The organism is Nonomuraea sp. NPDC050643 (assembly GCF_040654715.1).
GTDB lineage: Bacteria > Actinomycetota > Actinomycetes > Streptosporangiales > Streptosporangiaceae > Nonomuraea.
On the sequence record NZ_JBFAIM010000016.1, the window covers coordinates 1 to 53,633 of the forward strand.

The following is a 53,633-nucleotide window of genomic DNA, read 5'->3' on the forward strand; positions in this document are numbered from 1 at the left end:
GATCCGCCGCTACATCGCCTGGCGAAACCGCAACACCGATAACCCTCGCCTACGCCGCATCGTGAAGAGGGCAAACGTGGCCTGACGCGGCACTAGGTAGTCGGGTAGGCACTTCGGGATTTGCATGGACCGAGGCGCGCGCGAGAGATGGCTCCAAGCCGCGGCTCGTGACCGTTGCGGTGGAGGAACAGCCTTCTACCTGCAACAGGCCCTTGTACCGCGACCACGAGAATCATGATCATTACACGCATGCATGGCCGCCGCTAGGACCGGAACAGCCGGAGGACTGAACACGGTGATCGGGCTTCCACCTGCGCCCTACACCGAATCTCCTCCTGCTGGGCGTGCGGTCTTTTCGGTGAGCAGGGTACAGAGCAGGGCCGTGAGCATGAAGCCGACCACCACGGGGACCCCTATCAGCATGCCGAACGCAAGGGTCTCGCTGGACACCCAGGAGCTATAGTCCGGCTGGATGACGACGACCGCCAGCATGACGAAGGGGGCCACCAGACCAACAGCCGGCCAGTAGGACAGGCGGGCCAACCACGCAGCCACCATGCTGAGCGGGAAGGGTACCAGCGCAAACGCCATTGCCAGCTTGAGCTCGGAATCCGAGTCGGTGGTCGGCCACGCGAGGAGGAGCAGCAGCAGTAAGACCGCCACTGCGGACCCGGCCAAGGCCGACCTCAATAAGAGACGCACAGCGTGATTGTCACAAATCAGAGGCGGACAGGTCGATATACGGAAGCTGGCCTGCTGAACCTCGGCGACCAGTAAAGGCCAGCCTTCAGACGGTGGTCTTCCCAATCATGCATCCTGGAACGTGTGACCATGCCGCAACTCCCCGACCCGTCGCCACACTTCTACGACTGCGGCTGCCCGGACATCTACTTCTGCCCAGCGTCCGACGAGTCAAGGTCGTTCGTCCAGCGGGGCGCTCCACCTTGACCCCGTGGCCCAGGTCTGCTCGGCTTGCCCCGGGTCTATGGCGGGCGGGATGATCAGGCTTCCACCTCAGCCACCTGCGGACCAGACACTCGGTGCACCGATCATCCCGGAGCCAGAGGCCCCCGCCGGAGGCACTGTTCGGTTGCGTGATGAATCGGAAGGGTTGGCGGCATGGATGTGCGGCGATCTTTTTGGTTTCAGCTTGGGTCTGCGTGCACCTTCATCTTCTGCGGGTGGGGCGGGGCTGGTGCGGTGTTCGGGCTTTCTGGGTTTCGCGGGCCCATGCCGGATGCTTGGCTGACAGGGCTGTGGGTGTTTCTCTCGCTGAGCATTCTGCTCAAGCTTGTTGCCGGAGTCGCATATCTGGTGCGGAAACGAACTTGCCAGGATGTGAAGGATGACCCAGTCGTTGGGTGACCGGTCATAGGGATACCCGAACTGGCTAGAGAGGCGTGTGCGGCGGCTCGACTGACCCGTTGTGGCGCCAGGCGGATCGGCCGTGAGTAGCGGCGGCTCGCCGGCGGTCGGCGCGTTGGCTGGCTGCGGCGTGGCAGCCGTGCGGCGATGCCCCACGCGACGCAAGCGCCGTGACCGGCCCCCAGGCCGCAGCTCGGCGCGGAGACATCGACGCGGGGCATACGGCGTGGTGGTGGGTGCGTTCGATCTGAGCTATTTGGGCGCGCATCTTGTCGGCGATGGGCGGGCCACCGAGCTTCCGATCCAGGAGACGGAGGTTGTTGGTGTCGGTGTGCAGGATCATGACCGTGGTCGGGTCGATCGCGGCAGAAGCGCCCAGACGCCTGATCAGTTCAGTGGTTTGCTCTTCGTGTTCGTCGTCGTGATCGCCGGTGGGGGATGCGATATCCAGCGGCGCCAGGCTGAGCAGCATGCGGGCGTGATCGGGTAGACGCAGGCATCCTCTTCCGTAAGCGCAAGGGCAGGAGCAAGCTCACCACGACACACCGATCGAGCGCACCGAGGACTGGAAGCTGTGGAAAGCCATCCTCAGGCAAGCGGGGGTTCGAGACGTCCGGGTCCACGACGCCCGCCACGCCGCCGCGACCCTCCTGATCGAGCAGGGTGTGAACATCCGGGTCGTACAGGAGGTGCTCGGCCGCACTCGGGTCACCACCACCGAGCGCTACACCCACGTATCCACACACTCATGCGGGACGCCAGCGAGCGCCTGGCCTCCGCGCTCTGGGGAAATCCGTAGCCGTTGCAACCAGCCCTGCAACTCTGACGCCCCGGACGCAGGAAGGCCCTCACCCCAAGACTGGGGTGAGGGCCTTCTCACGTGCGGAGGATCGGGGATTTGAACCCCGGATGGTGTTGCCACCAAACCGCATTAGCAGCTCGGATCTCGGCCGTCCCGATCAGTGCAACCTGGACCGACACGGCCCGGCGGTCCAGGCAGAACGGGCTGGGACAGCGGTGAACTGCAACCCAAACTGCAACCCGCTACGAATACAGGCAGACCGCTCACGCTGGGGACATAGCTTTGGGGACGTCCCTTCGACTCCCGTACGTGGCCGGCGAACATCGCCTACCGTGATGCCCATGCTCGTAGAGCCTCCTCCACCCGTGGGTCCCTACGATCGTGAGGAACCCGTTCTGGCAAGAGGTTCGCGCCACCATGGAGAGGGCGCAGATCGCGGCAGGCGCGCCGGACATGAGCACCCTGAGCCGCGAGGAATACGCACGGGCGTGCGTCGAGCTGGACCTGTGGCCCATGACCGACGAGGAGTGCTTCAGCTCGGAAATACGCGAGCGCTTGCACGCTCCCCCGACCAGAACTTCATCGAAACGATCTCCAGGAGCCTCGCTAAGGCACGCGGCTGGGGCATCATGGGCCAACTCCGCGAGGAGCGGAAACAACTTCGCTGGGAGCTAGGACGCCGCTTCCCCACGGAATATCGCGCCAACAGTACGAGGAGTTCTGCGCCGAAGTCGGCATTGAATCGGCCCCCGACGAAGCCATACGTGCCATGGCGGTCGACTACCTCGCCCGCGAAGAGATCGAAGACCTTCCCGATCTCAGCTTGTTTGTAGCAAACTTCCGCGACATGGGGATCTGGAGAGAAAAGCGCCAGTGACCGTCCCAAGCACAATGCGCATCCTAGGAATCCAGGACGACATACAGCACAGCACTGCGCACTGACATCCTGCTTGCAAGGACGCATACCGATCTTGACCCACCAGCGGAAACGCAGCTCAGCGCACTGATTGCCTCTCCCCGTGGCTTCCCGCTGTTCTCCTCGTTCCCGCCCCATCGGGCACGCAACGGGCGCGCTAGCCATTGTGGCCGGTGGGCCAGGGCTGAGGAACGAAGCCCTGGCCCGTCGATCGCCCCCAGCCACCCGCGACGGCCAGCCACGCAGGGCGATCGTAAGTGCGGTACCGATTGCCGACGATTGCGCGGGGCAAACAGCCAAAAGACCAATAACGGCGTCTGACCTTGCGCGAGCACTCCGACTTACACATCGGATCTTCGCGTTGCCGCCGCCCCATCCGCCAGGGAAGCAGGACAAGGCGCGACACCTGCGCTGTCCCCGTTGCGGGGAACCACGATGTTGCCAGGACAACCAAGCCTTAGTCAAATATCGTAATCGTTCGCATATAATTTCCGCTCAAGGCAATAGCATTCTCCTAATTACGCAATAGACTAAGAGCATGGAATCGAGTGCTCAAGAGCCCAACGATACGGCTTCTCAGAGCTGGCAATCCTCGAAAGCCCGAAAGCGCGCTACCCAAACCACGAGGGCGGAGCCAGACCTTCTACGCGCCGGCAAGGCTTTTCATCAAGAATTCCAGGAAACGTATGGTGTGGACCTCATAGTTCCTGGAGATTGCGAGAAGGAGGTTCATGTGGTCAAGGCTAAGTCTGCTGGCCGAGAAAGAAGGGACGTCGATGGGCTCCCGCCACTCACTGGACGCCGAGGCCGAGTTGACTTCGTTGTCCGCATGAAGCCCTCCGAGGATGAGCCCCACGGATCGCTAGTCTTGATAGAGCTAAAGAATACTGACTGGGACAAGGTGATAAATGTGTGCCGGCTGGCCAAACGGCATGCTGCGCAGATGTTTAGCTACATGGGACACTGCTGGGAGCTTGTAGAGAGAGGAACAATTGACTCGTTCCAAGCTGCTATCGTCTATCCAAGAAAACCAGAATCTTCCGCTGTTATTGAAATGTTGAATACACTGCTTGGCGACGACGGCATCGCCGTGTACTGGTACGACGAAATCAAGCATGGCTGACGAACGAATTTTGGACGCCTCTATACCTCCGCTCGCTGACAAATGATGGCTCTTCGAAGTTGATCGGGGTTTGACGCCTCGCCTGGTGCAGGAGGCTTGAGAGGGCTCGTGGCTCTCGGTGATTCTTCTTGTTGTCGAAGCAAGATGATCACTTCAGAGAAGCCACGAGCATGGTCAACGATACGACGCTGCTGCTCGGCCTGGACGGTCTGGCTGTCACGAAGGTCGTCGCCGCAGATGACGGGGTTCAAGACGGGCCGGTGGTGCACCTGGCCACCGCCGATGAACGCGCCCGATGTTGCCCCGAGTGCGGGGTTGTCGCGGTCCGGATGAAGGAGTGGGTGATCACCCGGCCGCGGGATCTGCCGGTGGCGGGCCGACGGTGTGCGTTGCGCTGGCGTAAGCGCCGCTGGTACTGCGACCAGGCATCCTGCCCGCGTCAGACGTTCACCGAGCAGGTGCCGCAGATCCCCGCACGGTCCCGGCTGACGCGGCGATTACGCCGGGCCAGCGGTGCCGCCGTCGCTGATGGCGGGCGGACGGTGCTGCAGTCGGCGCGTGATCATGGGGTGTCGTGGCCGGTGGTGTCGGCGGCGTTCACCGAGCACGCCCGCCGGGTGCTGCCCGCTCAGCCCGCACCGGTTGCCGTGCTGGGCATCGATGAGGTTCGCCGGGGCCGGCCGCGCTGGGTGCTGGAGGAGGCCACCGGTACTTGGGCTACGGCGGTGGACCGCTGGCATGTCGGCTTCGTGGACCTGTCCGGCGGCCAGGGGCTGCTCGGCCAGGTCGAGGGCCGTACCATCGCCGCCGTGACCGGCTGGCTCGGCCAGCGGGAGGCGTCCTGGCGGGCGCGAGTGAGCTTCGTCGCGATCGACATGTGCACCATTTTCAAGGCCGCCATCCGTACGGCGCTGCCGCACGCTGTGCTGGTGGTCGACCACTTCCACATCGTGCAGCTGGCCAACCAGGCCATCACCGAGGTCCGCCGCCGCCTCACCATGCAGGTCCGCGGCCGGCGCGGACGTAAGGGCAACCGCGAATGGGAGCTGCGCAACCGGCTGACCCGCTCCGCCGCCCGGATGCACGCCCGCCAGCTCGACCCGATGGTCGATGACCTGCAGGCTCTGCCCGCCCGGCTCGGCGCGCCGATCCTGGCTGCCTGGAATGCCAAGGAAGACCTGCTGGACCTGCTCGCCCTGGCCCGCACCCACCCCGACCGCCATGTGATCGCCGACCGGCTGTTCCGCTTCTACGACCGCTGCGCCAGCTCTGGCCTGCCCGAACTCGAGCGCCTGGCCACCAGCATCGAGACCTGGTGGGTCGAGATCCTGGCCTTTCTCCGCACCGGAATCACCAACGCCGGGTCCGAAGGCACCAACCGCGTCATCAAGACCACCGCACGCGACGCCTACGGCTTCCGCAACCCCGAAAACCAGCGGCTACGCACCCGATGCACCACCACTCGACGCAGCCGCGGACACCTCAACCCCGCTTAATTTCGAAGAGCCCAAATGATCTGTAAACCTAGACAACATTGGGATAATATTGCCCCTATTTTGCCTGTCGTATGGGGGCTTTGGGCATCATCGCAGTGTGTCCGAAGTGTCCGATGAAGATAGAAGTGCTATCAGCGTTCAGGTAACGCTATCGATTACGGTTGAGCAGCACGCCCAGTTGCGAGAGCTCGCGCGGCGGCTGCCGCTTGTGGCGTCGCATCGCAGCCCGAGCGACGGCGATGATAGCGATGACAGCCTTCTTCAGCAGTTGCTCGAAGGGCTGACGGGCGCTGCGGCCGACGAGTATATCGAGCACATTACGAGGGTGGCTGAGCCTACGAGTCTGACTCGAGTTCGCGAGCTCAGACTAGCACACCTCGTTGAACGACTTTTTGGTGGGAAGCTGCCATCCGAGTATGTAATCGCCGATGTACTTGGGCTAACCTCCGGCGAAGCCAGAGTCCTGCTCTCACGCGTTGTCGCGCATAATAGACAACGATTGACTAAGGCAATGCTCTCTGCATCGCGCAAGGCGCTAGAAAACTCCAAGAGGCCCGACGATAAAAAGCGCTGGATAAGGTGCGATATAGCCACTTTTTTCTATTTGCGCGACCTTGTTTCTCAAATCGCAGAGCGCGGCGGTCCTAGCCTGCCGCCCCTTTCGAAACGCACCGATGCGGTAGGGGGATATGTTGCTCCAACAGATACATTTCTAGCATTGTGTAGGGAACTTGGCGTGGAGGATCCATGGCAAAAGAATAGCGACCGAAGAAAGAAATAGATCTAGAATGTCCGAGACCATTGCGATCGTGCTTCCAACCGCCGCCCTCACCGCTGCCCTCTACGGGCTATGGCTTAATTCGACGAGGAGCACTATTCTTGCTGCAATTGAAGTGCACTATAAAAACGGGGGAGATTACCAAAAAGTAATTAAGGCTGGCCGACTAGTCGGCTATCCTAACCTTTTGATTCCTGTGGCAGTAGTCATAATATTGACACCACTGGCTTCCCAGGTAGTGTGCGGACTGTCGCCCGCAAAACAATATTCGCCCGTCAATGCATTGTTTCTACTAGTTTTCTTTCTCTGGATAGCAGCAGGCGTGGTTGCTGTTACGGATATCATTCGCCTGGAAAATAACGCGCGAACCGTCCATGCATTGGAGGTCCTAGACAAATAGGCAACTCACTTTGAGCTGTTTCGCGCTCAACGGGTGAGTAACACCCCAGGATATATCGATAAAACGCAGAGAATACGAGCCATGCCAACACTGAATGCTTTTCATCCTCACGCTGCCTGCGCAACACGGTGGTTCTGAAGGACAGCGATGGCCTTGCACAGGTGGCCGGCCTTGCTGGGGCTGCAGCGTAGCTTGCGGAGGATTTTCCAGCTCTTCAGCTGGGCGTTCGCGCGTTCGCCGGGCCCGCGGAGCTTGGCGTGGGCGCGGTTGGCCTGCTTCTGGGACTCGGGTTTGTTCTTGCCCTTGTACGGGGTGCGGACCGGGCCCTCGGCTCCCTGATAGGCCTTGACGGCCAGGGTGATGATCCCTGCGTGCTCCAGCGCGCGCAGGATGCCCCAGATTCGGGCGGCACTCAGATCGTGGGCTTTGCCCGGCAGCGCTCCCGACGTCCACAGGATCGTCCCATCCGGTGAGGCGATGACCTGCACGTTCATCCCATGCACACGGTGCTTGCCCGAGAAGTACGGCCGGTCGGCCGCGACCCGGTCGGTATGGATCAGCGTGCCGTCCAGCACCAGGTAGTGCAGCCCGTCCCGCTGCGCCTTGCGCAGCGCCTGGCCGAGCTTGGGCGAGCGCGCCGACAACAGCGAGACCGTCTCCTCCACATACCGCCACGCGGTCGCCGTCGACACCCCGAAACCGGCACCGAGCTCGGTGAACGTCTCGCTCTTGCGCAGATAGATCAGCACCAGCAGCGCCTGTTGACCGGGGTTGAGCAGCCGCCAGGCCGATCCGATCGCCTTACGGTGCCGGCGGATCACCCCAGCGACGTAGTTCAGCGTTGAACGCGACAAATCGACGGCAGCACGATAGAAAAGCATCCGAGGCCCCTGGTTGTGACGGATCTGGTTGTGGTGATCAATCCATCTACCAGGGGTTTCTTACGTCGTCAGGCGAACGCCAGACTCGCGATCATGCTGTGACCAGCACCCCGCCGCCAGGGGGATGAAAAAGCTTCACTGGTTAGCGTTCCTGAGTAGTGGCTTTCTACGGTGGGTCTATGTTCCTGGGTGGCAGTCGGCGTATAGCGGCCCGAGCACGGCCGTGCGCGAGAACGGCCCCAAGGCCGCACGCGCAGCGTGCGGCCGAGCGCAGGGCCGCGCCGGCGGCGCGGAGCGCCGCCGCTTGATGTCTATAGGCGCTATTCGGCAGCCGATCCGGCCGATGCCTACCGGTGATCCACTGAGAGTCTTTCATCCCCGCTTCGCTGAGCTGGACGAGGATTGCTTGGACGAACTGACCTGCAAGAAGAGGGTAGCAGCGGAGGTTGCGAAGGATGCGCCGGGTTTTCAGCTGAGCGTTGAGTGGCGTGCCCACCGGGGCTGCGGAGCGTGGCTGAGCGGCGTTGGCGGTTTCAGCGAGGCGAGCTTATTGCGGGCCCCTGGTCCGCGCTGGCGCCGACGTACCCTTTGCCCGCGAGAGTGATCAGGCCGGCGGCCTGCAGGCGTCACAGATGAGCGAGAAAGAAGATGCGTTCGAGCTAACCTTCGCTTCACTTCCGCTCTGCGGCTATCTAAGCTGAAATGATGCTGTCACAAGCAAAGTTCGCACGTTGGGGAGCAACTACGCTTTCAATTTTTTATGCAGTTGCGCTCTACGCTACCGATGTTCACCCACAGGCAAGCATCGGGAAGGCCATTAGCTATGCCCCGACAGTGATCGGACTCGCCGTAGTAGCCTTCGATAAATGGTTATGGCGCTTCCCGGGAGTGCACCGACTTGTAGGTCGTCCACGTCTAGACGGAACATGGAGGACAACTCTCCGCCCGATGCCATCGAGTCATATCCCGCCGCATCTGAAGCTCGTATCGATAAACGCTTATATAATGATTGAACAATCCTACTGGTCCATAAGCATTACCCTCATAACAAAAGAGAGTACATCTTATTCACGAGCGGCGGTTTTCTCTAAACTTACTGAAGGTGATCGCCAACATCTAACTTACATCTACGACAATCAGCCACGGCAAGAATATCTTGTGCGTAGTCCGCAACACTCAGGTGCCGTCGAGTGCGCCATCAGCGGTCGTTCACCGAAAACTATTTCAGGCAGATATTGGACTGACCGACTGACAACAGGGGACATGAGATTGCAGTTCGTTAGTCGAACAAGCGAACATAGCTCGTTCCAGGCCGCACATCAGGAATATTTACAATTACGTGAGACCACATGATGGATTGCCAAAACCACCTAGAGCGGTTCAGCCGAGTCATTTAGGAGCGGATCGGGAGGGATTTTAGGTTCGAGTAGGTGCGCCTCTTTTCCGCGCTCCTTACAGTAGGTGATGTGCGCGAGATTTAGCACCCTGCATTGCCCCTCACTCAGATACGAGACTATAGCCGTTAACCCCTCCCAAGCTTCCGCGACAATCCCGTCATTTTCTGGCGTGCATACTCTGCTTACGTTCATGTAATGCATAAACGCATCTGTCACAACTCGACGTTCAATGCGTGGGGTAAGCCAGGGAAGTATGTCAACTGATCCATCGGCGCTGTAAACGATGACAATAGCGGATGGACGATCACCATTTACGTAGCGGATAGCGTTGCTATATCGACTGCCTCTTGCTGGATCCTCCAAGCCACAAGCCTCCCCATCCAATATAACGCCCAGAGCGTGGCAACGACCTTCTTTGTCTAGCAGGATCCCACCATCGACTGCAGTGAGTTGGGTCATCAAAGGTGGAAATAGGGGAGTTGGCTCCGTCCTCAGAGCTTGCGCACTAAGCCGTGTAGCCTCAGAAGCTGCGTCGTCGGAGATGATCACCATGGCACCGTCCTGATGCTTTGCAGCAGCTTCGCACAAGGCAAGCAAGTTCTCCATACTGCTACCTGGCAGAAGTCGTTCAATGAAGTCCTCTAGCTGCCCCATATCCAGCGCGGTGCGGGGAAGACAGGCAACCCCTCGGTTCACAGTCAAAAGCTTCCGCCCTGCATGTGAAAGCTCCCATATACTGTGTTCTATGGCTGAAATTATGAATATAGTCTCACTTGACAGATCGTAATCTGCCTTAACGCGACCAAAGCCGTAGATAGTTTCGCCGTCAGTGAGAGGGTCTCCCTCCGCGCCACTCGCCTCCATTAACTTACGGGCTGCACGAGTTTGTGTAATACCTACTGGCCGGCTCAGCTTCAATAGCACTTCAATTGAAGGATGCTCGTCATGTGCGATGATCAATTTCCCGGCCGCCGAACGCCCCTCATACGTAAGAGCAGATATGGCGCTCACCAACGCATCACTTTGATGTCCATACCAGAAATGTGCGCAAAGAAGGATAGAGTAGAAGAAGTTTCTCGTAGCGCGTCGTATTATTTCGGAGGAGTCTGGTAGTTGGGAAGGATCGAGTCCTACATCGGGAAAATACAACGCCGTCCGCGCTCGATCCAAGAATTCCAAAACTGCCGCATCGACCAAGGACGATACGACATCATGCCCATCTCTAGTTGCGACATCAACTTTAGGGACTTGCGCTAAGGCATCATTGTCGATCCCGACTGCTACGTGGACGACATAGTCGAAAACGCTCGCAGATCGACTGACAAAGTAGGATCTGGCTCCGCCGGTGACACTGTCGGCAAGCACCTCGTTGATTGCTTCAATACGCGATTCATCTTTAAGCTCACGAAGCGACTGCTCATGAAGTCGTTGATCCGCATCTGCTCCAGGCTCAGCGGAATGCTGCGCATAAAGAGCGTCGCATCTGGCGAGTACACCAGAGAAGTCACCTGCCGAATAGGAGCTCACTTCGGGTGCAAAGCAAATATTCGCCGCCATTCTTTCCGTCGTACAGAATCCAAGGAGCATTATTTTTGCCGAACCAAAGAAGCCGATACCTTCCAGGACCTCCTTGAGAGTTTTTTTCACTTCAACATAGAATTCCAATTGATAGCGCCACATATATCCGTCTGGCGATGGGGGGTTTGCTTCGTTCATGTGTGACTTATCTCCCGGCCCGTTCGGATGTTCGTGTCGATGGGAGGCAGACAGCTTGATGCGCCAGCCTGATTCTGCCAGATTACTAACGTCTTCACTTAACGTTGTCCCGAACGGCTGGCCTAGCGTACTTCACGACAGGCCGAGAGCCAGCGAGCCTTACACCATGGTCCGTACCTACGCTGATCCCAGCGACACTGAGAGTTGATAGACGCCGCTGCGACTGCCTGGGCGTGCAATGCGCCAATCGCAGACATCCCATGAGGGTCCCGAGAAACCCGCACGCGCAAGCTCCTGGCTGGCTATCGGTTGGAAGTCGTGTACCAGGCATGTTCGAGACGGTAGCTTCGCGGTGTGGCTGATGACGCTGAGCTGACGCGCTGGGTCGTGCACGGGGAACGGCTGATCTACGACAACCGGTGGATTCGGCTGGGGCTGGCCGATGTGGAGATCCCGGGTGGGGAGCGGTTCGAGCATCACGTGGTGCATCTGGATCGGGCTGCGATCGCTGTTGTGCTGGATGAGCAAAATCGCGTGTTGCTGATGTGGCGGCATCGGTTCGTGTTCGACCGGTGGGGGTGGGAGCTTCCCGGCGGACTGATCGAGGCGGGTGAGGATTCGATGGCGACCGCTATCCGGGAGGTGGAGGAGGAGACCGGGTATCGGCCACAGAACGTTGAGCACCTGGTGAGCTACCAGCCGATGGCAGGCATGGTCGACTCTGAGCACATGCTGTTCGTGGCGCGTGGGGCCGAGCTGGTGGGGACGCCTGAGGGTGAGGTGGAGGCCGATCGGATCGAGTGGGTTCCGATGGCGGAGGTTCCCGGCATGATTGCCCGCGGGGATATCTGGACATCGGGGACGTTGATCGGGTTGCTTCAGGCTCAGGTGTGGCTCAATGGCCGAGGGCGCGGTTGACGGCTTTGGCGAGTTCGGTGATACGGCGGCGTTGACGGCGGCTGCCGGTCATGGTGGCGAGTTGCTGGGCGCGGTGGATGTGGGGTTGGGCGTCTTCTGGTTTGCCGGCGGCCAGGAGGGCGTGGCCGAGGTCGCAGCGGACGCCGGATTCGGCGCGGTTGTAGCTGCCGTCCATGCCGGCCAGGGCTGAGCGGAGGTCTTCGGCGGTGTCGGGGTCGCCGAAGCGGACGAGGCAGTTGCCTCTCCAGCGGGCCACGTGGTGGGCGTTGATGAACAGGTAGGGCATCTCCGGCTCTCCGTCGCCTTCCGGGAGGAGGGCGGTGGTTTGGTCGAGAGCGTGGCGGCAGGCGGTCTCGTCGCCGAGGACGGCGGCGGCTTCGGCCTTGGCGGCTGAGAGCCAGGTGCGCATGCGGGCCGGTAGGCGGGTGCGGTGTTGGGCGTGGACGTGGTGGAGGAGTTCGGTGGCTTCGGCGGGACGGCCGAGTTCTATCAGGACGTATGCCTGTTCGCCGGAGACGTAGGCGAGTAGGGCCGGGTCTTCGGCCTCGTAGGCGGCGGCCTTGGCTCGTTCGTAGTGGGTCCACGCGTCGTTGAGGGCCAGGGTGTTGATGGCCTGCCAGCCGGCCAGCGAGGATGTTTCGGCCAAGAGGTGGGCGAGTCTGGTTCGGATGCCGTGGCGTACGGCGTGGTGGTGGGCGCGTTCGATCTGAGTCATCTGGGCGCGCATCTTGTCGGCGATGGCGGGGCCGCCGAGTTTGCGGTCCAGGTAGCGCAGGTTGTCGGTGTCGGTGTGCAGGACCATGATCGTGGTGGCGTCGATGGTGGCGGCAGCGTCGAGGCGGCCGGTCAGTTCGGTGGTCTGTTCCTCGTGTTCGCCGTCGTGGTCGCCGGTAGGGGATGCGGTGTCGCGGGGGGCCAGGCCGAGTTGCATGCGGGCGTGGTCGGGTAGGCCGAAGCCGGCGGCGACGCGTTCGATGACGTTCAGGTCGGCGATGGATCGTTTGCCGTGCAGGATGGCGTTGACGGCGGGTTGTCCGAGCTCGGCTACCGCACCGATGCGTACCTGACTGGCGCCGTATTTGATGGCTATGGCGAAAAGTCCAGCGAAATCGCGTCTTCTCAGTATTTCCCGGGTTTCGTCGGAGTCCCAGGCGGACGCGGGTATCTCAATCCGGCTCGCCGAACCTTTTTGCATTCTGGACCTCCACCTTGTGGGTCCCGGGAATTATGCATTGAGGTATTGGCGAGCCTATATCCCATCGTGGGATACCAGCGTGGGATAGGTCGCAAACGGTATGGCGTCCCATGCTGTCCGGCATGACAACGCCAGTCAGATGCACAGAGTGCGATGGACGCGGCTGGAAGATCGTCACGCGGCGCGGCCACGTGACGGCTTCGGGTTTGGGTCTGGCGGCATCGGCCCAAGAGGATTGCCTGTACTGCCCCGGGCCGGCCGAGACTCCGCAGGAGCGGTTCGAGTGGGAAGTCCGCGTCGCCTCGGAGCAGGGTGAGGCGCTGGGACCATGCGGATCCAGCGCGTTCCAGGCCACGGCAATGGACGAGCTGCGCAAGGCAATGCGAGGCATGCCACGCGACGCCTCCATCCACGGCAGCATCGCGCACAAGGTCTTCGACTTCGGCACGGCCACGGACGGTTGGGCGAGCCGCGATATCTTCCGCGCATTTCTGGATCCGGCAGGGTCCGTACGGTTCGAGCGGGTGGTCAAATGATCTCCGCGATTATGATCACCATCGACCCCTGTCGATCGGCCGAACTCCTTCAAGATGCTTTGCGTCGTGACGGAATCAACGCCGATGTCCATGACGGTTATGGGCTGGCATTGGTATCGGTCTGGGTGGGCCTGGTCGTGTGGTGCGACGGCCATCGTTTTTGGTGGCGTACGGGATGGAATGTCGATCGTCGGCGGGTCGTTTATGCGTGGCATCCGGCGACTGATCCTTTGAAGGCGGCTCACCGCGTCGCCATGCGTTACGCCGAACTCCGTGCTCAGCAACGCGCCAACGGCGTGCGTCCGGCAAGGCGCCACGGACAGCCCTCAGCGGATCCGCAGTGAGCTGGGCGAGTGCCCGCGTCGGGCGTCGGGTAGCGGTCGTCAGTACCTTGCACAGTCATGCCCGCACACGCGCCTACAGAGCGGCGTTGGTGGGGTGTGAAGGCGTGGTGGTGGCTGTGCTGCGTAACGGCACGGTCGCCCTGGTGGCGCTCGACGGTGATTCGTATCTGCTGCCGGAGGGCACACACCGTTGGGCCTTCCACTGGGATGACCTTTACGTGGGCGAACGGGCACGCGAGCCGGATACGCCGGAACCGAAGTACGTGGCGGGCTTCTCCAAACGCGGGCGCAAGGTGGTCCAGCACGCCGTGCTTCCGGGCACGGGAAAGGCCGTGTGCTCATCGCCGGTCAGGCCGCTGCCGTTCTGCCGCTGGTCGATGCCTTTCGCACCCAACGCGCCTCGGGCTTGTCCGCGATGTGTCAGGCTCGTTGGCGATTCCTGATCGGAACGGCATCGCGGTCTCTCTGCGTGTGCCTTGGCGGGGTCCTGACAAGCGCTTCCTCAACCGGTACTGTACTTATGCGCACGAGTGCAAGAGTGAACGGGCGGTTGAGATGAGCATGGACTTCGCCCCACCGAAATACGCCCAGGTGATGCGGGCCATTCAAGAGCGGATCGACTCGGGAGAGTACGCCCCGGGCGACATGCTGCCGTCCGAGACGCAGTTGGTGCGGGAACTGGGCGTTGGCCGTACTACGGTGGTGCGCGCCTTGCAGACGTTGGCCATGCAGGGCTGGATTGAGCGTGAGCACGGGCGGGGCTCTTTCGTGAAGGGGCGTCCGGAGAGTGCGGCGGATCGGGTGCGGCCCAGCCAGACGACCACCGAGCAGGGCGAGAGTCCCGATGCCGTGGTGGAGGTGGGCCGCGTGCCTGCGCCGCAGCATGTGGCGCGCCTGCTGGGTGTCGCCGAACAGACCCCTGTGATCATGCGCAAGCGGGTGGCTCGCCAGGCCGACGTGGTGTCAGCGGTGGAGACGTTCTGGGTGCCGCTGGAACACGCGCTCGGCACCGACCTGGACAGACCCGAACCGCTGCGGCGCGGGATCCGGCAACATCTCCAGGCGGTCAAGCACCTGCGCTTCGATCACATCACTGAGCGGGTGAGCGCGCGTAAGCCGACTAAGGAGGAGGCCGAGCTGCTCGGCTCGTTCAACCCGGTGCTCGGTGTGCTGGCCACCGTGCACGACCCGGCCGGCGCCGTGCTGATGGCGATGAGCCTCGCTCTGCCGGGCAGCCTGCACGAGCTTGAAGATGTCTTCAAGGTGAGCTAACTCTTACCTCACCCCTTCGGCTTAGCCACTTGTGCGGACAAGTTGCGATCGCTTACTCTCAACTTAAGCGGACAAGTGGACGAGCGATCGAAGAGCGCGTCCCGAGTGAGAGGAATCCCATGGCACTCCAAGGCCCCATCCCGATCACCTTCGAGCAGGCGTTCCCGCACGGCTGCTTCCTGGTCGGGCAGGTCGATCAAGTCAAGAACTTCGAGGCGTCCACCGGCGGCAAGACCGTCTACGCCAAGGACAAGACCACTGGCGAGCCGATCTGGCAGGTCCCGGTCATGGACGGCGACACCACCCTCAAGGCTGGCCAGAAGACGGTGGCGGTCAAGATCCTTTCCCCGACGCCGCCCGTCGCGCCGCCCCCGCTGGCGGGTCTGCCGATCGCGCCGGTCGAGTTCACCGGCATGACCGTCACCCCGTACGTCAACCCGGCCGGACGACTGGCCTACTCCTACCGCGCCACCGGCATGCGCCCCGCCCGACCCAAGCAGCAGGCGGCGCCCACCGGTAGGGAGACGGCGGCGTGAGCTCCGGGCCGTACACCTACGTCACGCTGTCGATGCGCCCGGACTCGGCCCCGCACCTGGGCATCTCCTTCCACACGCCCGAACTGCGGGTCAGCTCCGGAATGCTGCTCAGCAACCCCCGCCCGTATCTGGAGCTCAGCTCCCACGAGGCGAACGTGCACATCTCCACCACCGCGGCCGGCCCGGTCACCGACGCCGATTTGGCCACCGCCCGCGAGATCTTCAACGCCGCCGCACGCTACCTGGCCGACTGCGAGGGCCTGTACGCCGAACAGTCGGCCACCACCAAGGACGCCGACAACCCGGCGGCCTGACCTGACAAGGCGGGGCCGCCAGAAGCGGCAACTTCCGGCGGCCCCTTCGGTTCTCCCCTGACTTCCACATCACGAGAGGTTCCAGCTTATGTTCAGGCGGCTTCCCGGTGACCAGGCACGCGACCTGGTCACCACCACGCCCGACACAGCCGTTGTCTTCCGCCCGGCCGTCGTCACCACCCCCGTCATCCTCACCCTGGTCATCCTCGCCGGACGCATCCTGACCGGACTCGTCCGCATGACGTGGCGACACCCCATCGCCATGCTCGTCGCCCTCTCCCCCGGCGCACTGACGCTGCTGTACGGCTGGCGCGTCGCCCTCCTGCTCAGCACGCTAACCCCGGTAGGGCTGATCGCCTGGGCGCTCACCAACCGGGTCTCCTTCGCCCGTCTGGTCGGCTGGCGGTTGCTGGCCTGGTGGCGGCTGGTCTGGGTGTACCGGCGGCACTGGCAACCCGTCATGATCGTCTCCGGGCTCGGACGACACATCCGGGGCCGCGATTACCTGCCCCGGCTCGGCAAGGTCACCTGCACTCCGTGGGCCGACCTGATCAGCGTGCGCATGCTCAAAGGGCAGGCGGTCAAGGACTGGGCCGACCGCATCGACCACCTCACCCAAGGCTTCGGCGCCACCTCCTGTCGAGTCGCGCTGTCGCAGGCGGGGCGGCTCACGCTGACGTTCCCGCGTACCGATCCGCTGGCCGAACCGATCCCGGCCCTTCCGCTGCCCGATGAGCCGAGCGTGGGCGCGGTCGAGGTCGGCAAACAGGAGGACGGGCGGCCATGGCGACTCAAGGTGCACGGCACACACGTCCTCGTCGCCGGCGCCACCGGAGCGGGCAAGGGCTCGATCATCTGGTCCACGATCCGCGGACTCCTCCCCGCCACGCGGGCGGGCGTCGTTGAGCTGTGGGCGCTGGATCCCAAGCTGATGGAGCTGTCCTACGGACGCGCCCTGTTCGGTCCCCGCTACGCCGCCACCCCGGAGGACTGCGCTGACCTGCTCGATAAGGCGGTCCAGGTCATGCAGGAACGGGCGGCGCGTTTCTCCGGACTTCAGCGCTCCCACGTCCCCACCGTCGATGACCCGTTCGTCCTGGTCGTCGTCGACGAAGTGGCATTCCTGACCGCTTACCAGTCCGACAGAGAGCTGAGACGGCGCATCTCCGCCGCACTGGCCACGCTCACCACCCAAGGCCGCGCGGTCGGCGTCGGCGTACTGGCGGCGCTCCAAGACCCCCGCAAGGAGGTCATGAACATCCGCAACCTGTTCCCCGACAAGATCGCCCTCCGCCTCGACGAATCCGAACAGGTGGACATGGTGCTCGGCGACGGCGCACGCGATCGCGGCGCACTGGCCGACCACATCTCCCCTATCCCCGAGCTGGGCGCGGGCGTCGGCTACGTGCGGCTGGAGACCAGCCCCGATCCGATCCGGGTCCGTGCGGCCTACGTCTCCGATACCGACATCCGCGCCATGGCCGGCGCCTTCGCCACTGGTGGTGGCGCGTGATGCGGGTCTGCTTCCACGGCACAGCCGAAGAGATCGCGCTGGTCGCAGGCCGCCCGGTGCTGGTGCTGCTGACCGCACGCGACCTGCCCCGGCTGCGGGTCTTCGAGGTCTTCCACCCACACGTCCTGCGCCACCCCTACCAAGAGCGCTACCGGCTGTGCGCTGACCTGGCCGAGACGGAGGTGGGCGACGGTGCATGAGCTGGCCTACCTCCTCGACGGGCTGCGCTGCTCGGCCTGCCTCGCGGAGAACACGCTCTGGATGGATCTGGCGGCGGGCCTGGTCGAGTGCCGCGCATGCGGCCAAGGTGCCCTCATCGCTCTCGACGGCGGGGAGGAACTGTGACCTACGATCGCTCTCTCCCCCGCGCTGAGCGGCTGCGCATGCCTCGGGCGCGCGATGTCGCTCAAGAGGTGGCCAAGCAGCACGGGGTGTGCATTCGACCCGTCGCGCTCAAGCGGCTCGACACCCACACCGGACAGAGCGAGATCATCGATGTTCCGTGCGGCGCCACCTTGGACGCTGTGTGTCCGCCGTGTGCCAAGCGCAACCGGCAGCTCCGCATGGCCCAATGCCGGGAAGGCTGGCACCTCGACCACGAACCGATCATCACGCCGGACCAGCCGAACGACGAACAGCGCTGGCTGATCGAGTTCCGCGCGGACATGCAAGCCCAACGCGATCAAGCCGACCAGGCCGGCCAGAGCACCACCGACCTGGACGCGGTCATCACCGGACTTGATGAGGAGATCAACGCGGCGGGCATGCGAGGCAACGTGCTTGCTGGTGCTGCGTCCAAGCGCAACCGCTCGACCAGGCGGCGACAGGACGCCCCGGATCTGCCTCAGCGCAAGATGGCGGCCACAACCCTCGGGCGTACCTTCACCGGCTCGGACGGCAAGATCTACCGGCCCTCGCTGTTCGTCACGCTCACCCTGCCGTCGTACGGGAAGATCAAGGACGGGGTGCCGGTCGATCCTGAGACCTACGACTACGCTCGGGCGGCTCGGGACGCGCTGCACTTCGCCAAGCTGGTGGACCGGTTCGTGCAGAACCTGCGCCGTGTGGCGGGCTACGACGTGCAGTACTTCGCCAGCATCGAAGCACAGAGACGGCTCGCCCCGCACCTGCACATGGCCATCCGGGGCACCCTGCCACGCTCGGAGATCAAGCAGATAGCGGCGGCCACCTACCACCAGGTGTGGTGGCCTCTGGCCGACCGGGTGGTGTTCGAGGCCGAGCATCTGCCGGTGTGGGAGCAAGGGACCGGCTATCTCGACCCGAACACGGGGGAGGTTTTGCCCTCCTGGGACGAGGCTCTCGACCGGCTCGACGACGATGAAGACGCCCGGCCCCTCCACGTGATCCGCTTCGGCGAACAGGTGGACGTCAAGGGCGTGCTCGCCGGCACGCCGAACGCCGACCAGTGCATCCGCTACCTGTCCAAGTACTTGACCAAGTCCCTCGGCGAGTCTCTCGGCGGGCAAGCCCAGATGGACCACGCAGCACGCTTCGTCGAAGCTCTTCGATACGAGCCTTGCTCGCCGACGTGTCCGAACTGGCTGCGGTACGGCGTGCAGCCCAAGGGCGCCAAGGCCGGCATGACTCCGGGCCGATGCCGGAGCAAGGCCCACAAGCCCCAACACCTCGGCTACGCGGGCCGTCGTGTCCTGGTCTCCCGCAAGTGGAGCAATAAGACCCTCGCCGAACACAAGCAGGACCGTCGTACCTGGGTCCTGGAAGCCCTCGGCCAGAGTGACCAACCGCCAGACCCCCACCGGTACGTCTGGAAGCCGGTTCCAACCGGAGACGCCAACGTGCCCCCACTGGCCGTCCGGCTTCTGCGCACCGTCGCCGAACGCCAACGCTGGCGCGCCCACATGGCCCAACTCCAAGCCCAAGCAGACGGCCAAGATCTTTCGGCAACTGGAGAGGCGGCCTGACATGGACAAGCTGTTCTACCGTCCGAAGGACGCCGCGACCGTGCTTGGCATAAGCCGAACGGCCGTGTTCCGACTGATCAAGTCGGGTGAACTTCGATCGATCAAGCACAACGGCTACCGGCTCATCCCCGTATCTGCCCTTCTCGACTACGCCCAGGTCCTTGAGGCTCAAGCGTCCAAGGACGTGGCGTGATGGGTGCCAGGAAGCCCAACGGCCGTTCATCCATCTTCCTCGGCAAGGACGGGCTATGGCATGGCTGGGTAACCGTCGGCATCAAGCCGGACGGCTCACCGGATCGCCGCCACCGTAAGGGGAAGACCGAAGCGGAGGTGACACGCAAGGTCCGCGAACTGGAGGGCAATCGGGAAACCGGTCACGTCAGCAAGCCGGGCCGTCCCCCAACGGTCGGGGAGTGGATGACCGAGTTCCTCGATGTCATCTGTGAGCGCTTGGTCCTCTCGGAGAAGATGGCTCCTCGGACGCTGACCGACTACCGCTCCAAGTCGCGAAACTGGATCACACCGCTCCTCGGCAAGCATCGCCTCGACCGCCTCACGCCTGAGCACCTGGACACGGCGTACACGCGAATGCTCGAAGAGGGCTTGTCCACAAGCAGCGTCCTCAAGGTCCACCGCATCCTCTCCCGGGCACTCACAATCGCGGTACGGCGGGGCCGAATCACGCGCAACGTCGCGACGCTGGTCGATGCCCCGTCAGCCACCACGACGGAGATCGAACCGCTCACCAGCGAGGAAGCACGATGCATCCTTCAAGTCGCCAAGACCAGGCGAAACGGCGCTCGTTGGTCGGTCGCCCTGTCGCTCGGCATCCGCCAGGGAGAAGCTCTCGGCCTGCGCTGGTCGTACATCAACTTGGACACCGGCGAGATCAGAGCGTGGTTCCAAATCCAGCGGTCGGAATGGCAGCACGGCTGCGCCGATCTACACGCCTGTGGAGAGAAGTGGCACCGAAAGGCATGCAAGAAGAACTGCAAAGACCACCAGCACACTCGCGACTGCAAGCCGGACTGCAAAAGGCGCGCTCACAGGTGCTACAAGCGTCCGTGCCTGAAAGACTGCACGAGCCACGCGGACAAGTGCCCCAGGCGGACCGGTGGCGGCCTGGTCTTTCGGCAACGTAAGGGCAAGGGCAAGCTCACCCTCCAGTGCCCTCCGGCGCTGCTTGCCCTACTCCGCGCCCACAAGAAGCTCCAGGCCACGGAGCGCTTGAAGGCCGGCGACCGGTGGACGGACCACGATCTCGTCTTCACGACTCAGCACGGCGGCCCGATCGAACGTACAGAGGACTGGAAGCAGTGGAAGTCCATCCTCAAGCAGGCGGGCGTACGAGACGCCCGAGTCCACGACGCGCGCCACACCGCGGCGACCCTGTTGATAGAGCAAGGTGTCAACATCCGCGTCGTCCAAGAGATTCTCGGCCACACTCGGGTCACGACCACAGAGCGCTACACCCACGTGGCCACTCTCCAGATGAAGGACGCCAGCAACCGCATGGACCAGGCTCTCTGGGGCGGGGCCTGACGGCCAACTGCAACCCAAACTGCAACCCTGATGCCCACAGAGATCAAAAAGACCCTCTCCCCATCGAAGGGAGAGGGTCTTTCGCCTGCGGAGGATCGGGGATTTGAACCCCGGATGGTGTTGCCACCAAACCGCATTAGCAGTGCGGCGCCATAGACCTGACTAGGCGAATCCTCCTGGAAGCCACCGCGGCTCAGCACAGCGTACCGGCCTTCTGGCGAGGCGGCAAAGCGATTGCCCGCCCAGCCTTCGTCCAGCCTTCACCAAGAGTTATCAACAGCCTGTGGGTAACTGGCTGTGGATGAAGCCCGCCCAGAGCTAGGGCGGGCTTCAAGGCTGTGGATAACCTGCTGATCGCTCAGGCGGCCGGGTTGGCCTCGCCCTCGATCTCGATCTTGATCTTCTTGCCGACCAGCACGCCACCGGTCTCCAGCGCCTGGTTCCAGGTCAGGCCGAAGTCCTCGCGGTCGAATTCCGTGGTGATCGAGAAGCCCCATACGACCCCGCCCCACGGGTTCGTGCCGGCGCCTCCGTACTCGACCTTGAGCTCGACTTCCTTGGTGACGTCGCGGATCGTGAGGTCGCCGACGACGGTGAACTCGTCGCCCGAGTGGCCCACCACGCGAGTGCTCTTGAAGGTGATCTCGGGGAACTTCTCGGCGGACAGGAAGTCGTCGCTGCGCAGGTGGCCGTCGCGGTCGCCGACGCCCGTGGTGATGCTGGCGGTCTGGATCGTCACCTCGGCGCTGGACTCCAGCGGGTTCTCGGCGACCGTGACCGAGCCGGCGAAGGAATCGAAGTGGCCGCGGACCTTGCTGACCATCATGTGCTTGACGACGAAGCCGATGTTCGTGTGGGCCACGTCGAGGTTGTAGGTGCCGGCGGCCGGGATGGTCAGGGACTCCCAGGTACGGGTGGTCATCGGGGTTCTCCTCAGGAGGTTGCGGTGCGGATGTCTGCGGCAACAAATGTCTACACGAGGAATATTCCGCACGTCAACTATCGTCGGCTAGGGTATGAGCGTGATGAACTTTGACGACCCTCGGCTGACGGCCGTCGGGCTGCTGGCAGAGGTGCATGCCGGACTCATGGGCAGGTTCCAGCCTGTGCTGAGCGCGGCGGGGTTGTCGGAGATCGACTTCGAGACCGTCATCCGGCTGGCCCGCTCACCCCGCCAGAGCCTGCGGATGAGCGATCTGGCCGCTCAGACCGGGCTGTCCACGAGCGGCGTGACGAGGGTGGTCGACCGGCTCGAACGCGAGGGGCTGGTGATCCGCGAGGCGTGCGCCAGCGACCGGCGGGCCTCCTACGCTGTGCTCACCGACGCCGGCCGTGAGCGGCTCGAGTCGGTGCTGCCGCAGCACCTGCGGGACATCGACGACTGCCTCACCGGCCTGCTCGACTCCGACGAGCTGGCGGCGTTCCTCGACAGCCTGCGCAAGATCAGGGACGTCGTACGCCCCTGCGCCACCGCCGGCGCCCACGGCCTCATGGAAGCCCCAACGCGACCCTGAGCTTGGCCATGGCCCGCGACACCGTGCTCTTGACCGTGCCGACGCTGATCCCGAGCGTCTTGGCGATCTCCGGCTCGCTCATGTCCTCGTAGTAGCGCAGGACGATCGCCGCCCTCATCCGCTCAGGAAGCTCCTGCAGCGCCTGCTCGAGGGCCTCGTGGATATCCGAGCAGTGGGCCGCGGGCTCGACCGGCTCGGGAAGCTCGTCCGACGGGTACTCCTCCAGCCTGCGCCGCCGCCACTGCGAGATGTTGATGTTGACCATGGCCCGCCGCACGTACCCGTCCAGCGCCCTGCGGTCCTCGATCCGGTCCCAGGCCAGGTACGTCTTGGTCAGCGCGTTCTGCAGCAGGTCCTCCGCGTCCAGCGGATGCCCGGTGAGCTGGTGGGCCGCGCGCAGCAGTGCGGGACCGCGGGTCATCACGTACTCGCGGAACTCGTCTTCCCACCCAGTGGTGTGCATCGTGGCCAGAATCGCAGCCTGATGCCCATTTGGGCCTGCACCACAATTCAGGTTTCGGCCCGCCGACGATAAAGGTAGGTCAAGGTCGGTGGCGGTTTGTACGCCGCCGGAGGTGAACTACCTCCCTAGGGGATGCGTATTTTGCTCTCTTCTGGGCCCCTACGGCGTAGGCCGCCCCCAAGTCGTGTGAATCTAGTACCCGACGAGGGAGGGGCGGATGGGCTTTCCGAGCGTTGAGCGCCGCAGAGTGCTCGCGGCGGCCGCGCTCGGCCGCGAGTCCGGCGTCCCCGGCCCCGACCCGGGCGACGGTGAGCCCCTGCGCGCGGTCGCCGGCGAGATCCGCGACGTGAGCCCGCACCTGATCATCATCGAGACCCCTCAGGGCGCCGAGGAGCGCCTCGTGATCGCACCGTGGGCCACCGCCTGGCACGGCTCCGAGACCACCCCGGCCGACCTGCCCGTGGGCGCCATGGTGATCATGCGGGCGCTGCGCGACGGGCGCGTGATCGAGCGGATCTGGGCCGACACCACCCGCATCACCGGGACGATCCTGTCGATCGAGGGCCGCCGGGACCTGACGGTCGAGCTCGACTGCGGGCCGCATCGGGGCCACCGCACGATCGTGATCCCCTACCGCGCGACGGGCCGCTTACAGGTACGCCATCCCAAGTTCGAACCCGGCTACCTCTTCGACGCGATCGGCATCAGGCACGACGGGGCCGGCCTGGCCCTGCTGCCGGCCGCCTCGCAACCTCCCTACCTGGCCCGCGCCGTGCCCGCCCCGCCCGCCGCGTACGCCGGGGTCCACGCGCGCATCTCCGGCCCCGCCACCTGGTCCGACACCTTCGACGAGGAAGAGCGCGGCGCGGCCTACCCGATGCTGGAGCGCTCGGACACCGGCTGCCCGCAGGCGGGCGTGTCGTGCACGAACCTGCCCTACCTGGCCGTCGGATCGTTGCTCCAGGTCCGGAATCTCTGCTCCGACCGCTCCGCCAACGTGCCGGTGGTCGCGTGCGGGTGCGTGGCCGGGCGGTTCTGCGACCGGTGCGTCGAGTGCGACACCTCTCCGCGCGGGCGGATCGCGGAGCTGTCGCCGTTCTCGTACGTGGAACTCGGCGGCGACCTGGTCAAAGGGTGTTTCAATGCTCAGATCGGATTGGGGTGACGCTCGTGCTGGAATCGCAGCTCCCGCTCCTGATCGTGCTGCTCCTCCTCGGTACGACGGCCAAAGTGATCACCGTCGGCTCCGGAGGCGAGCCGGGAGCTCTGTCCAGGCTGGGGCCCGCGGTCCTGGTGCCCGACCGCATGCTGGCCCCGGCGCTGCTGGTCTGCGCCGCCGGTGAGCTGGTGCTGGCCACGGGCCTGCTGCTCACCACCCATCCGTTCTTCCGGTGGGGGACGGTCGCCTTCTTCGCGCTGTCCACGTACGTGCTGCTGGAGTTGCGCAGGCGGCGGCCCGACGCGGGCTGCGGCTGCTTCGGCGAGGTGAGCTCGGCGCCGGTCGGGCTGCGCTCGGTCGGCAGGACGGTCGTGCTGACCGGCATGGCCGGCGTGTCGGTGTGGGCTCCGGTGCCGGGGTGGGTCGCGATGACGCAGCCGTCCTGGTACACGGCGGCCGGGATGGCAGTGCTCGCCCTGCTGTCACCGGAGATCGAGGAGATGATCGACCGCGTCCGCTTCCGCGCCCCCTGCGAGCAGCGCCGCGGCCCGGCCGAGTCGGTCACGCTGTCCCGGCTGAGGTCGAGCGGCACCTGGCGGGCCCACCGCGGCGAGCTGGCCTCGACCGAGCCGTACGACAGTTGGCGCGAGCTGTGCTGGCGCTTCTTCGCCTTCCGCAACCACGACGAGGACGACGTCGTCTTCGCCGTCTATCTGAGCGGCCGGCGTCCGGCGGTGCGGATGGCGGTGGTCAGCGCGGAGGACAGCGGGTCTCTGCCGGAATATACGCCAGTATCGGCCTGACGCTAGAGAGCCCTAGATTTCGCTCGACAGGCATGGCGATATAGCTCTATTGGGCTGTCTAGCTTCCCCACTAGACAGCCCAATAGAGGTCTAGGGGCGTCGCTCAAATGGGTTGAGCACGCAGGAACTTGCCGAAGTGCGGCACCGTGAACGCGATCAGGCCGCGCTCGGCGCTGTAGATGAGCCCTTTCTTGATGAGGCTGTCTCGGGCGGGTGAGAGGCTGGACGGCTTTCGCCCGAGAGCGTCGGCCACCTCGGCGGTCGCGACCGGCTCGTCGCCGATCTGCGCCATGGCATGCATGTAGTCGCGCTCGGCCGGGGTGGCCCGCTCGTAGCGGCTGCCGAAGAACCCGACCGCGAGCTCCTCCTCGGCCTCCGGCGCGGAGACCTTCACGTCTTCGATGGTGATCGGGGTGCGCGGTGCGAGGTCCCAGGCGACCTTGCCGTAGGCCTGCACGAAGTAGGGGTAGCCGTCGGCCGCTTCGTAGAGGGCGTCGAGCGCCTCCTGGGTGAACTCCACCTCTTCCTCGCGTGCCGGCAGGATCAGCGCGAGATCGGCCGCCTCCCGGTCGAGCTTGTCGATGCGCGCATAGCGGAAGAGCCGCTCGGAATAGCTCTTGCTGGCCGACAGCACGCTCGGCAGGTGCGGCAGCCCGGCCCCCACCACGATCAGCGGCCCGCCCGACTGCGACAGCTCGTGGCAGGCGGCGCACAGCGCGGAGACGTCGGCGGCCTGCACGTCCTGCATCTCGTCGATGAACAGGGCGATGCCCACGGCCAGGTCGGTGGCCACGCTCGCGGCGTCGACGAACAGCTCGGTGAGGTCGATCTCCAGGTCACCCGAGTCGGCGCGCCCGCGGCTGGCCGGCACCTCGATCCCGGGCGACCAGTGCGAGGTGCCCTTGGCCGCGGCCGGATCGCGCATCGCGAACGCCTTGAGCACGCCGAGGAACTCCTCGATGCGCTCGGGCGCGCGGTGGCGCGGGGCCAGCTCGCGGATCGCCATGTGCAGCGCGGCCGCCACGGGCCGCCGGATCGACTGGTCGGGCCGGGCCTCGATCTTGCCCGTGCCCCACAGCCGCTGCATGGCCATGGACTTGAACGTGTTGAGCAGAACGGTCTTGCCGACGCCCCGCAGGCCGGTGACGACCATGCTGCGCTCGGGACGGCCGCGGGCCACCCGCTCCAGCACGACCTCGAACTGCTGCAGCTCACGGTCGCGCCCGGCCAGCTCCGGCGGACGCTGCCCGGCGCCGGGGGCATAAGGATTGCGCACAGGGTCCACGCTCTCGGACTTTATTGCCGGATATAGCGGCCGTCTTAGATTTGGGAAGAAAGTGCTACGGCGTGTCCGAGCAGGGGCGGGCGCGAGCACCGTCATCGGACACACCCCCTCTCACCAGGCCGAACCCTTGTTCGATTTCAGTACCTACGACTGTAGCGCGGACTCGAACACGCATGCGATGGTTTCGAGTAAAGATCTTTGCAACAGCTGGAGCCCCACCGTGCGTCCAGGGATTGTGGAGTTCGAAGATTTCGTCCGGGCGCGGGGCTCGGCCCTGCTCCGGTACGGCTACGTGCTCACCGGCAACGCCGACGACGCGGCCGATCTGGTGCAGGAGTCGCTGCTCAGACTGAACGACTCCTGGCGTCGGGTGCGCGACAAGGACAACCCGGAGGCGTACGTACGCACGATCATGGCCAGGCAGCACATCAGCTGGTGGCGCCGGCGGCGCAGAGAGCACCTGACGGACGACGTACCGGAGGGCTCCTACACCGATCACCACACGTTCGGCGAGTTGTGGAAGGAACTGGCCACGTTGCCGCGCAGGCAGCGGGTCGTCCTGGTGCTGCGTTACTACGAGGACCTGCCCGACCAGGAGATCGCCGACATCCTCGGCATCACCCGGGGAACCGTGCGCAGCCAGGCGTTCCGCGCGCTCAACACGCTGCGGGTCAAGCCATCGGTGCTCGAAAGGGGACGGGCATGAGGACAGAGGACGAGCTGACGGGCGCGCTGCGCGCGGCGGCCGAGTACGCGCCCGGCGAGCACGGCCTGCTGGAGGGCATCGCGCTGCGCAGGCGCCGCCGGACCAGAAGGCGGGCACGGGCACTGGCGGCGGCGGCCGCGGTGGTCGTGCTGGCGGCGGGGGTGAGGGGCGTCCTCTACCGCGGGGGCGAAGTGGACGCCGTGACCCCAACCGGCCGGCCGACCCCGACGGACCTGCCTCGCGAACCAGGCAAGGCGCTGCCGATGGAGCGGCTCTGGCCGAAGGCGATCTTCACGATGCCCGCCAGGAACTCCGGCGGCCTGCGGTACCTGCCGATCAGGGCCATCAGCCCCACGACGCTGCTGCTGGTCGCCCTGGGGCCGGTCAAGGAGCCCGACAGGCTGGAGGCGTACGACTCCGCCACGGGCAGGGCCCGCGTGATCGCCACGGCGCAGGGGACGGCGGCTTCCGTGTTCTCGAGCGCGGCCACCGACGGCAGCACCGTCGCCTGGTACGCCTTCGGCAAGAAGGGCGCCACTCGCGTCCTCGAGATCTGGACGGTCCCGCTGGCGGGCGGCCAGGCCAGGTTGCTGACCACGCTGACCGGCACGCGCGGTCAGATAGGGCAACTCGCGGTGGACGGCGACCGGGTCGTGTGGTCCGAACGCTCCGGCGGCGTGTGGCACCTGCCCCTGGCCGGCGGCGCCCCGCGACGCCTGCCCGGCGGCGACGGCCTGCACCTGAACTCCTGGCCGTACGCCGGTGACGCGCCCGGCGGCGCCGATACGGGCGACGGCAACCAGAGCAAGGTCGTCGACCTGCTCCGCGGCACGGTGATCGAGGTGAAGGTGCGCAAGGGCACGAAGGGCCTGCGCTGCGGGCCGGCCTGGTGCTTCGGGCGCGGGCCGGACGGCGGGTTCGTCCAGCGCGTCGACGGGACCGGCATCACGGACGTCAAGGGTTTCGGCCATCCGAAGCCGCTGTCCATGGCCCCGGCCTTCGACCGGTTCGTGCCCACGGACGACGGCGTCTACGACATCCGCACCGGCAAGGTGGGCTCGATCGGCAAGAAAAGCGGGTACATCGCCATCGGCTCCGCCAACCCCGGCGGGGTCATCTCCTGGAGAGGCGGTCCTGACACGGTCAAGGTGCTGAACTTGGCAGCCGTCCCGCCCGCCCAATAGCGTTCGGGACCATGCGGACCTTCGCGAACGTACAGGAACTCAAGGCGGCCGTCGGCGAGACGTTCGGCCCCACCGAGTGGCGCACCGTCACTCAGGACCAGGTCAACCTCTTCGCCGACGCCACCGACGACCATCAGTGGATCCACGTGGACGTGGAGCGGGCCAAGGAGGGGCCGTTCGGGGGCACGATCGCGCACGGCTACCTGACCTTGGCGCTGCTGCCGTCGTTCATGATGGAGCTGCTCAGGGTCGACGGCATCGCGATGGGGGTCAACTACGGCCTCAACAAGGTCCGTTTCCCCCGGCCGGTGCCGGTCGGGGCGCGGATCAGGGCCGCGGGCGAGCTCACCGACGTCAAGGGCACCCCGGCGGGCTACCTGTCCAACCTGAAGATGACGATCGAGATCGAGGGCGAGCGACGCCCCGCCTGCATCGCCGAGACGCTCAGCCTGTACGTCCCCGCCCCGTAGGCGTGCAACAGAAACCCGTGTCAGGTGATCCCTGGGTTCGTGGAGGATTTCGACGAGCTCGTCCGAACCCGGGGTGACGCGCTTCTCCGGTACGGCTACGTCCTGGCCGGCAATTCCGAGGACGCGGCCGACCTCGTACAGGAGGCCCTGGCCCGCCTCGGCGACGCCTGGCCCCGCGTGCGCAAGAAGCACGACCCCGAGGGCTACGTGCGCACGACCATGGTCAGGCTGCACATCAGGGCGTGGCGCAGGCGGCGCAGGGAAGACCTGGTCGCCGCCGTCCCCGAGCGCGGCGAGTTCGACCGCTACGGCGACGCCGACCTGTGGTCCGAACTCCAGGAGCTGCCCCGCAAGCAACGTGCCGTTCTCGTGCTGCGCTACTACGAGGACCTGCCCGACCAGGAGATCGCGGACATCCTCGGCGTCTCCCGGGGAACCGTGCGCAGCCAGGCGGCCCGTGCCCTGGACAAGCTGCGGATCAAGCGAGTGACCCCTGCGGCGCGGGAGGCGTGATGAGAAGCGAACGGGACCTGGCCAGGACCATGCGGACGGCCGCCGGGCAGGCCGGGAACCATGATCTCGCCCAGGGCGTGGCCAGGCGGCGGCGCGCCCGGCGTACCAGGCAGCGGGTGCGGGCGCTGCTCGCCGCGGCGGCGGTGGTGGCGCTCGCGGGCGGCACGGCGGTGGTCGTGTCGGGCGAGGCGCGGCGGGCCGGACCCGCGGTGACCGTGACACCGTCGGCGCCGCCGCGAATCGAGCGGGCCGCGGAGCCGTGGCGACATGCCGTCCCCGAAGAAGAACTACTGCCCGCGGCACCTCGAAGTGGGGCACCCGCCACATCGCCTGGTACGGCGAGCCCCCCACCGATCACCAGATGATCGCCGCGAGCGCCGCCAGCCCGATGAGGCCGAGGTAGGCCAGCACGAGCCGGGTGTCCCTGAGCAGGCATTTGCTCCGGGTCAGCCCCGCTCGCCGCGCCTTCCAGTAGCCGGCGAACCCCAGGACCGCGAACCCGAGCACCGCCCACGGGCCGAGCAGCCAGGCGATCAGGGCGACGGTGGCGTACACGCACAGCCTGAGCGGGTCGTACGGCTCCTTCATCGGGTGCTTCCCTGGGCGGACAGCCGCTGCCTGGAGAGCTGCGGCCAGGCCTGCACGGCACAGAACGGCGCGCACTGGTCCTGCTCGGCACGCGTCCCCACGTGCACGCAGCACTGCGTGAGCCGCTCCTCGATCATGGTCGAGATGTCCATGAACGGCTTGACCGTGAGACGCACCACGCGCTCCCCCAGCATCCGGCGCAGCTTCCTGCGCCGGCCCGGCAGGGCCGAGGAGGCGAGCGTGAGGAGGGTGGAGACGCCGAGGTCGCAGTTCTCGCAGATGTTGCGCCACAGGTCGCCGATCTGGGGGTGTGACAGCGACGACTGCTCCGACAGCAGCCCGAGCAACGACTCCTGTACGGCCATGCGCAGCTCGCGCGGGATCTCGCTGTCGGCGATGCGGTTGGAGACCAGGCCCAGGTTCTCTTTCAGGCGGTCGTGGCCGATCAACTGGGTGAGCGAGCGCCACTGCTGCGCGTCGTCGCGGATGAGGTAGCCGACCGAGCAGCAGTGGGGGTGCGAGCAGGGCAGGGCGGTCAGGTCGCGCCAGGTCACCAGGCCGTCGGTCTGCGGGCCGAGGCGCTTGAGCACGCCGGTGTGGGTGAGCCGGTCCATCGGGTCGATGGCGCCCGACCTGCCGGAGCCGAACTGGGGCTGGAGCGAGACACCTCCGACGTACGGGGTGTCGAGGGCCAGGCGGACGACGTCGCCGATCTCGCCGTCGTTCACGCCCAGCGCGGCCGTCATGACGAGGGTGGTGAAGATCTCGCGTTCCGACAGCCGCTGTACGGCCTGCGCCTTGATCCGGGTGAGGTCACCACCCCGGTGGTGCACGGAGGCGGCGGCCGAGGTGCCGTCGTACTGCAGGTAGACCTCGACGCGCTCCCGGTGCTCGGTGAGCAGGTCGAGCAGGGCGTCGTCCCTGGCGATGAGGACGCCGTTGGTGTTGATCAGGATGCGGGTGACCGGGCGGTCGTTCAGCTCGGCCAGGAGGGTCTTGAGCTCGGGGTGCAGGGTGGGCTCGCCACCGCTGAGCATGAGGACGTCGAGCTTGCCGTTCTCGCGGGCGAGGCGCTGGTCGACGTTCGCGAGGATGTCGGGGACGGGGACGATGCCGGTGAGGTCGGGGGAGCTGTCGGCGAAGCAGGTGGGGCAGCGCAGGTTGCAGGCTTCGGCGATGTCTTCGAGGAGGATGCAGGTGTGCTGGGTCTGCATCTCGGGGAGACCCTGGAGGTACGCGGCGGGGATCGGGGCGAAGTTCCCCGAGACATCCGGCATGTGGACTTTGGTGGGGGCGGTCCACTCTTCGAGGTATTCGAGGATTTCTGGGTCCTCGTCGTACAACGTCCGGATCAGGCCGTGTTCGCGGCAGCCGCGTTCCAGCCACACCCTGCCGTCGCGCTCGGCCAGATAGCCGCTCAGCCGCTCGACCTCGTGGAGGTCCTGGCCGTGGCACCTGGGGCAGAACGCGTTGACGTACCTGAGGATGCGATCACCCCGCAGACCCATCCCTGCACTCATGTCATGACCTTCCGCTCGAAAAGGGGATCGTAGTAGCCGCGCCGCCAGCCGTACGCGAGCCTGACGGCCAGCAGGAGCAGGCCGGGGACCAGGAACCACTGGGGCCGGGTCAGGTCGAGCCAGACGGTCTCGTTCGCCCTGGTGAACTCGACGATGAACCGGAAGGCGGCGTACGCGGCGAGGTAGAGCGTGAACAACTCGCCGGGACGCGTGAGCCGCTTACGCGCCCACAGGAGCGCGGCGAAGACGACGAGCTGGAAGATGATCTCGTAGATGAACGACGGGTGCATGGCCTGCCCGGTGAGGCACCCCGGGCATTCGGGGGTCGTGGGCGGGGCGTGCACACCCCACGGCAGGTCGGTGGGCCTGCCCGGGGCCTCCGTCAGGTGGCATCCGATCCGGCCGACGGCCATGCCGAGCGCCACGGCCGGGGCGAACAGGTCGCCGGTGCGCTCCTTGTAGCCGATGATCTTCTTGGCCACCAGCACGCCGACGTACGCGCCGGTGAGGCCGCCGAGGATGCTGCGGGAGCCGTACAGCCAGAGGTCCTTCAGGTCGAGGGTCTCCAGCCAGCCCGCCAGCCGCATCCCGATCGCGCCCCCGACCAGGGCTCCGGCGACCGCGATCAGGGACTGCTCGTTGAGCGCGCCCCGGCTTCTGGCCTCACGTACGAAGACGATGGAGGCCACGAGGACGCCGAGGCCGACGAAGATCTCGTGGTAGGGCATGTCAGCCGTACAGGCCTGGGTTGAGGCCGGTGCAGAGCCCCGCGGACAGGATCGACCACAACGCCCACCCCATCATCAGGCCCAGGCCGAGCCCTCTGGTCCATGCCCTGCGGACGAAGCACAGCCCGATGCCCACGCCCAGGCCGATGAGGGCGAGGACGGCGGCGCCGGCGATGACGTAGGGGGTGCTGTCGCCGCTTTGGCCCATGGCGGCGACGAAGATGAAGAACCCGATCACGGTGTTGAGCACGCTGTAGAGGGCGAGCCCGGCGAAGAGCAGACCAACGAGCACCCCTGCGGAGTTACCGCTGGACGGGGGTGGGGGCGGGGGTGGGGGCGGCGGATACTGCTGCCCGTACGGCGGCTGCGGATAACCCTGCCCCGGCCCCTGCTGCCCCTGCTGTCCCTGCGACATCGGCCCCTGAGGCGGCTGCCACTGACCTGACGGCCCCTGAACCGGCGGCGGCAAGGGCACCGGCGCACCCGTCGGAGGCGGCGGGGTCGGGGACGGGCTCGGGGTCGGGGTCGGGGTCGGGGTCGGGGTCGGGGCGGCCGGCGGCAAGAACTCCGGCTGCCCGCCCGACCCAGGTCCACTTGACCCAGGCCCGCCCGACTCCTCCTCGCGCCCCGATTCATCAGACGACGACGGTGGTGGTGGTGTGGTCATGGCCTCGGTCTACCCCCCAGTCGCGATCAGACTAGGCCAAAGCAATTGATACTCACTCAATCCCGTCACCATCACCCACATCTTCCACCCACATCTTCGCCAACCCACCCCCAGGCGCCCTGCCCTACCTACGCCCAGGTGTACATCTGCCGCCTAGGTGTACATCTGCGGATTGAGCCCCGTACAGAAGCCCGCCGACACGATCGACGCGAGCCCCCACCCGATCATCAGCCCCAGCCCCAACCCCACCGACCAAGACTTGCGCAGCCCAACGAGCACGATCCCGGCCCCGATGCCCAGGAGCGCCAGAAACACGGCCCCGATCCCGATCCCGACCGTCGACTCCATGCTCAGAGCGACAAGCCCGACGATCACGTTGACACCCAGATAGCCGAACACCCCGGCGGCGGCCAGCGCGACGGTCGTCCCCGTCGATCGAGGCGGCTCGGGGGACGGCGGCGGCGAGGGATTGCTCACGGCGCTCACACTACGGTGCTATGTCCCCTCCGAGTAGTGGTCCGCGTAGTGAATCGCCGCCTGCACCCGGCTCCTCAGCCCCAGCTTGTTCAGCACCCGGCTGACATGTGTCTTCGTCGTGGCCTCGGCCATGTCGAGCTCCCTGGCGATCTCGGCGTTGGACAGCCCGCGCCCGATACAGGCCAGCACCTCCCGCTCCCGAGGCGTCAGGCCGGCCGGATCCCCCGCCGATTCCGCCGGTGCCTCCCTGCGCAGCGGCGCCTGCTCGGCGAAGGCCGCGATCAACCTCCGGGTGACCCCCGGCGAGATGAGCCCATCCCCCCGAGCCACCACCCGAACGGCTTCCACCAGCGCCTCGGCATCGGTGTTCTTCAGCAAGAACCCGGCCGCCCCCGCCCGCAGCGCCCCGAACACATATTCATCGATGTCGAACGTCGTCAGAATCAGCACATCACAGACCCCCGCCAGCTCCCTGGTGGCCGAAATGCCGTCGAGCCGGGGCATCCGTACGTCCATCAACACCACATCGGGCCGCAACCGCCGCGCCATGACCACGGCCTGCTCCCCATCACCGGCCTCGCCCACCACCTCGATGTCGTCGACCCCATCAAGAATCAACACGATCCCGGCCCGAACCGCCGCGTGATCGTCCGCCACCAGCACCTTCACGGTCATCGACCCGCCTCACTCCTTCGCCTTCGCCGCAAAACGTCACCTCCCACGCCCACCCCCGACACGACCCGACCCCACCCCCAAAGAGGAACCCTCCGTAGGCAGCGCAGCCGAAACCCGCCACCCCTTCACCCCGGCCTCTCCCCCTGCACCAGCTTCACAAGGCCCGGCTGCAAAAGACCCGCCCACCAGCAGGGCCCGCTCCCGCATCCCGATCAACCCGGCCCCAGCCCCCGGCAACCGGGCGGCGCTCCGCCCGCCCAAGGCGTTCTCGACACTCACCAGAACCCGCTCAGGCTCGTAGGCAAGAACGACCGCCACCGGCGATTCCCCATGCTTGAGCGCGTTGGTCAGCGCCTCCTGCAGAATCCGGTATCCGGCGAGATCGACCGACGCGGGCAGTTCCCGAGGATCCCCCTCGACCCGCATGCCGGCGGCCAGCCCGGCCCGCGTCACCCTCTCCACCAGGGTCTCCGCGTCGGCCAGCCGGGGCCGCGTGGCCTCGATCTCCCCTTCATCCCCTTCGTGCCGCAACAGCCCGATCATGGTTCGCATCTCGGCCATCCCCTTGACGCTGTTCTCCCGCACGGACTCCATGATCTTCCGAACGGTCTCCCGATCAAGATCCTTACGCGAAAGCGCGGCCGTGGACTGAATGGCGATGGCGCTGAAGTGGTTGGCGATCATGTCATGCAGTTCGCGGGCCATCCGCGTACGCTCAGCCGTCACCGCGGCCTGCCGATCGAGCTCCGCGAGATGAGCCACCTGCTCGGCCCGCACCCGCTCGGCCGCGGCCCGATCCCGGTGCTCCCGCAACACCAGCGCGGTCGTCACAGGCGTGACGAGCACCAGAGCCGCCTGCACCCCCATGACGGCCAGCACCCCCCAGTCCTCGGCCACGAACCCGGCGATGGCCCCACCGACGACAGCCAGCGCGGCCGTGATCCCCAGCAGCACCCGAGCGAACCGGGCAGGCCCATAGAGCGCGGCGGCGTACAGGTTGTCGGTGAACACCAGCACCGTCCCCAGAGACGGCCCCACGAACCCGTCCAGCACGATCCCGACCACCCCCAGCCCCAAGGAAGCCAGGGGAGCCCGCTGCCGCACCAACACCCCCGCGCAAGTGAACACCAACGGCACACCCACCACCCACACAGGCACACCACGATCAACGAAGGCGTGCCCCGCGATCAGCACCACCCCCATCACGAAGGCCGCCGCCGCCCCCAGCACCACCCGCGTCATGGCCCCATCCCACCACCTCCCACCCCCGTTTCCCTCCTGCGAAGGTCCGCCTGTGGATACACCCTTCGATGTATCCACAGCCCCCCACCAACTCCACCCGACCCCCCGAACACCCACCCCAAGCCCCCACACCGACCCGCCGCCGCCAAGATTGCCTTAACTGGTTCGAGGCACTGCCCAGAACCCGCTATGCTTGCTTACGCAGCAAGCGGCCGTAGCTCAATGGATAGAGCATCTGACTACGGATCAGAAGGTTACGGGTTCGACTCCTGTCGGCCGCGCACATGCTGAAGGCCCGCTACCAGGGATTCTCTGGAGCGGGCCTTTGTGTTTGTCAGGACAATCTTGGGATCTTGCTAACACCCCTGCTAACACGGGTTTCTCCTCACTCGCCAATCGCTTCGGCGAAGATGTCGGCGGCTGATGCCTCGGCGGCGCGGATCACGTGGGCGTAGACCCGGAGGGTGATCGACGGGTCAGCGTGGCCAAGACGGGCGGCGACGACATGGACCGGGACGCCCGCCAGGAGCAGAGTCGTCGCGTGGATGTGGCGTAGGTCGTGCAGCCGTGCGCGTGGCAACGGCGTGCCGCGGTTTGCCTGGTTGTATCGCTTGGTCAGGATCGGGAAGAGCGAACTGAGCGTGTCGGGGTGAACGGGCTCACCCCATCCGGTGGTGAACACGTGATCGCCCGCACCGCGCCACTCAGGACCGAGCTGGAGCTTGTCTGCGGCTTGCTGGGAGCGCTGTGTACGGAAGACCTGCAACGTACGCGCGTCGAGGCTCACAACGCGCTTACGGCCGCTCTTGGTGGTGCCCTCGACCCGCTTACCGTCGATGAACGAGGCCGAGCCGCGGATGGTGATCTGCTTGCCATCGAGATCGACGTCAGACCAGCGAAGGTGCAGGAGTTCGCCGCGCCGGGCACCGGTGTAGGCCGCGACGTGAAAGAAGGGCCAGAGGCGGTGCTCGCGAGCAGCCAGGAGGAACGTCTTGAGCTGGTCCGTGGTCCAGACTGTGCCGGGCTCGCTGATCTCCCGACGAGGGCGCTTGGCCTTCTCGACCGGACTGGACGACAGGATCTCATCGACGTTCACGGCGTCGCGGAATGCCTTCCGGAGCACGGCGTGGACGTAGTCGACCGTGCGCGCGGAGAGCGGTCGTCCGTTCTTGCCGCCGCCGGCCCGCAGATCCCGATACAGCTTGGTAATCGTGGAGGCTCGAACAGCCTGTAGGCGCAGGGTGCCGATATTGGGCTTGATGTATCGGTCAATGATGTGCCGGTAGTCGGCGAGGGTCTTAGGCTTGATCTCGACGGCGTGGGCCTCGATCCACTCATCGAGGTATTCGCGGACGGTGATCGTGTTGCGGTCAACGTATTCACCGCGTCGGGCCTTGACCCGTGCTTCGTCACGTGCGGCCTTGGCGTCATCCTCGGTGGCAAAGCCGCCTACCCATCGAGGCTTGCTCTCCCCCGTTTCGGTGTCTCGGACCCTGATCACGTAGGACCAGGTGGTGCCGCGCTTCATGACACCGTCTCGTAGTTTTGGCGCCTTCCTCTTGCGAGGCTGCTCGTCTGGTGCACCGACGAGGGTCTTGGTCATACGGCGGCCTCCTTCCTGGTCAGGTGAGTGATGTAGTCCGTGAGAGCCGCAACGGGGATGCGGCGAGATCCGTCGATGCGGATGGAGTCGACTGCGCCGACGGCGAGCAGTTGGTAGAGCTTGCTGCGGGAGATGGCCAGAGCTTCAGCGGCTTCTGGCACGGTGAGAAGGAGCCGGGTCATAGGCGGTTCGTTTCGGCTTGCTGCGGCATCGCCATCGGTGTTCTGGTGAGAGCCGCGGCGAGGAGTTGATCTCCCGCTGAATAGCCCTTGCCTGCGTACTCCCATTCGCTGATCACGAGGATGGTGTCTTCGTCGAAGAGGGGCAGGCGTCCGTGGGTGACCTCTTCTGTGAGAACGAAGCGCTCTCTGGCTGCTCGGAGTTCGCCAAGGGTGGTGGAGTAGCGGCGGGAGCGGGTGGAGAAGTGGCCGCGGAAGCCGAGCATGTGGGCCCAGTCGGCAAGCCGGAGTTCGGCCAGATCCGGCAGGGTGCCGAGGTGCATGCAGGCGGCGATGAGGCGTTGGGCGTGGTCGCGGAGGTTGAAGGCGTCGAGGTTGTCGAGTGGGTTGATGCGGCGGTCGAGGGTGCCGACGCATTCGGCGGCTTTGGTGGCGTACTTGGCGATGTAGCCAGCTACGGCTTGTTCGGTGAGGTCGCCGTCCAGGGTGATGGGGCGGACGTCGAGCTGGTCGCCCCAGCGTAGGACTCGCTCAGGCTGGTCTTCGTAGGCCGGGGCGGTGGCGGTGACGGCTTTGGTCGCGTGTTGGATGGCGTGGGTGAGGGCGTCGGTGGTGGCCCAGGCCGGGGGTGGGAACGCTGGTCCGTCGGAGCTGTCGAGTCGGATGACGGCGTGGAAGTGGACGACGCCTCGGCGTTGGTATTCGGCGACTTTGACGAAGGAGAGGGTGAGGTGGTGGCGGAGTTCTTTGAGCGGGAGTCCGGCGTGTTTGGCGAGGTGACGGCGTACGGCGTCGGCGAAGCGTTTCCACAGCAGCGGGGCCAGGGCGTTGAATAGGACGGAGCCGGTGTAGTCGTAGCAGTCCGGGCACAGCGGCTCGCCGATGCGCGGATCGTCCTTGCCGTGGCGGGCGGTGCAGGACATGGTGCGCCCGTGCGGGCAGGTGGGCGCGTTGCGGCGGGCGTGGCAGGGGTGGACCTTGCCGTTCTTCTCACGGCGCGCGTGGACCGTTCCAAAGCTCGGCGCGGTGAAAGTGACGAACAGGGTCGGGTGGCTGGTGACGGTCTCCGGGACGCCCTTGCCGCCGATCAGTCCGGCACGGATGAGTTGGTAGGTGTCGGCGCGGTAGGTCTCGGCGCAGGCCGGGCAGCGGGAGGCGCGGCGGGTCTTGCAGGGCAGGCGCAGGATGCCGTCGGGTTCGTGGCGGGTGGTGTAGCTGTGCAGGAGCTGTCCGGTGGCCTGGTCGTAGTGGTCGACCTTGCCGCGCAGGTGGATCGGTTGGCGGCAGCCGCCGGTGTTGCGGACTTGGGTGGCCCAGCGGTCGTAGTCGGGGTGGTTGAGTCGGGCAATCATGCCCGCTTTGGCGTGCGCGGTGGCGTGGGTTGTGGGCAAGATGGTGTCCTCCTTTCGCTCGTTCGGGTGAAGGGATGGCCCTCGACCTGGCGTGTGTCTTGGCGGATGTGCGGCCAGGCCGGGGGCGCTGCGCTGTTTAGGCGCCGTGGTTGTCGATGCCGGTGCCGTCGCAGTCGAGGCAGCGGTTGTGGTCGGTGTTGAGTCCGGTGCCGTTGCAGGTGCAGCAGCAGTGGTGGTGGATCACCTCGTGCACGTGGTCACTTCCGTTCGCGTGCGGTGGTGGTGAGGTAGATGCGCCAGTGGTGCGGCTTGCCCCGGTCGGGGTAGAGGCGTGAGGCGCCGGTCACGGTGAAGTGCTGGCGCAGGCGGAACAGGGCGTCGACGATTTCGGCGCGGGTGCCGTCAAGGCGGATGCGCACGGCGGGCCTCCTTCAGGTGTGGTCGGGCTGGATGCAGCCGTAGTAGCTGGCTTCGGCGTCGTGGCGGGCGCGGGCGGCGGCGAGGACGGCGACGGCGCGGTATTCCACCGGCCCGAAGAAGATCGAGGTGGCGTAGTGGCCGTACGGTGAGTCCTCGAAATCGATCTCTGATCCGATGCGGGCGGCGATCTGGTCGATCTCAGCGCGAAGGCCGGCGTCGTCGTCCTGCTTGGGGAAGTGGTGCAGGGTGACGCTGGAGGAGACGGGTAGGTCGGGGTGGGCTTCCAGGAACGCGGCCAGGTCGAGCAGGCCGTTGATGAGTGCCGAGCGGTGGTTGCGCGTCATCGGTGGTCTCCCTTCTGGGTCAGGCGGTGCGCAGAGTGCGCATGAGGTGTGAGGCGAGTTCGTTGGAGACGCCCAGGCAGGCGCGTAGGGCATCGCGGGTGATGGGCTTGCCGTGTTTGGTGTGGTGTTCGTCAGCGACGCGGCGGGCGTAGTCGACAAGGGCGGGCGCGAGATCACTGTCCTGGGCGTCGTCATGGTCGGTGTGCTCGTGCGGGACAAGTTCAGGGACCGGGGACGAGGCCAGGACGGGTGAGGACACGGCGGCGGGCGGTTCGGGACGAGCGGCGCGGCGTTCGAGCATCGAGACGGCGATGAGGAAGGCGGCGGCCGGGGTGGCGGCGGTGATCCAGCCCCATACGGTTGGGGCGGCTTGGGCGAGGTTGGCGGCCAGGGACAGGACGATGCCGCCGGACAGGACGAGGACGGGCCAGGAGAGCGGGCCGCGCCGGCCTTTGCCGGTCTTGTTGTCGCGTTGGCGTTCGCGGGCGGCCATGACGCAGGTCAGGTCGATGCAGACGGCGACGGCCCAGGACATCCAGCCGGTCTGGCCGTGCTGGCTGGCGGTGTCACGGATGTGGGTGAACGATCCGGCACCCGCAATGGCGGCCAGGACGAGGACCGGGCCGGTATCGAGCAGCCAGCAGGTGAAGCGTCGCATCGTTCCTCCCTTCATGGTTCAGGCGTCGAGCAGGTGGGACGGGTCGTAGTCGGGCAGGTGTGCGGTGATCTCGTCCCAAGGTGGGGCGAGGTGGGCGTGGGTGCGGGCGGCGTGTTCGGCGGCTTGCTCGGTGACGTAGAAGGAGCGGGCGCGGTACCACTGGCCGTCCTGTCCGGCGACGATGGCCACGCCGGGGGTCTCGGCGGCGATGGCGCGGGCGGAGACCAGCGCGGCGGGGTCGAGGTCGCCGAGGGTCATGGTGGCGGTCTCGGGATCGTTGACGCGGTGGCAGACCCTGCCGGAGCACTGCGCCCGCAGGGCGGTGACGCCGGGGCCGAGGTCGGAGCCGATGCGCTGACCGCAGCAGAACAGGTAGATGCCGAACGCCCGCCCGAGCTGTGCCACCCGTAGCAGCGCCGTAGAGGTTTTGGCGATCTCGTCCTTCTCCGACTTGTCGGCCATCAGGTACAGCTCGGCCAACTCGTCCACCAGCACCACGACCGGCACCGGGCGGATGCCAGGCGGGAGTTGCCAGAGGTTGCGGGCACCGGCCTGACGGCACAAGCCCATGCGGTCGATCATCAAGGCGACCAGGTCATCCAGCAGCGTCACGGACTCCGTACGGCAGGTTGCTAGGGCCGACAGGCGCGGGCTGTACGGGGTGAACTCCACGCCGCCCTTAAGGTCGAAGCCCACGAGCGCCACGGGCTGTGGCGCGAGGCCGACAATGAGCGCGTTGGCCAGGTTGGACTTGCCGGATTGGGTGGCTCCCGCGTTCAGCCAGTGCGGCACGGTCCGGAAGTCGATCGTCCAAGGTCGGCCGGTCTCCAGCCGTCCCACGGTGACCTTGAGCAGCTCATCCGAAGCCGGGAGCTGATCGATCTTGACGAGTGGATCGCGGATGGTCGCCTGGAGCACGACTCGTCCGGGCCGGGGTGAGGAGGCGCGGATGGCGTGTATGCCCCAGGAGTGGGCGAGCTGTTCGGCGGCTTCGGCGTAGTCGCCGGGTGTCTGGCCTTCCAGGGTGTGCAGGGTGACGCGCCAGCCGTGCCGGGTTGGCAGCGGGAGCCACATGAACGGTTTGGTGTCGACGGCGACCCGTTGGAAGCGGCGGCGGACTTTGACCAGGCCGGTGGAGGCGATCGCGCCGGGCACGGTGGTGAACCACCAGCGTTGCCGCTTCTTGGTCAGGCCGCAGCCGAGCGCGACCCGCCGCCAGGACGCGCGGACCGACACGGCGGCGAGCGGGAAGCCGATCACCAGCCAGAACGAGGCGGGATGCCAGCGGCGCCAGGCCCACAGCCCGGCCGCCGTGGCGACCAGGACTGCGAGCACATCCAGCGCGTCACGCATCGGCGGCCTCCCGGACGGGCAGCAGCGCCGAGGCGCGGTAGGCGATGCCCCACTTGCCGGCGATCTCCCAGACGTAGCCGAGCAGGCCGACCGGGTTGACGGTGTCGCCGACGGTGATGGGCGGTTCGCCGGTGATGCCGATCTTGACGAGTTCGATCCGGCCGAACTCGTCCTCAACCGACACGGTGACCTCGTAGACGGTATTGCCATTCTTGTCGGTCTTGATCTCGCCGGTGTCGCGGTTGAGCACCCGAGGGCGGGGAGCCTTGACGCAGGTGATGGCGAGCTTGCTGGTGTCCACAGGGATCGGAACGGAACGCATGAGCGGTGACCTCCTTAGATGTCCTAGCCAACATAGTTAACCTAGTTGGCTCAGTTGTCAACGTCTTCTCGGTTGGCTTGGTTGGTGTTTCGTGGTGTGATGGACGTGATGGTCAAGAACACCGGGCGCCCCGGCTACCTGCAGATCGCCGACGATCTCCGCGCGCAGATCCGCGGCGGCTCCCTCGCGCCCGGAACCCCGCTGCCCTCCACCGCCCAGCTCGCCGACCAGTACGACGCCTCGCTGAGCGTGGTCAAGATGGCCGTCGGCATTCTGCGCAACGAGGGGCTGGTGATCGGCCAGCAGGGCAAGGGAGTGTTCGTCAGCGACTCCGCCGAGGGTGCCCCCGCCGGCGACATGGCCGGCGAGGTGGCGGAGCTGCGCTCCGCCGTACACGAGTTGTCGGTACGGCTGGCGCGGGTCGAGGAGCAGTTGGCTACGTCCACGACACCCCGTTCCGGACGTAGCAGCCGGTAACCTTCCGGGCCAGCACCGCCGAGGCCCCGTCCGGGCGACGCCGCAGGTTCAGCGCCTTGTCCTCCCGGCGGATGCCGACCAGGACTGCGATGTAGCCAACCAGCAGCACGGTGCCGAGCAGTCCGGCGATGATGAGCGCGATCACGTCCACGTCACCCCCGCCATGGCGACGCGGCGCGGGCCGCGCGGGGGACGGCGGGTCTCATCGCGCCGCAGGCCTTCCCGGCGCTTGGCCGCCTGCTTCTTGATCCAGCGGTCCCGTGCCCTGCACTTGCGGCATCGGGTCTGGCCCTCGTCCAGGTCGGCGCTGCATTCGCAGGCGGGCTCGGGGTAGATCTGGTCGGTCATGGGTGATCACCTGTCCTTTCGGTCGCTCCGGTGTTGCCTTACGACACCAAGATTGCGACGGAGAGTTAGGACGAGATCACTACACGACGGGACATGTTCAAGACGTCCGTCCTACGATGTGCAGGTCCCCGGACGTCCCTTGTGAGCAGGTGACATGGCGAACGAGAGGTTGCGCGCAACCCTGTTGCAGCGCGGCGTGAGCATCGCCCAGTTGGCAGAGGCCATAGCGGTCGACCCCAAAACGGTCGAACGGTGGGTAACCAAGTCCCGCGCGCCGTACCGAAAGCACCGCTTTGCGGTGGCTTCGTACCTCGATACCGAGGAAACCTACCTCTGGCCCGAAGCCCTCACCCGCGACCAGGTCGCCTCAGCGTCGGAGTCGGAGATCGTCACCGTCTACCCGCACCGCTGGGCCGTCCCCCGGGACGTGTGGGGACGACTGTTCGCCGCAGCCTCCGAAGAGATCGGCGTGCTCGTCTACAGCGGCCTGTTCCTCGCCGACGACGCCGGACTGCTACGCATGTTCGGCGAGAAAGCCGAAGCGGGCGTACGGGTACGCATCCTGCTCGGCGACCCCGACTCCGCCGAGGTGGCCCAGCGCGGCAAGGACGAGGGCATCGACGACGGCATGGCCTTCAAGATCCGCAACGTCCTCGTCCTGTACCGTTCACTGCGCGAACGCTCCGACGTCGAGTTCCGCCTGCACTCGACCGTGCTGTACAACTCGATCTACCGCGCCGACGACCAGTTCCTCGTCAACACCCACGTCTACGGCGTCCCCGCCGGCAACGCACCCGTCTTCCACCTCCGCAAGGTGATCGGCGGCGACATGGTCAGCACCTACGCCACCAGTTTCGAACGCGTCTGGGACGGCGCAAGGCCCCTAGAGTCGTGACCATGGCCAAGCGGATCGACTACTACGACGACCCCGAAGCACCCGCGCCCAACAGCCTGGTGCCCTCCGTCAACGTCATCGTCACCAACCCGGCCGGCGACCTGCTGATGATCCGCCGCACCGACAATGACAACTGGGCCGTCCCCGGCGGCGCGATCGACCTGGGCGAGTCCATCCCGCAGGCCGCCGTACGCGAGACGCTCGAAGAGACCGGCATCGTCTGCGAGATCACCGGCCTGTCCGGCACCTACAGCGACCCCCGGCACGTGATCCTCTACACCTCCAACGGCGAAGCCCGCCAGGAGTTCTCCATCGTTCTCACCGCTCGCCCGGTGAGCGGCGAGCCGACGCCGAGCAGCGAGTCCCGCGAGGTCCGCTGGGTCCGCCGCAACCAAGTCGCCGAGTTGCAGATGGACAGGTCGATGAGGATGCGGATCGAGCACTTCCTAGCCGGGACCGGCCTGCCCTACATCGGCTGAGTCCAGGAACTGCCGTCTCTTCGGGAGCCATTGAGCAAGACCGGCTCCCATGCAGCTGCTGGCAAACTCACAGAGCAGCTGCATGTGCTGCTTGTGCCTTACCGGATTCTCGCCGGCCAGGGCCGAGCGCTCCCAGAGCCCGCCGGGACCGAGGAAGCGAGCCGCGCGTTCGGCCGAATGCACCTCATCCAGATGGAGGAGAGCCCCCATCGCGGTGTCCTGGTTATATCTGCAGTTTGTCTCTGGGAGCCACCGGTGCAGGTAAGCCGTGAGTATCTCCGCGTCTCGCCTCTCGCCGAAGCGAGCCAGCGCGAAGCAATACCCCTGACCGGCGTAGACGAGTTCGCTCTCCAAGAGCAACTCGCCGAGCTGCTCGCGATGCTGGGTGCGCCGATCCATGCCGATCAGCCAGGCTGCCGTCAGCCGTGCACGCCACTCGCTGTCCAGCAAGACTCGTAGATCATCGTCCGTGATCTCCCGCGCATCCTTGGCCAGTGATCCGGCAAACGAGCGGAACACCGGCTCAGGCAGCGCCAGGAAGTTCCCGTGCAGCAGCTTGAGATAACGGCGGACGTCGTCCTTACCGGGATGCACGTAGCGATGAGCCAGCTTGCTCATCTGAGGATCTGACGGACCCGGGAGACGCATCCACCCATCATGCCCGAGCGCTCAAGGCCGCCTCCACAGAGCGAACCGCGGCGAGGATGCACGGTGTTGATGCGGTGATCGACCGGGAGACCAGGTGTTCCGGCCCGTACCGCGAGTGGATCTCCGCCAGCCGCTCAGTCGCCGTGAGAGGGGTCCCGTCCGGGCCGGTGGTCATGTCGCAGTAGGTGAGCGCCTCCACCAGCTCGGGACGCTCCTCGTCGAACTCCGTGGTCAACTCGGCGAACAGAGAACGTTCGAGCGCCTCGTTGACCGCGCACGAATGATGCGCCACCAGGCGGCAGAGTGTGTCGTCGGCCCGGTACACATCGCGCAGATAACGTGCGCCGTCGAGCGGGTGAAAGCCCGTCGCGACCAGGCTGGGTGCGTATCCGATGTCGTGCAGGTAGGCGGCGGCGGTCAGGGTGTCGGCCTCGTCGCCAAGGATGGGGGCGAGCGACACGGCGCGGGCGGCTACACCTTGGGTGTGCGCCCAGCGCCGTGGCAGCGTCGTCTCCAGCAGGTCTTTGGCGAGGTCATGAGCCCATTCAGCTTGTCCCACACGGCCCACGATAGGCACACGCCGCCCGGACCGAGCCAGCCAGCCCCGCAGGACGTCCTAGGACGTCTCACCTCGCACGAACCGCCCGCGCCCATGCTCGGCCACGATCAGCCCTTCGGCCTCCAGCACCGCGAACGCCTGCCGGACCGTGCTCCGCGAGACCCCGTGAGCCCGCCGCAGCACCAGCTCACTGGGCACGGCACTACCCGGCGCCAGCTCACCCTTCTCGATCTGCTCCCGCAGCCCCCCTGCGATGGCCTGATACAGATACGGGTCCTTCTTGGCCATGCCGCCGCCGAGAACCAGCCGGCCCTTCGAGGGAATCGTCTGAATCAGCCCTTCCTCCTCCAGCACCGCCATCGCCCGTCGTACCGTGTTGCGCGCGATACCGAACTCCGCGCACAACGCCGCCTCAGACGGCAGCATCGAACCCACCGGATACGTGGTCATGTTGATCCGTTCTCGAAGTCGGTCGACGAGCAGCGTGTAGACCCGCCAACCGGTCAGCCACCTGGACACAGTTCCTGGATGTCTCAGAGCCGGTACGCCTGGACGAGCTTGTCCAGGTTGAAGCTCAGTTCCCCCTGCTCCTCCTCCCGCCATCCGGTCTGGGCGGCCTGCTGAACCCGCTCAACCGCAGTGGGGAGTTGCAGGCAGGAGATGCGCTCGTCGAGTTGGTCGCCCCAGTAGAACCACCGGAACTGCAGATGGACGTAGACGCGGCGAGCCCGATCGGCGGCGTCGAGCACTTCGACGCCGGGACGGCCGTCGTCCTCGATCAGGAAGACGGCGGGTATGTCTCTGTCCGCTAGGTCGTTGCGTAGTGCGGCGAGCAATGTCTCCTCGTACGCCCGTTGACGCTCCTTGATACTGCTCATGACCGTTCTGTCCCTTCGTCGTTACGGTCGGTACATCGAGGTTCGCCCGCAGTCGGGAACCTTTACACCGCAACTCAGGGACGTCTAGGGACGTCTCGTGTTAACTTCCCAGGCAGAACGCCCGGCCCCTACGGGAGGTGCGCCCCATGAACGACCATTTGCGCCAGGCCCTGAACAACGCCCGCCTCCAACCGGTCGATGTGGCCGCACATCTGGCCGTCGACCCCAAGACCGTCGCCCGCTGGCTCGCCGGCCGCACCCCACACCCCCGCCACCGCTGGGCCGTCGCCGACCTCCTCCACCTCGACGAAGCCGACCTCTGGCCCCACCTGGCCGAACAACACCGCACCATCCCCGACGAGGTACAGGCGGTGTATCCACACCGCTGGGCCGTTCCCCAGACCGCCTGGCGGCAGCTCCTCCAGTCAGCCACGCACAGGATCGACATTCTCACCTACAGCGGCCTCTTCCTTGCCGAAGACACCGGCCTCCTCCACGTGATTGCCGACCGAGCCCGCGCAGGGGTCAGGACGCGGATCCTTCTCGGTGACCCCGGCGCTTCCCAGGTGGCCACACGAGGCGTCGATGAGGGCCTCGGGCCGGAGGTCATGGCCGCACGCACGAGGAACGCCCTCGTCCTGTACGGCCACCTCTCCGGCGTCAACAACGTCGAGATCCGCACCCACCAGACCGTGCTGTACAACTCGATCTACCGCGCAGACGACGACCTACTGATCAACGCCCACGCCTATGGCACACCCGCAGCCCAAGCCCCGGTCATCCACCTGCGAATCCTCGGACCATCCGCAGCAGCGACAACCTACCTCGACAGCCTCGAAAGCGTCTGGGCAAGCGCCAAGCCCTGGATAGGCTGACCGGTCACCGAGCTCAAGATCACCAAGTCGGTCTAGCTCAGAAAGCCAAATATCTGTACGTCATCAAGGGTGCGCCGTGCGGCGCACCGGTTCGTGAGGAGGTGAAAGACCTTCTCCTTCGTCCTGTCGCAGCAGGGCGGGGAAGCTGAGGGCAGCCTAACCGGGTGGTGCCGGGGATGGCGAGAGCAGCCCTGACAAAGCCGGGACGGGCCAGTACTGCCAGATGGTGTGGGTCCGGCGAGCGAGGTGGAAAGGAGTACGCGAGGAACCGGCGTCATTACGTCCTTCAACACGTAGGACCGGCTCAAATCTGGTGGATATGGGCCGGGCGCGGTGCGTCCCGTCGTGTGCTTGAGCGGCGGGAACTTCCGGAGACGGCCCCTTGAACGGCTCCGGGAGGCCACGGGGAAGGTCTGCGGCGTACCCATGGCGAGGCCGCTGGGATAGAGCCGGGCTCCTCCTCCACCCAGCGAATCGGTGTGAACACGGGAACCATCCGGTCGCATCTCCCGGCGCGCGGGCAGCCAGCCCCGACGCCGGGATAGACGCACCGACCGTCGAACGGGCCGGATGGGGCGGAGCCGCCGTAGTAGTCCGAGGCCGGGAAAGCCGGCCACATGGCCAAGGGCGGCAGCGGTATCGAGAAGGGAGGAGGCTGCAATGCCGAAAGACGCGCCACCGAATGGCGGCGCCTGGCCGGAGGCGATCCCGGTGGGTCCGCGCCGGAAGGTATCGGAGATGCAGGCCAAGCTTCACCGTTGGGCGGTGGCCGATCCCGGCCGCCGGTTTGACGATCTGTTCAACCTCGTGCACGACCCGGCGACGCTGCTTGCGGCGTTCGAGCGGGTCGCGGGCAACACCGGCTCCCATACTCCCGGCATCGACGGGCTGACCGTCGCCGACGTGGAGGAACATGTGGGGGTCGACGGCTTCCTGGCCGATCTGCGAGCCCAGCTCAAAACGGGCTCGTTTCGTCCGCTGCCGGTGCGGGAACGTCTGATTCCCAAGCCAGGCGGCAGCGGAAAGATGCGTCGCCTGGGCATCCCCACGGTGACCGACCGGGTCGTCCAGGCAGCCGTGAAACTGGTGCTGGAGCCCATCTTCGAGGCCGACTTCCTGCCGGTCTCCTACGGGTTCCGACCCCGGCGGCGAGCCCACGACGCGATCGCGGAGATTCACTACTTCGGCACCCGGGCCTACCGCTGGGTGCTGGATGCGGACATCGAAGCGGCCTTCGACAACCTCGACCACGTGGCCCTGATGGACCGCGTGCGCACGCGGGTGAAGGACAAACGCGTCCTGGCACTGGTCAAAGCCTTCCTCAAGGCGGGAGTTCTCACCGAACTCGGCTCCTTGCGCAAGTCTCACGCCGGTACGCCGCAGGGCGGCATCTTGTCGCCCCTGCTGTTCAACATCGCCATGCACGCGCTCGATGAGCACCTGCACCGGCCCTGGCAGCAGGACGGCACGATGAGCACCCCCGCCCGACGTGTCCATCGCCGCCGCAAAGGCCTGCCGAACTGGCGACTCGTCCGCTACGCCGACGACTTCGTCATCCTCGTGCACGGCACCGGCGACGACGTCCACGCACTGCGCGAGGAAGTCGCCGAGGTCCTGGCCCGGCTCGGGTTACGGCTGTCACCGTCCAAGACCCAGGTCAGACACCTCAGCGAGGCGATCGACTTCTTGGGGTTTCGCCTCCAGTGGAGCCGCAAGCACGGAACGAGCCAGTGGTACCTCTACACCTTCGTCTCACACGCGGCCATCCGCTCCGTGCGCGCGAAGGTCCGTGCCCTGACGCCCAGAACGTCACAACACGACCTGGCCAAACTGCTGCGGAGGATCAATCAGATCACCCACGGCTGGGCGGCCTACTTCCAGCATGCCGTGGCCCAGCGCACCTTCGACAGCCTGGACCACTTCACCTGGTGCAGGCTGATCCGGATGCTCATGGTCCGGCACCGCTGGAAGTGGAGGGACATCCGCCGCCGCTACGTCATGCCCAGCGGGCAATGGCGGCCCATCGCGGCAGGCGAGATCGAGTGGAAACGGACAGCGGCCATCCCGATCACGAGATACCGCTACCGAGGCAACACGATCGGCAACCCCTGGGTCCCCGGGACCACCTGACGGCAGAGACCGTGGAGAGCCCGTTGCGTTGAAAGGCGCACGGCGGGTTCGGCGAGCGGCATGAGGAAACGGACCGAGGGCAATCCCGACACCGCGCCTCATGCCGACTCAACCGGCCCGCCTGCGGCGAGCCGCAGCGCGAGGCATGGCCCGGTCGCGCTGCGGCTCTTCGGCCGGTCGCGACCGGGCCGTCCCACGCGCGGCGATAGCAGCCATAAAGACCTATTACAAAGTCATTAAACCGGTCATAGGCCACTCCTTCCTCAGTAATCACTGCAGCAGTATTCGGATTTCACCTCTTATATGGTGACAAGCTGCCCTAGATGATCACTGATATCAAACCGTTCTCAAGAACCCACTTGGGGAGAGGATGACATGCTTCCAGAATGTGTCGTATAGTGATCTCTCCCCTGCTGGCAGCAACCACGAGGAGGTTTGCTTGCTCAGCCTTTCCGATATGGCGAAGCAGTTGGACCCGCTGCGGACCACCCTCTTGCTTGGCGCCGGCGTCTCGGTAACATCCGGTGCTCCGACAGGAGCTGAGTTGTCCCGAACACTCGCCGCAGAGTTGGACCCGCCACCTTCCGGCGACGATCTCTCTGAGATCTGTGGGATCTACGAGAATCGACGGGGCCGAAAAGAACTTGTTAAGTCTATTCGTAGACGACTTTTGGGTTTAGAGCCGTCGGGCGCGCTTGCAGCTCTACCAAGCCTTCCTTGGCGGGCAATCTATACAACTAACTTTGATCAGTTGGTTGAGCGGAGCTATCAGTCCGCGACTGTAGACCTGAATGTGATCCGATCAAATTATGACTTCGAGTCCATTGACAGAGCTAAAATAGTAACGTTGTACAAAATTCATGGTTGCATCAGACAGGATATTGTAGACGGGCATAAGGCGCGGCTTCTTCTGACGGAGCGAGACTACGGAGAGTTGCAAGAGTACAGGGGTGCTCTATTTCGCGCCTTACAGTTTGACATGGCAACGTCGGACACTCTCATTGTGGGGCAATCACTTCGCGATCTTCATCTTCGCGAAATGGCTAAGGAAGTGGCTAAGCTAGCGGATCAAGGCGCATCCGGAAAGGTCCTACTTCTCACCTATGAAAATGACCCTGATCGAGCATTGCTATTTGAGCAAAAGGGTTTCTTGGTCGCGTCGGGGTCCTTCGAAGATCTACTTCATAATCTACTCACCATTAACCCTGATAGTTCACGCTTAGTTCATTCGTCAACTTCAATCGAAGCGGATAAGCTGCCTCCTGCTTTGGCAACGGTCACTATCGAAGTATCGCGTGCATCACAATTCGCGGCCGACGAGGTCCGTCTCTTCAACGGTTCTCCGGCAACATACGGCGATATAGCGGCCGACCTTACGATTAAGCGAGGTATGGAAGCGCGACTTCTAAAGATGTTGGAAGATAGATCGAAAGTCTGTCTAATTTTAACCGGGACGGCCGGAGTAGGAAAGACGTCACTCGCACGAAGCTTGCTATTCAATCGCCATAAAGCAGGCGTCCAGTGCTGGGAGCATTCAGGCCCGTACCTGTTTGATGCTGATTCTTGGATTGCAGTCGAGAGCGGCCTAAGGCAGGCCGGACGCCAGGCCTTCCTACTTGTAGACGATTGCGTTCAGAGACTTAGTACGCTAAACAAGCTAGCAGAACATCTCGGGAATACTGAGCAGCCTCACTTAAGACTCATCTTGACTGCTAATAGTCATCAGTGGAAGTCGCATACCAAGTCGCCGGTCTTCTTTAGTAAAGGTATAGAGGAGCGCCTGTCACGCTTGACAGAGTCGGACCTAGAGCAACTTGTTAATCTGGTCGAGAGACAACCGAAGATCCGACGCCTTGTTGAACAGAGATTTGCTCTGCTCCCGCGTCATCAACGCATTCGAAGGCTGCGTGACCGCTGTCATGCGGAGATGTATGTGTGCCTAAAGAACATCTTTGGAAGCGAGCAGCTCGACGATATCCTCTTGAAGGAATTTGCAGAGCTGAGTGAACGCGAACAGGATATCTATAGGCATGTGGCTGTTTTACAAGCTATGGGCTGCAGGGTACATCGCCAGCTGATTCTCAAGCTGCTCGGGGTAGACGCCGGCAGTTTGAGCGCTATGCTGGCCCTTCTCGACGGCATAGTCGAAGAATATGATATTGAACCTCATAGCGGCCTCTACGGATGGTCTACCCGTCATGATGTTATTGCGGCCGTTATAGCCACTTACAAGTTTTCCGATCCTGGAGAGCTGCTCCAGCTCTTGCGGCGGTTGATTGATGGGATCAACCCGTCAGTATGGCTGGAACTTGAAACTGCGCGGTCAATCTGTACAACAGAATGGGGTATTGAGCGACTGCCAAACCCAGAAGATCAAATTATTCTGCTACGCCAGATTATTCGAATGCTGCCAGCGGAACGTACCCCAAGGCGACGACTGGTTCGTAAGTTCCTAGACGCGAATGAGATCGACAAGGCGGCGCAGGAGATACAGCTCGCCAAGGAGAGTATTGGTCAAGACCATGTGATCGACCGATATGGTGTCCGGCTGGCCATGGCACGGGCTGAGTATACGCGCGGTATCCTTGATGAAGATCGCATTGCTATGCTTCATACAGCTCGGACACTCGCGCTCGCCTGCATAAATAGGAACAGTCAAGATCGCCAGAGTTATCGTATATATGCAGATGTTGGCGTGGCTCTAGCGCGACGCGCTCATGATGTATCCGTACTGGATGACGCGCTGGCACGAATGCGTGAAGCGGAACAAACGATCATGGATCCGGAGCTTTCTAGAGATCGTCGGAGTTATGAGCAGCAGGCTCGTTCGTTTCGATCGTCGCTGAGTGAATGATGAACTCTAGCCCTGAGAGGCATCATCGCATCCATGAAAGGGGGCAGCAAAAGCTGAAATTTGTGCTACGGAAGTTTCTCAAGGACATTCGGCAGGGCCGTCATGTTGACGCCTATGTTGTTCTTTTGGTCTGCGCACTCTTCGCTTTGGCCTCTATATTTGGCGATTTCATTCCCATCAATGCGCGATGGGCAGTACTTTTTTCCGGAGTCGGACTACTCGTCTACCGTACGATCACGCCGACTCGTCAGCGATTTTTTATAGACGACCTCGCTGCGGATCGGACCGCATTTGATGCGCTTCCTGTAAGAATGAGATTAAGCAATGCGCGCGAAGTGTGGCTCTTCGCTCCCTCGGGGATCAATATTTTGTCACCTGACAATTGCGCGCTACTGCAGACTCATGTTCTTAAGCGAGCAGGGGCAATCGTTCGAATTATTGTACTGGATCCGAATTGCGAAGACGGAATTAGGATCGCCAGTCGGCAATTAGATGACAATAGAGAGTTCTCTACACAACAACTGGCACCCTCACTCGCGTCGACGATATCTCGCTTACGTGCCATGCGAGCTCGGGAGGGGGCGGGTGCTTTTGAATTCAAACTCTTCTCTTTCAATCCAGGGTTTAGTATCTTTGCGATTAATCCAAACGATGCCGACGGTCGCGTTATTGTAGAATTTCACGGGTATCGCAATGACTCGGACATTTCTCGGATGCATCTAGAGATTGGGCGTATGGACGGGTCGCGATGGTATCCTTATTGGGTGGATCAGTTTGAGAGCATATGGCGAAACTCTCGCCCGGATAAACTGCAGTCCTAATTGTAGAAACCGGTTTATGGCTCTCGGCTTATCAAAGCGACAGGGGGCATGCTGCCGAGCCGCTTCCGGCGCTCGGGCCTGGCGGCCCTGCGCGCCGGGCATGAGGGCTGAGGCCCGATGTTGCTGACAGAGGTGCTAACAACGGTCCTGGACGATCACGGGCGTCGGTGGACAGTGTCCGATGTCAAGGTGGCATCGAGTATGCATCGCCACTTCATCTGGGCGCCCCTGGACCATCGTGAGTTCACCGCAATGAAGTGTTTTGCGGCGGAGGCCGTGACGATCGCCGACTTCGGACCTCCCCGTAGATGGCTGGGGCGATCGGCTGCCGCGGCCCTCCTACGTCGGGCCTTGCCATCGGGTGTCTCTGGCCAAGGTGACAGCAGGGCTGACAGCAACGTCCCCACACGCCGAAGCACCCAAGCTACTGTCCACACGCGTCTGACCAGCGTGGTGATCAGCCGAGCAGGTGGATCGGTCCGTCTGAAAAGCGGAAGGTCAGCCTGCCGCGTGGCTTCCGTTCCTCGGCCTGGCGGCCTTGTGGGTACGGGTCCACTTGCCATCGAAGGACGAGGGCTGAGCACCAATCTTGCTAACGGGAGTGCTAACGACGGCTTCGGATGACCTTGGACGGCGGTGGACTGGCCGGCTTTCTCCCTCCTGTCCGAGGAGGCATTCACGAGCAGGGTGGACGTCTGTGGACGATCAAATTCCCACTACGGATCAGAAGGTTACGGGTTCGACTCCTGTCGGCCGCGCTCCAGCTCGAAGGCCCTCTTGGGAACATCCCAGAGGGCCTTTTTCGTGCCGTACAGCAGCGTTGTACAGCAACGCCGCCGAGGTTTAACCGTCTGATTCGGCAGTCAAGCCGGTCGAGTGCCCTGCGGGTCTCGGGTGCGCGGGACGCCCGCTCGACGGCAACGGCTCTCGAATGCCCGGTTGAAGTCGCGTGGTTCGATAGGCCTAAAGGAAGAGGGCCAGAACCAGGCTGCGCTGCTGCCACGACAGGATCTAGTTCTTGCCCGGCGCGAATTCACCTAGATCACGTTGGTACGCGGATCGTGCTGATGCTCGACACAACGCCGCTTGGTCTGCCCGCGGAAGCCTTCGAAACCGTGCCTGAGCTTGCTGCCACTCTCATCGGCCGGCTCTCCCGGAGCGGTCAGCGGCCTCTGCGCATGTAGGCGCGGAGCGACAGTGGGACGAAGATGGCCAGCAGTGCGGCCGACCAGAGCAGGACGGCGGTTGCCGGATGTGCGAGTGGCCAGGCCACGTCTCCGGACGGAGCGCCGGGGTTGCCGAACAGCTCCCGTGAGGCGGTGGTGAGGGCGCTGACCGGGTTCCAGTCGGCCAGGAAGCGGAGCCAGCCCGGCATGCCGTCGGTCGGGACGAACGCGTTCGACAACATCGTGAACGGCAGGCCCAGCGGCACCATCGCGTCCGCGACCTGGTCGTTC

General features: G+C 64.9%; 63 protein-coding genes and 2 tRNA genes (1 of these 65 running past the window's edge). 35 read left to right on the top strand and 30 right to left on the bottom strand.

Annotation, left to right across the window (positions count from 1 at the left end; genetic code table 11):
• Positions 1-318: 318 nt before the first annotated feature.
• A complete protein-coding gene (locus AB0I15_RS22255) occupies positions 319-663 on the bottom strand; it encodes a hypothetical protein (protein WP_358098448.1) in 345 nt (114 codons plus the stop codon).
• 934 nt (positions 664-1,597) lie between these two features.
• Between AB0I15_RS22255 and AB0I15_RS22260 the strand changes: the two genes are divergently transcribed.
• The 6 genes from AB0I15_RS22260 to AB0I15_RS22285 all read left to right on the top strand — a co-directional run bounded on the left by AB0I15_RS22260 (position 1,598) and on the right by AB0I15_RS22285 (position 6,880).
• The gene (locus AB0I15_RS22260) at positions 1,598-1,855 is read left to right on the top strand and encodes a hypothetical protein (protein ID WP_358098451.1); all 258 of its coding nucleotides are present in this window, start codon (positions 1,598-1,600) and stop codon (positions 1,853-1,855) included.
• A 58-nt stretch (positions 1,856-1,913) separates the two neighbouring features.
• A complete protein-coding gene (locus AB0I15_RS22265; RefSeq protein ID WP_358099186.1) occupies positions 1,914-2,267 on the top strand; it encodes a tyrosine-type recombinase/integrase in 354 nt (117 codons plus the stop codon).
• Positions 2,268-3,912: 1,645 nt separating this feature from the next.
• Positions 3,913-4,206: a hypothetical protein gene (locus tag AB0I15_RS22270; protein ID WP_358098454.1), complete on the top strand. Its 294-nt coding sequence runs from the start codon at positions 3,913-3,915 to the stop codon at positions 4,204-4,206.
• A gap of 170 nt (positions 4,207-4,376) precedes the next feature.
• On the top strand, positions 4,377-5,702 hold the full coding sequence (locus AB0I15_RS22275; RefSeq protein WP_358098457.1) for an ISL3 family transposase: 1,326 nt from the start codon (positions 4,377-4,379) through the stop codon (positions 5,700-5,702).
• Positions 5,703-5,799: 97 nt separating this feature from the next.
• Positions 5,800-6,483 carry a hypothetical protein gene (locus tag AB0I15_RS22280; RefSeq protein ID WP_358098459.1) on the top strand — a complete coding sequence of 228 codons (684 nt, stop codon included), beginning with the start codon at positions 5,800-5,802 and terminating at the stop codon, positions 6,481-6,483.
• Positions 6,484-6,490: 7 nt separating this feature from the next.
• Positions 6,491-6,880, top strand: coding sequence for a hypothetical protein (locus AB0I15_RS22285; RefSeq protein WP_358098461.1), 390 nt, complete (start codon positions 6,491-6,493; stop codon positions 6,878-6,880).
• Positions 6,881-6,987: 107 nt separating this feature from the next.
• Here AB0I15_RS22285 and AB0I15_RS22290 read toward each other — a convergent pair whose 3' ends face one another.
• On the bottom strand, positions 6,988-7,761 hold the full coding sequence (locus AB0I15_RS22290) for a transposase family protein (RefSeq protein WP_358098464.1): 774 nt from the start codon (positions 7,759-7,761) through the stop codon (positions 6,988-6,990).
• A gap of 705 nt (positions 7,762-8,466) precedes the next feature.
• Between AB0I15_RS22290 and AB0I15_RS22295 the strand changes: the two genes are divergently transcribed.
• Positions 8,467-9,114, top strand: coding sequence for a hypothetical protein (locus AB0I15_RS22295; protein ID WP_358099188.1), 648 nt, complete (start codon positions 8,467-8,469; stop codon positions 9,112-9,114).
• Positions 9,115-9,131: 17 nt separating this feature from the next.
• On the opposite strand, the gene AB0I15_RS22300 is transcribed toward AB0I15_RS22295, so the two are convergent.
• Positions 9,132-10,874, bottom strand: coding sequence for a hypothetical protein (locus AB0I15_RS22300; RefSeq protein WP_358098467.1), 1,743 nt, complete (start codon positions 10,872-10,874; stop codon positions 9,132-9,134).
• A 354-nt stretch (positions 10,875-11,228) separates the two neighbouring features.
• Between AB0I15_RS22300 and AB0I15_RS22305 the strand changes: the two genes are divergently transcribed.
• Positions 11,229-11,792 (top strand): NUDIX hydrolase, encoded by a 564-nt coding sequence (locus tag AB0I15_RS22305; protein ID WP_358098470.1) that lies wholly within the window; start codon positions 11,229-11,231, stop codon positions 11,790-11,792.
• Here AB0I15_RS22305 and AB0I15_RS22310 read toward each other — a convergent pair.
• The gene (locus AB0I15_RS22310; RefSeq protein ID WP_358098473.1) at positions 11,770-12,987 is read right to left on the bottom strand and encodes an XRE family transcriptional regulator; all 1,218 of its coding nucleotides are present in this window, start codon (positions 12,985-12,987) and stop codon (positions 11,770-11,772) included. The two genes, AB0I15_RS22305 and AB0I15_RS22310, sit on opposite strands and share 23 nt — an antisense overlap.
• Positions 12,988-13,109: 122 nt before the next feature.
• On the opposite strand from AB0I15_RS22310, the gene AB0I15_RS22315 reads away from it, so the two are divergent.
• From AB0I15_RS22315 to AB0I15_RS22370, 12 genes are all read left to right on the top strand, one after another.
• Positions 13,110-13,523: a hypothetical protein gene (locus AB0I15_RS22315; protein ID WP_358098476.1), complete on the top strand. Its 414-nt coding sequence runs from the start codon at positions 13,110-13,112 to the stop codon at positions 13,521-13,523.
• 11 nt (positions 13,524-13,534) lie between these two features.
• Positions 13,535-13,867: a hypothetical protein gene (locus tag AB0I15_RS22320; RefSeq protein WP_358098479.1), complete on the top strand. Its 333-nt coding sequence runs from the start codon at positions 13,535-13,537 to the stop codon at positions 13,865-13,867.
• A 104-nt stretch (positions 13,868-13,971) separates the two neighbouring features.
• Positions 13,972-14,310 carry a hypothetical protein gene (locus AB0I15_RS22325; RefSeq protein WP_358098481.1) on the top strand — a complete coding sequence of 113 codons (339 nt, stop codon included), beginning with the start codon at positions 13,972-13,974 and terminating at the stop codon, positions 14,308-14,310.
• Between the two features lie 112 nt (positions 14,311-14,422).
• Positions 14,423-15,139: a GntR family transcriptional regulator gene (locus tag AB0I15_RS22330; protein ID WP_358098484.1), complete on the top strand. Its 717-nt coding sequence runs from the start codon at positions 14,423-14,425 to the stop codon at positions 15,137-15,139.
• A gap of 119 nt (positions 15,140-15,258) precedes the next feature.
• Positions 15,259-15,675 carry a plasmid replication, integration and excision activator gene (locus AB0I15_RS22335; RefSeq protein WP_358098487.1) on the top strand — a complete coding sequence of 139 codons (417 nt, stop codon included), beginning with the start codon at positions 15,259-15,261 and terminating at the stop codon, positions 15,673-15,675.
• A complete protein-coding gene (locus tag AB0I15_RS22340) occupies positions 15,672-15,989 on the top strand; it encodes a hypothetical protein (protein WP_358098489.1) in 318 nt (105 codons plus the stop codon). Before AB0I15_RS22335 ends, AB0I15_RS22340 begins: the two co-directional genes overlap by 4 nt.
• An 88-nt stretch (positions 15,990-16,077) precedes the next feature.
• A complete protein-coding gene (locus tag AB0I15_RS22345; RefSeq protein ID WP_358098492.1) occupies positions 16,078-17,502 on the top strand; it encodes an FtsK/SpoIIIE domain-containing protein in 1,425 nt (474 codons plus the stop codon).
• A complete protein-coding gene (locus AB0I15_RS22350) occupies positions 17,502-17,702 on the top strand; it encodes a hypothetical protein (RefSeq protein WP_358098495.1) in 201 nt (66 codons plus the stop codon). The genes AB0I15_RS22345 and AB0I15_RS22350 overlap by 1 nt, the downstream gene beginning before the upstream one ends.
• Entirely contained in the window at positions 17,695-17,847 is a 153-nt protein-coding gene (locus AB0I15_RS22355; protein ID WP_358098498.1) for a hypothetical protein, read from the top strand. The genes AB0I15_RS22350 and AB0I15_RS22355 overlap by 8 nt, the downstream gene beginning before the upstream one ends.
• Before the next feature lie 38 nt (positions 17,848-17,885).
• Positions 17,886-19,445 (top strand): replication initiator, encoded by a 1,560-nt coding sequence (locus tag AB0I15_RS22360; protein ID WP_358099191.1) that lies wholly within the window; start codon positions 17,886-17,888, stop codon positions 19,443-19,445.
• A gap of 1 nt (position 19,446) precedes the next feature.
• Positions 19,447-19,638 (top strand): helix-turn-helix domain-containing protein, encoded by a 192-nt coding sequence (locus tag AB0I15_RS22365; protein WP_358098501.1) that lies wholly within the window; start codon positions 19,447-19,449, stop codon positions 19,636-19,638.
• Positions 19,638-20,987: a tyrosine-type recombinase/integrase gene (locus AB0I15_RS22370; RefSeq protein WP_358098504.1), complete on the top strand. Its 1,350-nt coding sequence runs from the start codon at positions 19,638-19,640 to the stop codon at positions 20,985-20,987. Before AB0I15_RS22365 ends, AB0I15_RS22370 begins: the two co-directional genes overlap by 1 nt.
• Before the next feature lie 88 nt (positions 20,988-21,075).
• Here the strand turns inward: AB0I15_RS22370 and AB0I15_RS22375 are convergent.
• Positions 21,076-21,164: transfer RNA gene (locus AB0I15_RS22375), tRNA-Ser, on the bottom strand.
• 181 nt (positions 21,165-21,345) lie between these two features.
• Positions 21,346-21,909, bottom strand: a complete 564-nt coding sequence (locus AB0I15_RS22380; protein WP_358098507.1) for a YceI family protein — start codon at positions 21,907-21,909, stop codon at positions 21,346-21,348.
• Positions 21,910-22,012: 103 nt separating this feature from the next.
• On the opposite strand from AB0I15_RS22380, the gene AB0I15_RS22385 reads away from it, so the two are divergent.
• Positions 22,013-22,501 carry a MarR family transcriptional regulator gene (locus tag AB0I15_RS22385; RefSeq protein WP_358099194.1) on the top strand — a complete coding sequence of 163 codons (489 nt, stop codon included), beginning with the start codon at positions 22,013-22,015 and terminating at the stop codon, positions 22,499-22,501.
• Here AB0I15_RS22385 and AB0I15_RS22390 read toward each other — a convergent pair.
• Positions 22,476-22,964, bottom strand: a complete 489-nt coding sequence (locus tag AB0I15_RS22390) for a SigE family RNA polymerase sigma factor (RefSeq protein ID WP_358098510.1) — start codon at positions 22,962-22,964, stop codon at positions 22,476-22,478. The genes AB0I15_RS22385 and AB0I15_RS22390 overlap by 26 nt on opposite strands.
• 217 nt (positions 22,965-23,181) lie before the next feature.
• On the opposite strand from AB0I15_RS22390, the gene AB0I15_RS22395 reads away from it, so the two are divergent.
• The gene (locus AB0I15_RS22395) at positions 23,182-24,129 is read left to right on the top strand and encodes a hypothetical protein (RefSeq protein ID WP_358098513.1); all 948 of its coding nucleotides are present in this window, start codon (positions 23,182-23,184) and stop codon (positions 24,127-24,129) included.
• A gap of 5 nt (positions 24,130-24,134) precedes the next feature.
• Positions 24,135-24,926 (top strand): MauE/DoxX family redox-associated membrane protein, encoded by a 792-nt coding sequence (locus AB0I15_RS22400; protein WP_358098516.1) that lies wholly within the window; start codon positions 24,135-24,137, stop codon positions 24,924-24,926.
• A 103-nt stretch (positions 24,927-25,029) separates the two neighbouring features.
• On the opposite strand, the gene AB0I15_RS22405 is transcribed toward AB0I15_RS22400, so the two are convergent.
• On the bottom strand, positions 25,030-26,211 hold the full coding sequence (locus tag AB0I15_RS22405; RefSeq protein ID WP_358098519.1) for an ATP-binding protein: 1,182 nt from the start codon (positions 26,209-26,211) through the stop codon (positions 25,030-25,032).
• A 220-nt stretch (positions 26,212-26,431) separates the two neighbouring features.
• On the opposite strand from AB0I15_RS22405, the gene AB0I15_RS22410 reads away from it, so the two are divergent.
• The 5 genes from AB0I15_RS22410 to AB0I15_RS22430 are packed head-to-tail and all read left to right on the top strand — an operon-like array spanning position 26,432 to position 29,449.
• A complete protein-coding gene (locus tag AB0I15_RS22410; RefSeq protein WP_358098521.1) occupies positions 26,432-26,917 on the top strand; it encodes a SigE family RNA polymerase sigma factor in 486 nt (161 codons plus the stop codon).
• Positions 26,914-28,101, top strand: a complete 1,188-nt coding sequence (locus AB0I15_RS22415; RefSeq protein ID WP_358098524.1) for a hypothetical protein — start codon at positions 26,914-26,916, stop codon at positions 28,099-28,101. Before AB0I15_RS22410 ends, AB0I15_RS22415 begins: the two co-directional genes overlap by 4 nt.
• Positions 28,102-28,112: 11 nt before the next feature.
• The gene (locus AB0I15_RS22420) at positions 28,113-28,571 is read left to right on the top strand and encodes a MaoC family dehydratase (protein ID WP_358098527.1); all 459 of its coding nucleotides are present in this window, start codon (positions 28,113-28,115) and stop codon (positions 28,569-28,571) included.
• A 39-nt stretch (positions 28,572-28,610) separates the two neighbouring features.
• Entirely contained in the window at positions 28,611-29,084 is a 474-nt protein-coding gene (locus AB0I15_RS22425; RefSeq protein ID WP_358098529.1) for a SigE family RNA polymerase sigma factor, read from the top strand.
• Complete coding sequence (locus AB0I15_RS22430; RefSeq protein WP_358098532.1) at positions 29,084-29,449, top strand: hypothetical protein; 366 nt, start codon at positions 29,084-29,086, stop codon at positions 29,447-29,449. Before AB0I15_RS22425 ends, AB0I15_RS22430 begins: the two co-directional genes overlap by 1 nt.
• On the opposite strand, the gene AB0I15_RS22435 is transcribed toward AB0I15_RS22430, so the two are convergent.
• The 7 genes from AB0I15_RS22435 to AB0I15_RS22465 all read right to left on the bottom strand — a co-directional run bounded on the left by AB0I15_RS22435 (position 29,439) and on the right by AB0I15_RS22465 (position 34,981).
• Positions 29,439-29,672 (bottom strand): hypothetical protein, encoded by a 234-nt coding sequence (locus AB0I15_RS22435; protein ID WP_358098535.1) that lies wholly within the window; start codon positions 29,670-29,672, stop codon positions 29,439-29,441. The two genes, AB0I15_RS22430 and AB0I15_RS22435, sit on opposite strands and share 11 nt — an antisense overlap.
• Entirely contained in the window at positions 29,669-31,192 is a 1,524-nt protein-coding gene (locus AB0I15_RS22440; protein ID WP_358098538.1) for a radical SAM protein, read from the bottom strand. The genes AB0I15_RS22435 and AB0I15_RS22440 overlap by 4 nt, the downstream gene beginning before the upstream one ends.
• Complete coding sequence (locus AB0I15_RS22445; protein WP_358098540.1) at positions 31,189-31,920, bottom strand: prolipoprotein diacylglyceryl transferase family protein; 732 nt, start codon at positions 31,918-31,920, stop codon at positions 31,189-31,191. The genes AB0I15_RS22440 and AB0I15_RS22445 overlap by 4 nt, the downstream gene beginning before the upstream one ends.
• Position 31,921: 1 nt before the next feature.
• Positions 31,922-32,335, bottom strand: a complete 414-nt coding sequence (locus AB0I15_RS22450) for a hypothetical protein (protein ID WP_358098542.1) — start codon at positions 32,333-32,335, stop codon at positions 31,922-31,924.
• 405 nt (positions 32,336-32,740) lie between these two features.
• Positions 32,741-33,064 carry a hypothetical protein gene (locus tag AB0I15_RS22455; protein WP_358098545.1) on the bottom strand — a complete coding sequence of 108 codons (324 nt, stop codon included), beginning with the start codon at positions 33,062-33,064 and terminating at the stop codon, positions 32,741-32,743.
• A gap of 18 nt (positions 33,065-33,082) precedes the next feature.
• Complete coding sequence (locus AB0I15_RS22460) at positions 33,083-33,739, bottom strand: response regulator transcription factor (RefSeq protein WP_358098548.1); 657 nt, start codon at positions 33,737-33,739, stop codon at positions 33,083-33,085.
• A 36-nt stretch (positions 33,740-33,775) separates the two neighbouring features.
• Positions 33,776-34,981 (bottom strand): histidine kinase, encoded by a 1,206-nt coding sequence (locus AB0I15_RS22465; RefSeq protein ID WP_358098550.1) that lies wholly within the window; start codon positions 34,979-34,981, stop codon positions 33,776-33,778.
• Positions 34,982-35,189: 208 nt separating this feature from the next.
• Here AB0I15_RS22465 and AB0I15_RS22470 point away from each other — a divergent pair.
• Positions 35,190-35,262 (top strand) — tRNA-Arg (locus AB0I15_RS22470).
• Positions 35,263-35,366: 104 nt separating this feature from the next.
• Here AB0I15_RS22470 and AB0I15_RS22475 read toward each other — a convergent pair.
• The 8 genes from AB0I15_RS22475 to AB0I15_RS22510 form a co-directional block, all read right to left on the bottom strand.
• Positions 35,367-36,584, bottom strand: coding sequence for a site-specific integrase (locus AB0I15_RS22475; RefSeq protein ID WP_358098553.1), 1,218 nt, complete (start codon positions 36,582-36,584; stop codon positions 35,367-35,369).
• Positions 36,581-36,766, bottom strand: a complete 186-nt coding sequence (locus AB0I15_RS22480; protein WP_358098556.1) for a helix-turn-helix domain-containing protein — start codon at positions 36,764-36,766, stop codon at positions 36,581-36,583. Before AB0I15_RS22480 ends, AB0I15_RS22475 begins: the two co-directional genes overlap by 4 nt.
• Entirely contained in the window at positions 36,763-38,154 is a 1,392-nt protein-coding gene (locus AB0I15_RS22485) for a replication initiator (RefSeq protein WP_358098558.1), read from the bottom strand. Before AB0I15_RS22485 ends, AB0I15_RS22480 begins: the two co-directional genes overlap by 4 nt.
• Positions 38,155-38,372: 218 nt before the next feature.
• Positions 38,373-38,534 carry a DUF3970 family protein gene (locus AB0I15_RS22490; protein WP_358098560.1) on the bottom strand — a complete coding sequence of 54 codons (162 nt, stop codon included), beginning with the start codon at positions 38,532-38,534 and terminating at the stop codon, positions 38,373-38,375.
• A 12-nt stretch (positions 38,535-38,546) separates the two neighbouring features.
• Positions 38,547-38,879: a hypothetical protein gene (locus tag AB0I15_RS22495; RefSeq protein WP_358098563.1), complete on the bottom strand. Its 333-nt coding sequence runs from the start codon at positions 38,877-38,879 to the stop codon at positions 38,547-38,549.
• Positions 38,880-38,898: 19 nt separating this feature from the next.
• Positions 38,899-39,537: a DUF2637 domain-containing protein gene (locus AB0I15_RS22500; protein WP_358098566.1), complete on the bottom strand. Its 639-nt coding sequence runs from the start codon at positions 39,535-39,537 to the stop codon at positions 38,899-38,901.
• A gap of 18 nt (positions 39,538-39,555) precedes the next feature.
• On the bottom strand, positions 39,556-40,890 hold the full coding sequence (locus tag AB0I15_RS22505) for an FtsK/SpoIIIE domain-containing protein (RefSeq protein ID WP_358098569.1): 1,335 nt from the start codon (positions 40,888-40,890) through the stop codon (positions 39,556-39,558).
• Complete coding sequence (locus AB0I15_RS22510; protein WP_358098572.1) at positions 40,883-41,212, bottom strand: hypothetical protein; 330 nt, start codon at positions 41,210-41,212, stop codon at positions 40,883-40,885. The genes AB0I15_RS22505 and AB0I15_RS22510 overlap by 8 nt, the downstream gene beginning before the upstream one ends.
• A gap of 99 nt (positions 41,213-41,311) precedes the next feature.
• Here AB0I15_RS22510 and AB0I15_RS22515 point away from each other — a divergent pair, with 99 nt between their 5' ends.
• Positions 41,312-41,689 carry a GntR family transcriptional regulator gene (locus AB0I15_RS22515; protein ID WP_358098575.1) on the top strand — a complete coding sequence of 126 codons (378 nt, stop codon included), beginning with the start codon at positions 41,312-41,314 and terminating at the stop codon, positions 41,687-41,689.
• Here AB0I15_RS22515 and AB0I15_RS22520 read toward each other — a convergent pair.
• Complete coding sequence (locus AB0I15_RS22520) at positions 41,649-41,840, bottom strand: hypothetical protein (RefSeq protein ID WP_358098578.1); 192 nt, start codon at positions 41,838-41,840, stop codon at positions 41,649-41,651. The genes AB0I15_RS22515 and AB0I15_RS22520 overlap by 41 nt on opposite strands.
• The gene (locus AB0I15_RS22525) at positions 41,831-42,037 is read right to left on the bottom strand and encodes a hypothetical protein (RefSeq protein ID WP_358098581.1); all 207 of its coding nucleotides are present in this window, start codon (positions 42,035-42,037) and stop codon (positions 41,831-41,833) included. Before AB0I15_RS22525 ends, AB0I15_RS22520 begins: the two co-directional genes overlap by 10 nt.
• 154 nt (positions 42,038-42,191) lie before the next feature.
• Here AB0I15_RS22525 and AB0I15_RS22530 point away from each other — a divergent pair, with 154 nt between their 5' ends.
• Positions 42,192-42,932: a helix-turn-helix transcriptional regulator gene (locus tag AB0I15_RS22530; RefSeq protein ID WP_358098584.1), complete on the top strand. Its 741-nt coding sequence runs from the start codon at positions 42,192-42,194 to the stop codon at positions 42,930-42,932.
• Positions 42,933-42,934: 2 nt separating this feature from the next.
• Entirely contained in the window at positions 42,935-43,411 is a 477-nt protein-coding gene (locus AB0I15_RS22535) for an NUDIX domain-containing protein (protein ID WP_358098587.1), read from the top strand.
• Here the strand turns inward: AB0I15_RS22535 and AB0I15_RS22540 are convergent.
• From AB0I15_RS22540 to AB0I15_RS22555, 4 genes are read right to left on the bottom strand one after another with little or no spacing between them, the layout of a single operon-like run.
• Positions 43,379-44,029: a DUF6000 family protein gene (locus tag AB0I15_RS22540; protein ID WP_358098590.1), complete on the bottom strand. Its 651-nt coding sequence runs from the start codon at positions 44,027-44,029 to the stop codon at positions 43,379-43,381. The two genes, AB0I15_RS22535 and AB0I15_RS22540, sit on opposite strands and share 33 nt — an antisense overlap.
• Positions 44,030-44,066: 37 nt before the next feature.
• The gene (locus AB0I15_RS22545; RefSeq protein WP_358098593.1) at positions 44,067-44,618 is read right to left on the bottom strand and encodes an HD domain-containing protein; all 552 of its coding nucleotides are present in this window, start codon (positions 44,616-44,618) and stop codon (positions 44,067-44,069) included.
• Between the two features lie 57 nt (positions 44,619-44,675).
• A complete protein-coding gene (locus AB0I15_RS22550) occupies positions 44,676-45,137 on the bottom strand; it encodes a winged helix-turn-helix domain-containing protein (RefSeq protein ID WP_358098596.1) in 462 nt (153 codons plus the stop codon).
• 14 nt (positions 45,138-45,151) lie between these two features.
• Entirely contained in the window at positions 45,152-45,496 is a 345-nt protein-coding gene (locus tag AB0I15_RS22555; protein ID WP_358098599.1) for a hypothetical protein, read from the bottom strand.
• Positions 45,497-45,642: 146 nt separating this feature from the next.
• On the opposite strand from AB0I15_RS22555, the gene AB0I15_RS22560 reads away from it, so the two are divergent.
• The 3 genes from AB0I15_RS22560 (at position 45,643) to AB0I15_RS22570 (ending at position 51,355) form a co-directional block, all read left to right on the top strand.
• Positions 45,643-46,371, top strand: coding sequence for an XRE family transcriptional regulator (locus AB0I15_RS22560; protein ID WP_358098602.1), 729 nt, complete (start codon positions 45,643-45,645; stop codon positions 46,369-46,371).
• 660 nt (positions 46,372-47,031) lie between these two features.
• Positions 47,032-48,501, top strand: a complete 1,470-nt coding sequence (ltrA, locus tag AB0I15_RS22565) for a group II intron reverse transcriptase/maturase (RefSeq protein ID WP_358098605.1) — start codon at positions 47,032-47,034, stop codon at positions 48,499-48,501.
• 457 nt (positions 48,502-48,958) lie between these two features.
• Positions 48,959-51,355 carry an SIR2 family protein gene (locus AB0I15_RS22570; protein ID WP_358098608.1) on the top strand — a complete coding sequence of 799 codons (2,397 nt, stop codon included), beginning with the start codon at positions 48,959-48,961 and terminating at the stop codon, positions 51,353-51,355.
• Positions 51,356-53,338: 1,983 nt separating this feature from the next.
• Here AB0I15_RS22570 and AB0I15_RS22575 read toward each other — a convergent pair.
• Positions 53,339-53,633: the 3' end of an ABC transporter permease gene (locus AB0I15_RS22575; protein WP_358098611.1), read on the bottom strand. Its footprint extends 524 nt past the window's final position; 295 of the gene's 819 nt are visible here — the last part of the coding sequence; the start codon falls outside the window, past its right edge; the stop codon is at positions 53,339-53,341.

What these genes read in the sequence shown, in the direction of transcription:
- AB0I15_RS22570 (WP_358098608.1), top strand. Translation starts at nt 48,959, where the DNA reads ATGGCGAAGCAGTTGGACCCGCTGCGGACCACCCTCTTGCTTGGCGCC.
- AB0I15_RS22510 (WP_358098572.1), bottom strand. Translation starts at nt 41,212, where the DNA reads ATGCGTTCCGTTCCGATCCCTGTGGACACCAGCAAGCTCGCCATCACC.
- AB0I15_RS22300 (WP_358098467.1), bottom strand. Translation starts at nt 10,874, where the DNA reads ATGAACGAAGCAAACCCCCCATCGCCAGACGGATATATGTGGCGCTAT.
- AB0I15_RS22385 (WP_358099194.1), top strand. Translation starts at nt 22,013, where the DNA reads ATGAACTTTGACGACCCTCGGCTGACGGCCGTCGGGCTGCTGGCAGAG.
- AB0I15_RS22515 (WP_358098575.1), top strand. Translation starts at nt 41,312, where the DNA reads ATGGACGTGATGGTCAAGAACACCGGGCGCCCCGGCTACCTGCAGATC.
- AB0I15_RS22270 (WP_358098454.1), top strand. Translation starts at nt 3,913, where the DNA reads ATGAAGCCCTCCGAGGATGAGCCCCACGGATCGCTAGTCTTGATAGAG.
- AB0I15_RS22330 (WP_358098484.1), top strand. Translation starts at nt 14,423, where the DNA reads ATGAGCATGGACTTCGCCCCACCGAAATACGCCCAGGTGATGCGGGCC.
- AB0I15_RS22295 (WP_358099188.1), top strand. Translation starts at nt 8,467, where the DNA reads ATGCTGTCACAAGCAAAGTTCGCACGTTGGGGAGCAACTACGCTTTCA.
- AB0I15_RS22445 (WP_358098540.1), bottom strand. Translation starts at nt 31,920, where the DNA reads ATGCCCTACCACGAGATCTTCGTCGGCCTCGGCGTCCTCGTGGCCTCC.
- AB0I15_RS22390 (WP_358098510.1), bottom strand. Translation starts at nt 22,964, where the DNA reads ATGCACACCACTGGGTGGGAAGACGAGTTCCGCGAGTACGTGATGACC.
- AB0I15_RS22335 (WP_358098487.1), top strand. Translation starts at nt 15,259, where the DNA reads ATGGCACTCCAAGGCCCCATCCCGATCACCTTCGAGCAGGCGTTCCCG.
- AB0I15_RS22505 (WP_358098569.1), bottom strand. Translation starts at nt 40,890, where the DNA reads ATGCGTGACGCGCTGGATGTGCTCGCAGTCCTGGTCGCCACGGCGGCC.
- AB0I15_RS22465 (WP_358098550.1), bottom strand. Translation starts at nt 34,981, where the DNA reads ATGACGCGGGTGGTGCTGGGGGCGGCGGCGGCCTTCGTGATGGGGGTG.
- AB0I15_RS22435 (WP_358098535.1), bottom strand. Translation starts at nt 29,672, where the DNA reads ATGAAGGAGCCGTACGACCCGCTCAGGCTGTGCGTGTACGCCACCGTC.
- AB0I15_RS22420 (WP_358098527.1), top strand. Translation starts at nt 28,113, where the DNA reads ATGCGGACCTTCGCGAACGTACAGGAACTCAAGGCGGCCGTCGGCGAG.
- AB0I15_RS22500 (WP_358098566.1), bottom strand. Translation starts at nt 39,537, where the DNA reads ATGCGACGCTTCACCTGCTGGCTGCTCGATACCGGCCCGGTCCTCGTC.
- AB0I15_RS22360 (WP_358099191.1), top strand. Translation starts at nt 17,886, where the DNA reads ATGCCTCGGGCGCGCGATGTCGCTCAAGAGGTGGCCAAGCAGCACGGG.
- AB0I15_RS22290 (WP_358098464.1), bottom strand. Translation starts at nt 7,761, where the DNA reads ATGCTTTTCTATCGTGCTGCCGTCGATTTGTCGCGTTCAACGCTGAAC.
- AB0I15_RS22275 (WP_358098457.1), top strand. Translation starts at nt 4,377, where the DNA reads ATGGTCAACGATACGACGCTGCTGCTCGGCCTGGACGGTCTGGCTGTC.
- AB0I15_RS22380 (WP_358098507.1), bottom strand. Translation starts at nt 21,909, where the DNA reads ATGACCACCCGTACCTGGGAGTCCCTGACCATCCCGGCCGCCGGCACC.
- AB0I15_RS22370 (WP_358098504.1), top strand. Translation starts at nt 19,638, where the DNA reads ATGGGTGCCAGGAAGCCCAACGGCCGTTCATCCATCTTCCTCGGCAAG.
- AB0I15_RS22475 (WP_358098553.1), bottom strand. Translation starts at nt 36,584, where the DNA reads ATGACCAAGACCCTCGTCGGTGCACCAGACGAGCAGCCTCGCAAGAGG.
- AB0I15_RS22495 (WP_358098563.1), bottom strand. Translation starts at nt 38,879, where the DNA reads ATGACGCGCAACCACCGCTCGGCACTCATCAACGGCCTGCTCGACCTG.
- AB0I15_RS22560 (WP_358098602.1), top strand. Translation starts at nt 45,643, where the DNA reads ATGAACGACCATTTGCGCCAGGCCCTGAACAACGCCCGCCTCCAACCG.
- AB0I15_RS22315 (WP_358098476.1), top strand. Translation starts at nt 13,110, where the DNA reads ATGACAACGCCAGTCAGATGCACAGAGTGCGATGGACGCGGCTGGAAG.
- AB0I15_RS22415 (WP_358098524.1), top strand. Translation starts at nt 26,914, where the DNA reads ATGAGGACAGAGGACGAGCTGACGGGCGCGCTGCGCGCGGCGGCCGAG.
- AB0I15_RS22345 (WP_358098492.1), top strand. Translation starts at nt 16,078, where the DNA reads ATGTTCAGGCGGCTTCCCGGTGACCAGGCACGCGACCTGGTCACCACC.
- AB0I15_RS22460 (WP_358098548.1), bottom strand. Translation starts at nt 33,739, where the DNA reads ATGACCGTGAAGGTGCTGGTGGCGGACGATCACGCGGCGGTTCGGGCC.
- AB0I15_RS22365 (WP_358098501.1), top strand. Translation starts at nt 19,447, where the DNA reads ATGGACAAGCTGTTCTACCGTCCGAAGGACGCCGCGACCGTGCTTGGC.
- AB0I15_RS22310 (WP_358098473.1), bottom strand. Translation starts at nt 12,987, where the DNA reads ATGCAAAAAGGTTCGGCGAGCCGGATTGAGATACCCGCGTCCGCCTGG.
- AB0I15_RS22555 (WP_358098599.1), bottom strand. Translation starts at nt 45,496, where the DNA reads ATGAGCAGTATCAAGGAGCGTCAACGGGCGTACGAGGAGACATTGCTC.
- ltrA (WP_358098605.1), top strand. Translation starts at nt 47,032, where the DNA reads ATGCCGAAAGACGCGCCACCGAATGGCGGCGCCTGGCCGGAGGCGATC.
- AB0I15_RS22440 (WP_358098538.1), bottom strand. Translation starts at nt 31,192, where the DNA reads ATGAGTGCAGGGATGGGTCTGCGGGGTGATCGCATCCTCAGGTACGTC.
- AB0I15_RS22530 (WP_358098584.1), top strand. Translation starts at nt 42,192, where the DNA reads ATGGCGAACGAGAGGTTGCGCGCAACCCTGTTGCAGCGCGGCGTGAGC.
- AB0I15_RS22320 (WP_358098479.1), top strand. Translation starts at nt 13,535, where the DNA reads ATGATCACCATCGACCCCTGTCGATCGGCCGAACTCCTTCAAGATGCT.
- AB0I15_RS22525 (WP_358098581.1), bottom strand. Translation starts at nt 42,037, where the DNA reads ATGACCGACCAGATCTACCCCGAGCCCGCCTGCGAATGCAGCGCCGAC.
- AB0I15_RS22395 (WP_358098513.1), top strand. Translation starts at nt 23,182, where the DNA reads ATGGGCTTTCCGAGCGTTGAGCGCCGCAGAGTGCTCGCGGCGGCCGCG.
- AB0I15_RS22450 (WP_358098542.1), bottom strand. Translation starts at nt 32,335, where the DNA reads ATGTCGCAGGGACAGCAGGGGCAGCAGGGGCCGGGGCAGGGTTATCCG.
- AB0I15_RS22480 (WP_358098556.1), bottom strand. Translation starts at nt 36,766, where the DNA reads ATGACCCGGCTCCTTCTCACCGTGCCAGAAGCCGCTGAAGCTCTGGCC.
- AB0I15_RS22350 (WP_358098495.1), top strand. Translation starts at nt 17,502, where the DNA reads ATGCGGGTCTGCTTCCACGGCACAGCCGAAGAGATCGCGCTGGTCGCA.
- AB0I15_RS22285 (WP_358098461.1), top strand. Translation starts at nt 6,491, where the DNA reads ATGTCCGAGACCATTGCGATCGTGCTTCCAACCGCCGCCCTCACCGCT.
- AB0I15_RS22430 (WP_358098532.1), top strand. Translation starts at nt 29,084, where the DNA reads ATGAGAAGCGAACGGGACCTGGCCAGGACCATGCGGACGGCCGCCGGG.
- AB0I15_RS22540 (WP_358098590.1), bottom strand. Translation starts at nt 44,029, where the DNA reads ATGAGCAAGCTGGCTCATCGCTACGTGCATCCCGGTAAGGACGACGTC.
- AB0I15_RS22535 (WP_358098587.1), top strand. Translation starts at nt 42,935, where the DNA reads ATGGCCAAGCGGATCGACTACTACGACGACCCCGAAGCACCCGCGCCC.